Annotated in this window: 53 protein-coding genes and 1 pseudogene (1 of these 54 cut by a window edge); 31 read left to right on the forward strand and 23 right to left on the reverse strand. The window is 67.8% G+C overall.

Annotated elements, in window-relative coordinates:
• Positions 1 to 612: 612 nt before the first annotated feature.
• The 10 genes from ABZ004_RS24245 (at position 613) to ABZ004_RS24290 (ending at position 10707) form a co-directional block, all read left to right on the forward strand.
• On the forward strand, positions 613 to 1509 hold the full coding sequence (locus ABZ004_RS24245; RefSeq protein ID WP_355683002.1) for an XRE family transcriptional regulator: 897 nt from the start codon (positions 613 to 615) through the stop codon (positions 1507 to 1509).
• A 116-nt stretch (positions 1510 to 1625) separates the two neighbouring features.
• Complete coding sequence (locus tag ABZ004_RS24250; RefSeq protein ID WP_355683003.1) at positions 1626 to 3410, forward strand: proprotein convertase P-domain-containing protein; 1785 nt, start codon at positions 1626 to 1628, stop codon at positions 3408 to 3410.
• Positions 3411 to 3490: 80 nt separating this feature from the next.
• On the forward strand, positions 3491 to 4096 hold the full coding sequence (locus ABZ004_RS24255) for a helix-turn-helix domain-containing protein (RefSeq protein ID WP_355683005.1): 606 nt from the start codon (positions 3491 to 3493) through the stop codon (positions 4094 to 4096).
• Positions 4096 to 5349: an MFS transporter gene (locus tag ABZ004_RS24260; RefSeq protein WP_355683007.1), complete on the forward strand. Its 1254-nt coding sequence runs from the start codon at positions 4096 to 4098 to the stop codon at positions 5347 to 5349. The genes ABZ004_RS24255 and ABZ004_RS24260 overlap by 1 nt, the downstream gene beginning before the upstream one ends.
• Before the next feature lie 27 nt (positions 5350 to 5376).
• Positions 5377 to 6585, forward strand: a complete 1209-nt coding sequence (locus ABZ004_RS24265) for a GNAT family N-acetyltransferase (RefSeq protein ID WP_355683009.1) — start codon at positions 5377 to 5379, stop codon at positions 6583 to 6585.
• Positions 6586 to 6617: 32 nt separating this feature from the next.
• Positions 6618 to 7349, forward strand: a complete 732-nt coding sequence (locus ABZ004_RS24270; protein WP_355683011.1) for a DUF4129 domain-containing protein — start codon at positions 6618 to 6620, stop codon at positions 7347 to 7349.
• Positions 7346 to 7861, forward strand: a complete 516-nt coding sequence (locus tag ABZ004_RS24275) for a hypothetical protein (protein ID WP_355683012.1) — start codon at positions 7346 to 7348, stop codon at positions 7859 to 7861. The genes ABZ004_RS24270 and ABZ004_RS24275 overlap by 4 nt, the downstream gene beginning before the upstream one ends.
• A gap of 7 nt (positions 7862 to 7868) precedes the next feature.
• Positions 7869 to 8864, forward strand: coding sequence for a MoxR family ATPase (locus ABZ004_RS24280; protein WP_355683014.1), 996 nt, complete (start codon positions 7869 to 7871; stop codon positions 8862 to 8864).
• The gene (locus ABZ004_RS24285; RefSeq protein ID WP_355683016.1) at positions 8861 to 10162 is read left to right on the forward strand and encodes a DUF58 domain-containing protein; all 1302 of its coding nucleotides are present in this window, start codon (positions 8861 to 8863) and stop codon (positions 10160 to 10162) included. The genes ABZ004_RS24280 and ABZ004_RS24285 overlap by 4 nt, the downstream gene beginning before the upstream one ends.
• A complete protein-coding gene (locus ABZ004_RS24290) occupies positions 10159 to 10707 on the forward strand; it encodes a hypothetical protein (protein ID WP_355683018.1) in 549 nt (182 codons plus the stop codon). The genes ABZ004_RS24285 and ABZ004_RS24290 overlap by 4 nt, the downstream gene beginning before the upstream one ends.
• On the opposite strand, the gene ABZ004_RS24295 is transcribed toward ABZ004_RS24290, so the two are convergent.
• On the reverse strand, positions 10686 to 11246 hold the full coding sequence (locus ABZ004_RS24295; protein ID WP_355683019.1) for a TetR/AcrR family transcriptional regulator: 561 nt from the start codon (positions 11244 to 11246) through the stop codon (positions 10686 to 10688). The genes ABZ004_RS24290 and ABZ004_RS24295 overlap by 22 nt on opposite strands.
• Before the next feature lie 145 nt (positions 11247 to 11391).
• Here ABZ004_RS24295 and ABZ004_RS24300 point away from each other — a divergent pair, with 145 nt between their 5' ends.
• From ABZ004_RS24300 to ABZ004_RS24310, 3 genes are all read left to right on the forward strand, one after another.
• On the forward strand, positions 11392 to 12801 hold the full coding sequence (locus tag ABZ004_RS24300) for a DHA2 family efflux MFS transporter permease subunit (protein ID WP_355683021.1): 1410 nt from the start codon (positions 11392 to 11394) through the stop codon (positions 12799 to 12801).
• A gap of 94 nt (positions 12802 to 12895) precedes the next feature.
• Positions 12896 to 13108: a type II toxin-antitoxin system HicA family toxin gene (locus tag ABZ004_RS24305; protein WP_355683023.1), complete on the forward strand. Its 213-nt coding sequence runs from the start codon at positions 12896 to 12898 to the stop codon at positions 13106 to 13108.
• Positions 13105 to 13626 carry a hypothetical protein gene (locus tag ABZ004_RS24310; RefSeq protein ID WP_355683025.1) on the forward strand — a complete coding sequence of 174 codons (522 nt, stop codon included), beginning with the start codon at positions 13105 to 13107 and terminating at the stop codon, positions 13624 to 13626. Before ABZ004_RS24305 ends, ABZ004_RS24310 begins: the two co-directional genes overlap by 4 nt.
• 27 nt (positions 13627 to 13653) lie before the next feature.
• Here ABZ004_RS24310 and ABZ004_RS24315 read toward each other — a convergent pair whose 3' ends face one another.
• The gene (locus tag ABZ004_RS24315; RefSeq protein ID WP_355683027.1) at positions 13654 to 14649 is read right to left on the reverse strand and encodes an NAD(P)-dependent oxidoreductase; all 996 of its coding nucleotides are present in this window, start codon (positions 14647 to 14649) and stop codon (positions 13654 to 13656) included.
• 32 nt (positions 14650 to 14681) lie between these two features.
• On the opposite strand from ABZ004_RS24315, the gene ABZ004_RS24320 reads away from it, so the two are divergent.
• Genes ABZ004_RS24320 through ABZ004_RS24330 form a run of 3 tightly spaced genes read left to right on the forward strand, consistent with a single transcriptional unit; the run spans position 14682 to position 17976 of the window.
• A complete protein-coding gene (locus ABZ004_RS24320; RefSeq protein ID WP_355683029.1) occupies positions 14682 to 15011 on the forward strand; it encodes an MmcQ/YjbR family DNA-binding protein in 330 nt (109 codons plus the stop codon).
• Between the two features lie 38 nt (positions 15012 to 15049).
• Positions 15050 to 16741: a DUF885 domain-containing protein gene (locus ABZ004_RS24325; RefSeq protein ID WP_355683030.1), complete on the forward strand. Its 1692-nt coding sequence runs from the start codon at positions 15050 to 15052 to the stop codon at positions 16739 to 16741.
• A gap of 5 nt (positions 16742 to 16746) precedes the next feature.
• Entirely contained in the window at positions 16747 to 17976 is a 1230-nt protein-coding gene (locus ABZ004_RS24330) for a Maf family nucleotide pyrophosphatase (protein ID WP_355683032.1), read from the forward strand.
• On the opposite strand, the gene ABZ004_RS24335 is transcribed toward ABZ004_RS24330, so the two are convergent.
• From ABZ004_RS24335 to ABZ004_RS24360, 6 genes are all read right to left on the reverse strand, one after another.
• Positions 17973 to 18533, reverse strand: a complete 561-nt coding sequence (locus ABZ004_RS24335) for a chorismate mutase (protein ID WP_355683033.1) — start codon at positions 18531 to 18533, stop codon at positions 17973 to 17975. The two genes, ABZ004_RS24330 and ABZ004_RS24335, sit on opposite strands and share 4 nt — an antisense overlap.
• 33 nt (positions 18534 to 18566) lie before the next feature.
• Positions 18567 to 18923 (reverse strand): hypothetical protein, encoded by a 357-nt coding sequence (locus ABZ004_RS24340; RefSeq protein WP_355683034.1) that lies wholly within the window; start codon positions 18921 to 18923, stop codon positions 18567 to 18569.
• A gap of 331 nt (positions 18924 to 19254) precedes the next feature.
• Positions 19255 to 19731, reverse strand: coding sequence for a hypothetical protein (locus tag ABZ004_RS24345; RefSeq protein ID WP_355683036.1), 477 nt, complete (start codon positions 19729 to 19731; stop codon positions 19255 to 19257).
• Positions 19728 to 19934: an acyl-CoA carboxylase subunit epsilon gene (locus tag ABZ004_RS24350; protein ID WP_355683038.1), complete on the reverse strand. Its 207-nt coding sequence runs from the start codon at positions 19932 to 19934 to the stop codon at positions 19728 to 19730. Before ABZ004_RS24350 ends, ABZ004_RS24345 begins: the two co-directional genes overlap by 4 nt.
• 12 nt (positions 19935 to 19946) lie before the next feature.
• Positions 19947 to 21536, reverse strand: coding sequence for an acyl-CoA carboxylase subunit beta (locus ABZ004_RS24355; RefSeq protein WP_355683039.1), 1590 nt, complete (start codon positions 21534 to 21536; stop codon positions 19947 to 19949).
• 94 nt (positions 21537 to 21630) lie between these two features.
• Positions 21631 to 22101: an SCP2 sterol-binding domain-containing protein gene (locus tag ABZ004_RS24360; RefSeq protein WP_355683041.1), complete on the reverse strand. Its 471-nt coding sequence runs from the start codon at positions 22099 to 22101 to the stop codon at positions 21631 to 21633.
• A 101-nt stretch (positions 22102 to 22202) separates the two neighbouring features.
• On the opposite strand from ABZ004_RS24360, the gene ABZ004_RS24365 reads away from it, so the two are divergent.
• The 3 genes from ABZ004_RS24365 (at position 22203) to ABZ004_RS24375 (ending at position 26392) form a co-directional block, all read left to right on the forward strand.
• Entirely contained in the window at positions 22203 to 22844 is a 642-nt protein-coding gene (locus ABZ004_RS24365; RefSeq protein WP_355683043.1) for a TetR/AcrR family transcriptional regulator, read from the forward strand.
• A gap of 90 nt (positions 22845 to 22934) precedes the next feature.
• The gene (locus tag ABZ004_RS24370) at positions 22935 to 25574 is read left to right on the forward strand and encodes a phosphoenolpyruvate carboxylase (RefSeq protein ID WP_355683045.1); all 2640 of its coding nucleotides are present in this window, start codon (positions 22935 to 22937) and stop codon (positions 25572 to 25574) included.
• Positions 25574 to 26392 carry a biotin--[acetyl-CoA-carboxylase] ligase gene (locus ABZ004_RS24375; RefSeq protein WP_355683047.1) on the forward strand — a complete coding sequence of 273 codons (819 nt, stop codon included), beginning with the start codon at positions 25574 to 25576 and terminating at the stop codon, positions 26390 to 26392. The genes ABZ004_RS24370 and ABZ004_RS24375 overlap by 1 nt, the downstream gene beginning before the upstream one ends.
• 118 nt (positions 26393 to 26510) lie before the next feature.
• Here ABZ004_RS24375 and ABZ004_RS24380 read toward each other — a convergent pair whose 3' ends face one another.
• The gene (locus ABZ004_RS24380; RefSeq protein ID WP_355683048.1) at positions 26511 to 27911 is read right to left on the reverse strand and encodes an OFA family MFS transporter; all 1401 of its coding nucleotides are present in this window, start codon (positions 27909 to 27911) and stop codon (positions 26511 to 26513) included.
• Between the two features lie 166 nt (positions 27912 to 28077).
• On the opposite strand from ABZ004_RS24380, the gene ABZ004_RS24385 reads away from it, so the two are divergent.
• Positions 28078 to 28698, forward strand: coding sequence for a PH domain-containing protein (locus ABZ004_RS24385; RefSeq protein WP_355683050.1), 621 nt, complete (start codon positions 28078 to 28080; stop codon positions 28696 to 28698).
• An 18-nt stretch (positions 28699 to 28716) separates the two neighbouring features.
• On the opposite strand, the gene ABZ004_RS24390 is transcribed toward ABZ004_RS24385, so the two are convergent.
• From ABZ004_RS24390 to ABZ004_RS24405, 4 genes are all read right to left on the reverse strand, one after another.
• The gene (locus ABZ004_RS24390) at positions 28717 to 29304 is read right to left on the reverse strand and encodes a hypothetical protein (RefSeq protein WP_355683052.1); all 588 of its coding nucleotides are present in this window, start codon (positions 29302 to 29304) and stop codon (positions 28717 to 28719) included.
• A 75-nt stretch (positions 29305 to 29379) separates the two neighbouring features.
• On the reverse strand, positions 29380 to 30597 hold the full coding sequence (locus ABZ004_RS24395; protein ID WP_355683054.1) for a GNAT family N-acetyltransferase: 1218 nt from the start codon (positions 30595 to 30597) through the stop codon (positions 29380 to 29382).
• Between the two features lie 270 nt (positions 30598 to 30867).
• The gene (locus tag ABZ004_RS24400; RefSeq protein WP_355683055.1) at positions 30868 to 35706 is read right to left on the reverse strand and encodes a choice-of-anchor P family protein; all 4839 of its coding nucleotides are present in this window, start codon (positions 35704 to 35706) and stop codon (positions 30868 to 30870) included.
• 164 nt (positions 35707 to 35870) lie between these two features.
• Positions 35871 to 37034: an acyl-CoA dehydrogenase family protein gene (locus ABZ004_RS24405; RefSeq protein WP_355683057.1), complete on the reverse strand. Its 1164-nt coding sequence runs from the start codon at positions 37032 to 37034 to the stop codon at positions 35871 to 35873.
• 299 nt (positions 37035 to 37333) lie between these two features.
• On the opposite strand from ABZ004_RS24405, the gene ABZ004_RS24410 reads away from it, so the two are divergent.
• Positions 37334 to 38683: a UDP-glucose/GDP-mannose dehydrogenase family protein gene (locus ABZ004_RS24410; RefSeq protein ID WP_355683059.1), complete on the forward strand. Its 1350-nt coding sequence runs from the start codon at positions 37334 to 37336 to the stop codon at positions 38681 to 38683.
• 45 nt (positions 38684 to 38728) lie between these two features.
• Here ABZ004_RS24410 and ABZ004_RS24415 read toward each other — a convergent pair whose 3' ends face one another.
• The 3 genes from ABZ004_RS24415 to ABZ004_RS24425 form a co-directional block, all read right to left on the reverse strand.
• A complete protein-coding gene (locus tag ABZ004_RS24415) occupies positions 38729 to 39949 on the reverse strand; it encodes an MFS transporter (protein ID WP_355683061.1) in 1221 nt (406 codons plus the stop codon).
• A gap of 73 nt (positions 39950 to 40022) precedes the next feature.
• Complete coding sequence (gene purE / locus ABZ004_RS24420) at positions 40023 to 40526, reverse strand: 5-(carboxyamino)imidazole ribonucleotide mutase (protein WP_355683062.1); 504 nt, start codon at positions 40524 to 40526, stop codon at positions 40023 to 40025.
• 9 nt (positions 40527 to 40535) lie between these two features.
• The gene (locus ABZ004_RS24425) at positions 40536 to 41708 is read right to left on the reverse strand and encodes a 5-(carboxyamino)imidazole ribonucleotide synthase (protein ID WP_355683064.1); all 1173 of its coding nucleotides are present in this window, start codon (positions 41706 to 41708) and stop codon (positions 40536 to 40538) included.
• Between the two features lie 142 nt (positions 41709 to 41850).
• Between ABZ004_RS24425 and ABZ004_RS24430 the strand changes: the two genes are divergently transcribed.
• Entirely contained in the window at positions 41851 to 42390 is a 540-nt protein-coding gene (locus tag ABZ004_RS24430; RefSeq protein WP_355683066.1) for a GtrA family protein, read from the forward strand.
• A 75-nt stretch (positions 42391 to 42465) separates the two neighbouring features.
• Here the strand turns inward: ABZ004_RS24430 and ABZ004_RS24435 are convergent.
• Positions 42466 to 43419 (reverse strand): annotated as a pseudogene (locus tag ABZ004_RS24435) (sigma-70 family RNA polymerase sigma factor); the annotation flags it as partial.
• Between the two features lie 121 nt (positions 43420 to 43540).
• On the opposite strand from ABZ004_RS24435, the gene ABZ004_RS24440 reads away from it, so the two are divergent.
• Complete coding sequence (locus ABZ004_RS24440; protein WP_355683068.1) at positions 43541 to 44926, forward strand: MFS transporter; 1386 nt, start codon at positions 43541 to 43543, stop codon at positions 44924 to 44926.
• A gap of 24 nt (positions 44927 to 44950) precedes the next feature.
• On the forward strand, positions 44951 to 45814 hold the full coding sequence (locus tag ABZ004_RS24445; RefSeq protein WP_355683070.1) for an alpha/beta hydrolase: 864 nt from the start codon (positions 44951 to 44953) through the stop codon (positions 45812 to 45814).
• Between the two features lie 460 nt (positions 45815 to 46274).
• On the opposite strand, the gene ABZ004_RS24450 is transcribed toward ABZ004_RS24445, so the two are convergent.
• Positions 46275 to 46901 (reverse strand): GNAT family N-acetyltransferase, encoded by a 627-nt coding sequence (locus ABZ004_RS24450; RefSeq protein ID WP_355683071.1) that lies wholly within the window; start codon positions 46899 to 46901, stop codon positions 46275 to 46277.
• Positions 46902 to 46957: 56 nt separating this feature from the next.
• Here ABZ004_RS24450 and ABZ004_RS24455 point away from each other — a divergent pair, with 56 nt between their 5' ends.
• Positions 46958 to 47446 (forward strand): helix-turn-helix domain-containing protein, encoded by a 489-nt coding sequence (locus ABZ004_RS24455; RefSeq protein ID WP_355683072.1) that lies wholly within the window; start codon positions 46958 to 46960, stop codon positions 47444 to 47446.
• A 25-nt stretch (positions 47447 to 47471) separates the two neighbouring features.
• Here ABZ004_RS24455 and rpmJ read toward each other — a convergent pair whose 3' ends face one another.
• Positions 47472 to 47594: a 50S ribosomal protein L36 gene (rpmJ, locus tag ABZ004_RS24460; protein WP_355683074.1), complete on the reverse strand. Its 123-nt coding sequence runs from the start codon at positions 47592 to 47594 to the stop codon at positions 47472 to 47474.
• 141 nt (positions 47595 to 47735) lie between these two features.
• Between rpmJ and ABZ004_RS24465 the strand changes: the two genes are divergently transcribed.
• A complete protein-coding gene (locus tag ABZ004_RS24465; RefSeq protein ID WP_355683075.1) occupies positions 47736 to 48029 on the forward strand; it encodes a DUF4287 domain-containing protein in 294 nt (97 codons plus the stop codon).
• Here ABZ004_RS24465 and ABZ004_RS24470 read toward each other — a convergent pair whose 3' ends face one another.
• Positions 48030 to 48860: an SAM-dependent methyltransferase gene (locus ABZ004_RS24470; protein WP_355683077.1), complete on the reverse strand. Its 831-nt coding sequence runs from the start codon at positions 48858 to 48860 to the stop codon at positions 48030 to 48032.
• Positions 48861 to 49063: 203 nt separating this feature from the next.
• Between ABZ004_RS24470 and ABZ004_RS24475 the strand changes: the two genes are divergently transcribed.
• Positions 49064 to 49891, forward strand: coding sequence for a helix-turn-helix transcriptional regulator (locus ABZ004_RS24475; RefSeq protein WP_355683239.1), 828 nt, complete (start codon positions 49064 to 49066; stop codon positions 49889 to 49891).
• Positions 49892 to 49907: 16 nt separating this feature from the next.
• On the opposite strand, the gene ABZ004_RS24480 is transcribed toward ABZ004_RS24475, so the two are convergent.
• Positions 49908 to 50477, reverse strand: a complete 570-nt coding sequence (locus tag ABZ004_RS24480; protein WP_355683079.1) for a helix-turn-helix domain-containing protein — start codon at positions 50475 to 50477, stop codon at positions 49908 to 49910.
• Between the two features lie 54 nt (positions 50478 to 50531).
• On the opposite strand from ABZ004_RS24480, the gene ABZ004_RS24485 reads away from it, so the two are divergent.
• From ABZ004_RS24485 to ABZ004_RS24495, 3 genes are all read left to right on the forward strand, one after another.
• A complete protein-coding gene (locus ABZ004_RS24485) occupies positions 50532 to 51230 on the forward strand; it encodes an AzlC family ABC transporter permease (RefSeq protein ID WP_355683081.1) in 699 nt (232 codons plus the stop codon).
• Entirely contained in the window at positions 51227 to 51541 is a 315-nt protein-coding gene (locus ABZ004_RS24490; RefSeq protein ID WP_355683082.1) for an AzlD domain-containing protein, read from the forward strand. Before ABZ004_RS24485 ends, ABZ004_RS24490 begins: the two co-directional genes overlap by 4 nt.
• A gap of 77 nt (positions 51542 to 51618) precedes the next feature.
• Positions 51619 to 51843, forward strand: coding sequence for a hypothetical protein (locus ABZ004_RS24495; protein WP_355683084.1), 225 nt, complete (start codon positions 51619 to 51621; stop codon positions 51841 to 51843).
• 39 nt (positions 51844 to 51882) lie between these two features.
• Here the strand turns inward: ABZ004_RS24495 and ABZ004_RS24500 are convergent, their stop codons facing one another.
• Both ABZ004_RS24500 and ABZ004_RS24505 read right to left on the reverse strand, forming a co-directional pair.
• Positions 51883 to 53967 carry a spermidine synthase gene (locus ABZ004_RS24500; protein WP_355683086.1) on the reverse strand — a complete coding sequence of 695 codons (2085 nt, stop codon included), beginning with the start codon at positions 53965 to 53967 and terminating at the stop codon, positions 51883 to 51885.
• A 156-nt stretch (positions 53968 to 54123) separates the two neighbouring features.
• Entirely contained in the window at positions 54124 to 54987 is an 864-nt protein-coding gene (locus tag ABZ004_RS24505; protein ID WP_355683088.1) for a serine protease, read from the reverse strand.
• A 246-nt stretch (positions 54988 to 55233) separates the two neighbouring features.
• On the opposite strand from ABZ004_RS24505, the gene ABZ004_RS24510 reads away from it, so the two are divergent.
• Positions 55234 to 56353: the 5' portion of a hypothetical protein gene (locus tag ABZ004_RS24510; RefSeq protein ID WP_355683090.1), read on the forward strand. It continues 578 nt past the right edge of the window; the window shows 1120 of its 1698 coding nt (coding positions 1-1120); the start codon lies at positions 55234 to 55236; the stop codon falls past the right edge of the window.

The following is a 56353-nucleotide window of genomic DNA, read 5'->3' on the forward strand; positions in this document are numbered from 1 at the left end:
CTCGGCCGAGTAGGTGACCCCACTCCCCATTGCCCGCTCCGGCCGTCCGGAACTCGTGGGTCCGGACACCTTGCCGCGTCTGCGGACAAGGTGTGCGCTGACCCCGCCCCCGAGTAGGTGTTCCCCTCGGCCGAGTAGGTGACCCCACTCCCCGTTCCCCGCTCCGGCCGTCCGGAACTCGTGGGTCCGGACACCTTGCCGCGTCTGCGGACAAGGTGTGGGTTGACCCCGCCCCCGAGTAGGTGTTCCCCTCGGCCGAGTAGGTGAGCCCACCCCCCATTGCCCGCTCCGGCCGTCCGGAACTCGTGGGTCCGGACACCTTGCCGCGTCTGCGGACATGGTGTGCGCTGACCCCGCCCCCGAGTAGGTGTCCCCCTCGGCCGAGTAGGTGACCCCACCCCCTTGCCCCCCGAGCGGCCGGCGAACCCCCGGTTTCGTGGGTTGTCCCTTGAAACTGTGGGTTGCCTGCGTGCATACCGGGTGCCAACCCACAGTTTGAGGGGATAACCCCGCCGAACCGAGGGTGCTTCGAGTTAACCGAGGGTGCTTGGAGTTAACAGTTAAGGGGCTGGTGGGTTCCGTGGGGTGAGGTGGCTGGCTAGGGTGCGGACTATGCCGGAGCCGTTGGAGCAGGCGGGGGGTGAGTTCGCGCGGGTGTTGCGCGCGGCCATCCGGGCGCGCGGGCTGGGGCTGGAGCGGATCCGGGATCGGTTGCGGGCGCAAGGGGTCTCGATCAGTCTGGCGACGTTGAGTTACTGGCAGTCGGGGCGGTCGCGGCCGGAGCGGCGGGAGTCGCTGGCGGCGGTCGAGCTGCTGGAAAGTGTGCTGGAGGTGCCGCCCGGGTCGTTGCTCGCCTCGCTGGGGCCACCGCGGCGGCGGGGACGGTGGTTGAGCACCGTGCCGGTTTCGCCCGAGGTGGCGGCGTTCTGGCCGCGGCCTGACGCGGTGGAGGAGGCCGTCAGCGAGGTCGACATCAAGTGGGACGAGCGGCTGACCAGGATCAGCCAGCACGACCGTGTCTTCATCAGCGCCGATGGTGGTGAGCGGTCCTACCACTCCCGCCAGGTACTGCGTGCTGAAGCGGACGGCCCGGACCGCTGGGTCGTGATCATGCACCTCGACGAACACGACCGCCCGCTGCCCACGATCAGACCGCTACGCCATTGCCACCTGGGCCGGACCGTACTACGGCCTGCCGACGGCCTGCTCGTCGCAGAACTCCTGTTCGAGCGCCCGCTGCGCAAAGGCGACACGGTGATCACCGAACACGAGCTGGTGAATTCCGCGCCGTATCCACCGGCCACGAACTACGAGCGGAAGTTCCGGTTGCCGGTCCGCGAATATGTGCTCGAGGTCTGCTTCGACCCGGCCGGCCTCCCGGCGTACTGCGAGCGGTATTTCCAGCTCGACGAGTCGGACGAGATCGCCGTACCGGTCGATCCGCGGGAGTCCGTGCATGGCGTGGCGCTGAATTTCGGGCCTGGCCGGTACGGATTCCGGTGGGACTGACAGCTGTGAACTGTTGATCAAAGCAACTTAACTGTGAAAACCAAGCGACTGATTTCGCTCTCCTGAATTCATTCCTAGGGTCGGGCCACCCCACCCCGAGGAATTCGAGGAGAACCATGAAATCCCAGCGTAGAAAGGCCGTCGCCGCGCTCGGCGGAGCCGCGGTGCTGGCAACCGTCGTCAGTCTCGTCCCGCTCGGCGGCGCCGCCCTGGCCGCCCAGCCGGCTCCGCAAGTGCACCAGAACCAGCAGCCGACCCAGGTCCGGCAATCCCTGCAGGCACACGCGATCTCGGCGAAGCTGCCCAGCTCGCAGGAGCAGCAGGCCGGCCGCTGGATCGACCCGGCCGGACGGCTCGTGGTCGCGGTCACCGACGCCCGGGAAGCCGAGCGCGTCCGGCAGTCCGGTGCGACTCCGAAGCTGGTCACCCGCAGCCAGGCGCAGCTCGATGCATTGCTGGCCAAGGTCGACAAGATCGCCCGGGCCGATCGCGGGAAAGGCTTGCAGAGCTGGGGAATCGACCCGGTGTCGAACAAGGTGGTGGTGCGGACGCGAGGTGCGTACGGCGCCGTCCGCGGGCTGGGCGACGGCGTACAGGTGGTGCAGGTGACCACCGAACATCGTCAGCAGTCAGGTGAGGTCAACCCGGGTGACCCGTGGTGGCCGGGTAGTGAAAGCAACTGTTCCGTCGGGTTCCCGGCGACGGATGCCCAAGGCGGCAAGCACTTCCTGACCGCGGGTCACTGCACCAACGACGCCAACCAGGCGGCGTACGGGGCGAGTGGGCAGAGCAACAAGATCGGTACGTCGAACGTCGGCGGTACCCACAGCATCAACGCCCGCGAAGGTGACATGGGCCTGGTGGACGTCACTGAGAGCGGCTGGACGATCTCGCCGAACGTCAACACCTGGGGCCAGCCGGCCGTCACGGTGAGCGGCTCGGCCGAGGCGATCGTCGGCGACCCGGTCTGTCACTCGGGCAACACCGCGCCGAACTGGGAGTGTGGCACCGTCACGGCGGTCAACCAGACCATCGACTATGGCAACGTGGTGATCGACGGGCTGTCCACGACCAACGCCTGCTCCGAGGGTGGTGACTCCGGCGGCGCCTGGCTCAGCGGGACCAAGGCGGTCGGCCTGCACTCGGGCGGCAACAGCAGTTGCGTGACCGGCGACTCGGGCAACTCGATCTTCCAGCCCATCAACGAAGCGCTGACCAAGTGGAACCTGACGCTGCTCACCGGCGACGGTGGACCCGGCGACCCAGACAGCGAGGCGCCCACCACGCCCGGCAACCCGCGCTCGACCGGTACGACGACCGACAGCGTCTCGTTGGCCTGGGATGCGTCCACCGACAACGTGGGCGTCTCCGGATACGACGTGTACAACGGCACCACCCTGGCGACCACGGTCACCGGTACCTCGGCCACCGTCAGCGGACTCACCGCTGACACCAGCTACTCCTTCACCATCCAGGCAAAGGATGCCGCAGGCAACAAATCGAAGCAGAGTGCGGTCGTGACGGCCCGGACCCAGCCGGTTGGTACTCCGGGCGGGCGCACCTTCAGCAACGGCACGGACTTCCCGATCCGCGACTTCCAGACCACGATCAGCCCGATCAAGTCGACCGCGACCGGCCGGGCCGCCAGCCCCCTCACGGTTGTTGTCGAGGGCAACCACACCTGCCTCGAGGACCTCAACATCAGCCTGGTCTCGCCGAGCGGCCGCTGGTACTACCTGCAGCGGTACGGCGGCACCACCTGCCACCCGCTTCCGGCCAGCAGGACCTACAGCGTCACCCCGGCAAGTACCGAGAGCGCAACTGGTACCTGGACCCTACGCATCGGCGACAACGGCCCAGGCGACACCGGCACCCTGACCAACTGGTCCATCACCCTCTAGAGATCAGGCGCCGACCTCCCGGGGCAGGAGGTCGGCGCCGCGCTATTGCAACAAGTGTTTCGAAAGAGTACTTTCGACGCATGGATCTCAGGCAGCGGCGGGTGACGGATGCGCGGACGCTCCGGGCGATGGCGCATCCGGTGCGGATCGCGATCGTGGAGCAGTTGACGGTGAACGGGGCGATGACGGCGACCGAGCTCGGCGATCGGCTGGACGAGACGCCGGCCAACTGTTCGTGGCACCTCCGGAAACTGGCGGAGTACGGGTTCGTCGAGGAGGCCGCCGGCGGGACCGGGCGGCAGCGGCCCTGGCAGATGAAGCATCTGGGGATGAGCTGGGGCGACGAGGAGGACGGGCCGCTCGGCGCCGAGCTGCAGCTGGCCGGGCGGGCGCTGACCGAGGTGATGGTGAACCGGGAGCGCGAGCGATTGCTGGAGAGCCAGGTCCGGGCGCCGGAGGAGCCGGCCGAGTGGCGGAAGGCGGCGAACGCGACGCAGTCGATGGCCTGGCTGACCGCCGAGGAACTCGATGCGGCCAACACCGCAGTACGGGAAGTGTTGATGAAGCACTTCGGCCGGCATGAGGATCCGGCGCTCCGGCCGCCCGGGTCGCGGTTGTGCGCACTGGTGAGCTGGGGCGTTCCGACGTACGGGCTTGCCGACGAGACGCCGGCGGAGGAGAGCTGATGCGCGCGATGTTCGCGTCGGCCGGGTTCCGGCGGTTGTTCGCCGGGATGGCGACGTCGATGTTCGGCGACTCGGTGATGCTGCTGGTGCTGAGCATGTGGGTGAAGAGCCTGACCGGCTCGAACGCGCAGGCCGGGCTGACGTTCTTCTGGATGGCCTTGCCGAGCTTCATCGCGCCGGTGTTCGGACTGTTCGTCGACCGGATGCGGCCGAAACTCGTGCTGGCCTGGGGGAGTCTGGCCTCGGCGGTCGCGGTCTTGCCGTTGACCTTGGTCCGTGACGCGGGCGACGTGTGGATCGTCTGGGGTGTCGCGTTCCTCTACGGCATCTCGATGATCGTCTTGCCGGCCGCACTCAACGGCCTGCTCAAGGAGACCGTCAGCGATGAGCACCTGGTGCAGGCGAACTCGTCGCTGCAGACGGTCAAGGAGGGCTTCCGGCTGATCGGGCCGATCATCGGGGCCGGCTTGTTCGCGTGGCTGGGCGGCTGGGCGGTCGCCGTACTGGATGCGGCGACCTTCGTCGCCGCCGCGGTGATCATCGGCTCGATGACGGTGCGGGACAGCCGTCCGGAGCGATCCGAGGGCAACTGGCTGACCGAGATGGGCGGTGGGATCAGGCATCTGTGGTCCGACCGGATCCTGCGGCACACGTTGGTCGGGCTCGGCCTGATGCTGCTCGTGCTCGGCTTCAGCGAGGCCTCGATCTACGCGATCATCGACGTCTTCGGCAAACCGGTCGAATTCGTCAGCGTCATCGTGACCGTGCAGGGCATCGGGGCGCTGCTGGGTGGGCTGACCGCGACCTGGTGGGTCCGGCGGATCGGCGAGGTGGGCGCGTTCGCGGTCGGTGCGCTGGTGCTCGCGGTGTCGCTGGCCGTGATCGCCGCGACGGAGAGTCTGCCGGTGCTGATGCTCGACGTACCGCTGCTCGGTTACAGCATCCCGCTGGTGATCATCGCCTTCATGACCCTGATCCAGCGCCGTACGCCGCTGCGCCTGATGGGCCGCACCTCGACGGCCGTCGAGGTCGTGATGGGCACGCCGCAGGCCGCCAGCCTGGCCTTCGGCGCGATCCTCGTCTCGCTGGTCAGCTACCACGTGATCTTCACCCTGATGGCAGTCGTCACAGCCGGCTCCGTGCTCTACCTCGCCGCGACCCTGCGAGCCCAGCTACTCCACCCGGTCCCCGCTTTCGAGGAGCCTCCGGTGGCCCCGCAGGTCATCGGTGTCCTCACCGAACCGATCGAGTAGACCGCGCAAATCTGGTAGGCAAGGGGTATGGCGATCGAGGTGGGGCGGTTCGGTGGCGGCTGGGGCGAGATCCTGGAGTTGGTGGGACTCTCGTTCGCGGCGCCTTGGAATGAAGCGCAGCTGGAGGCCGAGCGGAAGATCTGGGAGCCGGGCCGGAGCCTGGTCGCGACCGAGGACGGTGTGATCGTCGGGCATACGTGTGCCCTGTCGCTCGACCTGACCGTGCCGGGGGCGCAGTTGCCGGTGGCGGGCGTGAGCATGGTGGGAGTGCTGCCGACCCATCGGCGCCGCGGGGTGTTGCGGGAGCTGATGCGGCGGCAGCTGACCGACTTGTACGAGACGGGCGCGGAGCCGGTGGCCTCGCTGACCGCGAGCGAGCCGGCGATCTACGGGCGGTTCGGGTACGGGCTGGCCTCCGAGCAGTTCGAGGTGATGGTGCCGAAGGCGGCTCGTGCGCTGCGCGAGGTGGCCGGCATCGACGACGTACGCATCTCGTACGCCGATCCGATGGCGTCGCTCGAGGTCTGCACCGCGCTGCGCAACACGCTGGCGCTCGATCGGCCCGGGATGTTCCAGTTCGACGATCGGTGGAAGGAACATGTCATCGGGGAGACGGTCGTCACCGATGCGAGCAATGCCTCCCCGATGCGTTGCGTCGTTGCCAAGAAGGACGGTGAGACGACCGGGTACGCGCACTACCGGACGAAGCGGTCCGACCGGAACCATGTCGACGTCCACCGGGTGCACGCGAAGGACCTGGCGTCGCACATGGCGCTCTGGCGGTTCCTGCTCGACCAGGACCTGCTCACCCACACGTTCTACGGGCTCCTGCCTTGCGATGACCCGTTGCTGACTCTCCTGGTTGATCCACGGTCTCCCAACGCGATGCTGAGAGACGGGCACTGGGTCAGGGTCGTCGACGTCGGCAGAGCCTTGGCAGGACGGACCTATGCGACCGAGATCGACGTAGTGCTGGCGGTTGAGGACGACTTGGAGTGGAACGCAGGTTCCTGGCATCTCACTGGTGGTCCGCAAGGTGCGACCTGTGAGAAGACGGATCGCCCGGCCGACCTGCGCCTCGGCGTACGGGAGCTGGGGACTGTGTACCTCGGCAGGCCGTCCCTGGAACGGCTAAGGGTTGCCGGGCTGGTGGAGGAGCGTACGCCGGGTGCTCTTCGGGCAACCTCGGCCGCCTTCCTCGGCAACCGCCTTCCCTGGCTGGACACTGGGTTCTGAGTACGCCCCCGGTCAGCGGTTACTCTTCCCGGATGCAGCCGAGACGTCACGGGACCATGGCGATCGTCGCCGTGGTGATGCTCGGCGTCGCGGCCGTCGCGCTCGTCGTACTGGCGTCTGCGGGCGGCAGTGTGCGGCCGGTGAGCGAGAGCACGCTCAGCTCGTCACCGCGGTCCGTACCGGTACCCACACAGACCCCGCAGGTGACTGCCCCGACGGGTATTGCACCGCCGTCGCAGAAACCCGTGAAGCCGGTGAAGATACCGGACTGGGTGAAGGCGCTTTGGCAGGCGTTGTTCTACGCCGCCATCGCGCTGGTCGCACTCCTGCTCGTCAGGACGCTCTACAGAGTGCTCAGCAAGGTTGAACTGCCCGATGCGGAGCAGGAAGCCGACTGGGAACGGTTGAAGGTCAACCGCTTGGCAGAGGCAGTGGACTCGAGCCTCGCCACTGTGGACTCAGGTACGGCGACTGACGCGGTGATCGCCTGTTGGGTAGCGCTGGAGGATGCGGCTGCCTCGGCAGGAGTTGCACGGGCCTCGTCGGAGACGCCGGCCGAGTTCACTGTCCGCGTGCTCGGTGTGGGTGGGATCTCCGAACGCCAGTTACTCCGGCTGGCCGAGCTGTATCGCGAGGCGAGGTACTCGACACATGGCTCGACTGAAGAAGCCCGGCGCCAGGCGCGCGAGGCGCTGATCCTGCTGCGCGACGAGCTGACAGCTGCGATGGAGCGGGATCTTCAAGAGACCGAGGCTGCCCGATGAGGAAGATCTTGGTGCAGCACGTCGGGATCGCCGTGGTCATCAGCCTGCTGACGATCGCCGCGTTCGGGCTGGCCGGGACGCAGCCGAAGCCGCTGTGGTTCGTCGGTGCCGGGCTGTCGATCGGCTTCGCGACGCTGGCGTTGCGGCTGGTCGCCCCGCAGATCCTGGAGTCGTCCTGGCCGTCGCGGCAGGACGAGAAGTTCGCCGAGTCGCGGGCGTCGCGCAACAGCGACAACCGGACCCAGTTCCTGGCCACCTGGGTGCAGGAGTCCGACCGGGAGCGCCGGGCCGGCGAGGGATCGCAGACGTTCGCCCGGCGGATCCGGCCTCTGCTGCAGGAGCTGACCAACGACCGGCTGGTGCACCGGCATGGGATCGACCCGGTGCAGGACCCGGACCGGGCACGCGCCCTGGTCGGTGACCAGGTGTGGACGCTGATCAGCGGGACCGAGGCACGGACCGCGACGTTCGCGGAGATCGAACAGGCCGTAGAGACCATCGAGAAGCTGTGAGGAACCCGTGACTGATCGCGAACTGGGGCTGGCGGAGGTCTCGGCGCTGAGCCGCAAGGTGCTGGACCGGGTCGGCGAGGCCGTTGTCGGCAAGGGTGAGGCGCTGGAGCTGGTTCTGGCGGGCATCCTCGCCGGCGGCCACGTGTTGCTCGAGGACTACCCGGGGCTGGCCAAGACGCTGGCCGCGCGGTCCTTCGCGCAGGCGCTCGGGCTGGAGTTCCGCCGGGTGCAGTTCACTCCGGACCTGCTGCCGTCCGATGTGACCGGCGCCTTCGTCTACGACCAGCGGAACTCGGAGTTCGTCTTCCGCCCTGGTCCGATCTTCACCGGCCTGCTGCTGGCCGACGAGATCAACCGGACGCCACCGAAGACGCAGGCGGCACTGCTGGAGTCCATGCAGGAGCACCAGGTCACAGTGGAAGGCCAGACCTTCCCGCTGCCTGTGCCGTTCCACGTGTTGGCTACTGCGAACCCGGTTGAGTACGAAGGCACATATCCGTTGCCGGAAGCGCAGCTCGACCGCTTCATGCTCCGCATCGCCTTCGGCTACCCGACTGCCGCTGAGGAGTGGGAAGTCCTGCAGCGCCGGATGGGTCGCCGTTCCGAGGACCAGACCGTCGAGGCGGTCACCGATGCAGACGGGCTGCGCGCTGCACAAGCAGCAGTTGAAACGGTCACCGTCGACGACACAGTAGGCCGGTACTGCGTTGAGCTGGCTGCCGCGACTCGTCGAGACAGCCAGGTGCTGGTCGGTGCCTCACCACGTGGATCACTGGCGCTGCTACTCACGGCACGTGCTTATGCGGTGATCCAGGGGCGCGACTACGTCGTACCGGAAGACGTCAAGGCTGTCGCTATCCCTGCACTGGCACACCGGATCACGGTCCGGCCTGAGCTGTGGCTGCATGAGGTGACTGGTGCGACGGTGGTTCGGGCAGTGCTCGGTTCTGTCCCGGCTCCGCCTACCGTCGCCACCGGTAGCGTCCAAGACGCTGCGCTATGAACTGGCGGCCGACGCACGCACAGGTGCGGGCGGTCGGGGTATCGGCGGCGTTGCTCGTGGTCGCCGTACTCGCCCGTCGGCCGGACATGGCTGTGTTCGGTCTCCCGCTGGCGGTCGTGGCGGTCTGGGGACGGTTCTTCCGGCCTAGTGAACAACCGGAGCTGCATACCGAGCTCGATGTGGATGTGTTGTTCGAAGGGCAGGCCACGACCTACCGGTTGCAGGTGGACAGTCCACTGGACCCTGACATCGATCTGATCGTCGCTGCGCTGCCACGGTCTCGGTGGTTCCGTTATGACCCGGTCTACGCGGCTGTGGCCGAGCCGGTCGCTGACGGCGTGGTCACGCTCGAGGTCGGCGTACGGTCTGAGCGCTGGGGGATCCGGCAGCTCGAGAAGCCCCAAGTGATCGCTACGTCGGTGCTGGGCGCCTATCGGGTGCCGGTGCCTTCTACACAAGCGCTGAGCGTCAGTACGTTGCCACTGCGCGAAGGGTTCGAGGCGGTTGATTCTGTACCCCGGCCTGCGGGGCTGGTCGGGCTACACCGGTCGCGGCGTCCTGGTGAGGGGACTGAGCTCGCAGGGGTTCGCCCGTTCCGTACTGGGGATCGCCTGCGTCGCATCAACTGGGCTGTCTCTGCACGGACTCGTGAACTGCATGTCACGTCGACCTGGTCGGACCGGGACACCGAGGTGGTCATCCTGCTCGACACTGGCGGGGAGGTCGGCATCAGTGAAGGCATCGACGGTCGGTCGAGCAGCTTGGACACCGCAGTACGGGCTGCTGCTTCTATCGCTGAGCACTACCTGCGCCATGGCGATCGCGTTCGGCTGGTAGACACCGGTACTGCGGTGCAAGGGGTGCGGGCCGGTAGTGGGCGGGCGCATCTGCGGCGGATCCTTGATGTTCTGGTGCATGCGGATCGCAAGGGGCGGCAGCAGGACGAGGAGCAGCTTGCTCGGCGGCACCGTGTTCGGTCGGACAGTCTGGTGCTGGTGCTCAGCCCGTTGCTGCGCACGTCGATGCTCGGCTACATCGTCACGCTGGTGCACTCGGGCTGCACGGTGATCGCCGTCGACACGCTGCCGCCCGACGTCGGCGACGTGATCGACCCGGAACAGCACGACGCGAAGAACTGGCCGCTGGCCTGGCGACTGCGGATGCTGGAACGCCGCTCCGAACTCGACCGCCTCGGCGACCTCGGCGTACCCACCGTCCGCTGGCGCGGCGCAGGAACTCTGGACGAAGTCCTCCGAGACGCCAGCCGCCTGGCCTCAGCCCCCCGGATGCGCTCATGAGCCTGGCCGAACGGATTACCAAATGGCTGGCCGAGTTGCGGGCGGCGGGGATGGCTTCGTTGCTGGCTCGGTTGGCTGTTGCGGTGGGTGGAGTGGTGGCGCTGGTGGTGCCGGGGTTGCAGCCGTGGGATCAGCTGGATGTGGTTCCGGTGGCCGGGGTGCCGTTGTTGTTGGCCTGCGTGGTGTTGCCGGACTCGACGGCGGCCGCGTTGTTCATGCTGGTGATCGTGGCCGGCTGGATCATCCGGGCGCCGAGCGACCTCGGCTTCGGGCTCGTGCTGACCGGGATCGCCTTGCTGGTGGTGCATCTGGCGTCCGCGTTCGCCGCACAGATCCCGTCGTACGGGAAGGTGCACCGGCGCGCGCTCCGGCGATGGTTGCTACCAGCAACGATTGCCGGCCTGCTCGGTCCGGTGGTCGCGGTGTCGGCGGCGGTGATCCGGGGCGCCGACGTACCGGGATCGCTGCTGGTGACGGTCGCCGCGCTGGCCGCTGCGACCGCGGTGGTCTGGTTCGCGTCCGGTCAGTCCGTCTCCGACCGGTGATGGATCTTCATCGTCCCCAGTAGCTCCTCGGCCCAGGGCAGCGGGATCCGCTCCGGTCCGGCGACCTGCATCGCCGTCATCACGGTGAGCAGCATGCCGGTGGCAAGGAACTGCCGGGCCTCCTCGGCCGAGACGCCGGTCAGCTCGCGGACCAGGTCGAAGATCTCGCCGAAGCGCCGCCGCGACACGTCGCCGATCGCCGGCTCGCCACTCGCGGCGAAGCCGTGCAACAGCACCACCAGCAACTCGCGCTCGGACATCAGGTCCTCGTACGCGCCGGCGAGGCTCTCCAGGTCGGCCCGCTTCTCGGCCGCGCGCCGGAATGCCTGCTCGACCCGGTCGCAGACCCGGTTGCTGGCGGCGATGAACAGCTGCTGCTTGGTGCCGAACAGGCGGATCACATATGGCTGCGAGACGCCGGCCAACCGGGCGATCTCGTCGGTCTTGGTGCCCTGGTAACCGGCGGCGCCGAACGCCACCACGGCCGCCTGCAGGACCTCCTCGCCGCGCTCGGCGGCGGTCAGTCGGGTCTTCGTCACGGATTCTCCTCGGTCGACTACAACCCCACCCCCGAGCGGAGCGAGGGTTCTTTCCTTTTCTGCTGCTTTCGCTTGACATGTTATCAGTCAATGCATACTTTGTGGTCAGACGTAGTTATCAGTGAATAACAACAAGGAGACTCCGATGACCTCGACCGCCCTCGAACCGGGCTTGGACGGGACGTCCGTACGCCGCTCGCTGGCTACCGTGCTGGCCGTGGTGGGCATCCCGATGTTCATGGTCACGCTGGACAACCTGGTGGTGACCAATGCCCTGCCGGTGATCAAGTCCGAGCTGGGCGCCTCGCTGACGGACCTGCAGTGGTTCATCAACGCCTACACACTGTCCTTCGCCGCGCTGCTGCTGACCGCCTCGGCGATCGGGGACCGGATCGGCCGGCGGCGGATGTTCCTGTTCGGGATCGCGCTGTTCACGCTCGCCTCGGCGGCGTGCGCGGTCGCATCGGAGCCGTGGATGCTGATCGGGGCACGCGCGATCCAAGGAGTCGGAGCGGCTGCGGTGATGCCTTTGTCGCTCACGTTGCTGGCGGCCGCCGTACCGGCTAAGCAACGCAGCGCGGCGATCGGGATCTGGGGTGGGATCTCCGGGCTCGGCGTCGCCGTCGGGCCGGTCGTCGGCGGGGCTGTGGTGGACGGGCTCAACTGGCAGTGGATCTTCTGGCTGAATGTGCCGATCGGCGTACTGGTGCTGCCGTTCGCGGCGCGGGTTCTGCAGGAGTCGTTCGGTGGGAGCAAGCGGCTCGATCTGGTCGGGCTCGTGTTGTCCGCGGCGAGTGTGCTCAGCATCGTGTGGGGTGTCGTGCACGGTTCGGATGACGGCTGGGCGTCTGGCCGGATCTTGACCGCGTTGATCGGTGGAGTCGCTTTGCTCGTCGGCTTCCTGGTGTGGGAGAGCCGGACCGAGTCGCCGATGTTGCCGCTGCGGTTGTTCAGGTCGCGGTCGTTCAGCGTCATCAACGTGACCCTGTTCACCTTCTCGGCCGGCGTCTTCGGTGCGGTGTTCCTGCTGGCGCAGTTCTTCCAGGTGGTGCAGGGCTACACGCCGCTGCAGTCGGGGATCCGGACACTGCCGTGGACGATGGCGCCGATGGTCGTCGCCCCGCTGGCCGGGTTGATCGTCGACCGGGTCGGTGCGCGGGTCCTGATCGCGACCGGGCAGTTCCTGCTTGCCACCGCGCTTGGCTGGATCGCCCTCGTCACCACGACCGAGACCGGCTTCGGGGCACTCCTCGTCCCGTTCATCCTGGCGGGCATCGGCATGGGCCTCACCTTCGCCCCCGCGTCCAGCGTGGTCATGCACTCGGCCTCGGAGACGGACCGCGGCGTCGCCTCCGGCACCAACAACACCATCCGCGAGGTAGGCGTCGCGATGGGCGTCGCCGTCCTCGCCTCGGTCTTCTCCTCCGCCGGCTCCTACGAATCCCCGACCGAGTACGTCAACGGCCTGGTCCCCGCCGTCTGGGTAGGCACCGCCATAGTCACCCTCGGCGCCTTCGTAGCAACCTTCGCCCTCCCCTCCCGCCGCCGCCGCTGACCATCGTCCGGCAAATCGCTAGACGCGATCGTGTCTAGCGATTTGCCGCTTGCGCTGTCTAGTTGCTAGACATACAGTTGGGAAGGCAAGAGAAGTGATCCGGACGATCGAGAAGGCGGGCGGAACGTTCACGCGTCAGGTCGGCTCGCACAAGCGGTACTCCGTCTCGTACACGCGGGCCGACGGCACGACGAGCACCGCTCACACCACGGTGCCCGCGCACGGCGGTGACATACCGATCGGAACGCTCGACGCGATAGAAAAGCAACTCGAACCGGCGCTCGGGAAGGGGTGGCTGAGGGGATGACGACCTACCAGGTGCATGTGACTCGGGAAGGGGATCAGTGGCTGGCGGATGTGCCCGGGCTGGAGGGGACGCAGACCTACGCGGCCAGCCTGACGGCTCTCGAGCGGTACGTTCGCGAGATCATCGTGCTGGGCGCGGACCTTCCCGATGACGCCGTCGGCGAACTCGACCTGAGCTGGTCGTACGACGTCAGCGATCCGCTGGTCGTCCGGGCGAACGAGCTTCGTGGGCAGCGCGCCGACCTCGTGCTGAGGGAAAAGGTGCTGGAGCGCGAGACCCGGGAACTCGCGATCGAGCTCACCAGGACCTACAGCGTTCGAGACACCGGACCTCTGCTGGGGATCAGCCATCAACGCGTCTCTCAGCTCACCCCCGAGGATCACCGCAAGCACCGCACGAAGAAGAGCATCGGACGGCGACCGGCGCCGATGAGAGTGGTGCAGGCCGAGTCGACACCGAAGAGGCGAGCCGGCCGTCAGATCACGTCAGCGACTGCGGAGCCCGATGGCGAGGGATAGGCCGTGCAGACGGTTGCCGGTGCCGTACTAGCCGAGATGATCGGTGTTGGGCGATGAGGTTGGTTGCGGTTTGTCGGGGTCGCGATCGTCAGCTTTGCTTGCCAGGTTTGTGAGGGTTGCTTCTAGGGCGGTTTGGCGGAGGGGGGTTGATTCGGGGAGGGAGAAGGCGCCGCCTCGGTGGGGGCTGAGGACGACGTTGGGGAGGGTGTGGAAGGGGAATCGGGAGGCGGTGATGTTGGTGGGGGGTGGGTCGGTGGAGGTGGCTTCGGTGGGCCAGACGTCGAGGCCGGCGGCGATCTCGCCGGTTTCGAGGCGGGTGTAGAGGGCTGCCTCGTCGAGGAGGGTTGCTCGGGCGACGTTGACTACGACGCTGGGGGTCGGGAGTTGGGCGATGAGGAGCGCGTCGAGGAGACCGGTTGTTGCGGGGGTTGCTGGAGCGGCCAGTACTACGACGCGCGCGCGGGGGATGAGGGTGCGGAACTCGGTCGCGGGATGGACGAGTGCTTCGCCATCGGCGTACGGGGTCGTGATGCTGCCGCGGACGGCGTGGACCTCCATCTCGAGGGCGGCGAGCGAGCGGGCGACGCGGCGCCCGACTTCGCCGTATCCGACGACCACCGCGGGATGGCCGGCCAGGAGCATCGTCGGCCTGGGCGGGACGAAGCGTGGGGTCCAATCGCCCTTTCGCATCGCTTGGTCGGCCGGTATCAGGGACCTCGCTGCCGCCAGCACGAGTCCGAGGGCGAGTTCGGCGGTCGGACCGGCGGTGTGGTGAACCGTCCGCACCGCGATTCCGGGCACTTGGGCCAGCAACTTCGCGGTCTGCGCAGGCACTCCCGCGAACGGGATCACCAACGTGTGCAGCCGCTTCGATGCCGTCAGCAACTCCAGCGTCGGCCGCCCCGCCACCAGGACCTCGTACTCCGCCTCAGCCGGCGTGTCCCCGTAGCTGAACCGCCACTCCGGATGCCGCAGTGCCAGCGGTTCGAGCGAGTCGTCCATCCCATGAATCCAGAAACTCACGCTCGCAAGCTACCAATCACTAAGGTTGAGGGGTGCTTGATGCTGAGGACGTCCGCCGGGTTGCGTTGTCGTTGCCGGGGACGGTGGAGAAGCAGCGGTGGGGGCATCCGACGTTCGATGTGGCGGGGCGGATGTTCGTGACGGTGCCGGACGATCAGACGTCGTTCGCGGTGAAGTGCCCGCGGCTGGAGCGGAGTGAGCTGATCGCGGCGGAGCCGGAGAAGTTCTGGGTGCCGCCGCACGAGGCCGGGTCGAGCTGGGTGCGGGCGCGGCTGGAGGCGCTCGAGGACGAGGGCGAGCTGCGCGACATCCTGCTCGACTCCTGGCGCCAGGCCGCGCCCGACAGCCTCCAAGCCGAATAGGTTCGATCGCGCACCGACGCGCGGGTAGGGTCGGCCGGGTGACGGATGCGACGACACCGACCAGTCCGATCGACCAGGTCTCCGAGCGGTTCCTCGAGGCCTATGTCAAGCTTTCGCCGACCGATGCCACCTTCATGGGGATCGCGGGGCACGACCACCGGCTGCCCGATTACTCGCCGGCCGGGTTCGAGGCGCTGGTCGAGCTGCATCGCCGGTCGATCGCCGAGGCCGAGGCGATCGAGCCCGGTACGCCGCGCGAAGAGGTGGCCAAGGACGCGTTCCTGGAGCGGCTGCGACTCGAGCTGGAGACGTACGAGGCCGGCGTACCGCAGTACGAGCTGAACGCCATCGCGTCGATTCCCGCGGAGATGCGCGGGGTGTTCGACCTGATGCCGACCGCGACCGAGGACGACTGGGAGATCATCGCGATCCGGCTCAATCAGGTCGGTACGGCGCTGGACGGGTTCCGCGACTCGGTGGCGCAGCAGGCCGCGGCCGGCCGGGTCTCGGCGCTGCGGCAGGTGAACGATCTCGCCAACCGCATCTCGAGCTGGACCGGATCCGACGGTGACGACTTCTTCGGCGGACTCGCGGCCCAGGCACCCGATACCGGGATCAAGGCAACGGTCGAGGCGGCTGCGGCCGGTGCGCGCAAGGCGTACGAGAGCTTCGGTGAGTGGCTGAAGACCGACCTGGCCCCGCAGGCACCGGACCGGAACGCGGTCGGCCGCGAGCGGTACGAACTGGCCTCGCGCAACCACCTCGGGGCCGCTGTCGACCTGGAGGAGACCTACCTCTGGGGCTGGCAGGAGCTGGCCCGGATCGAGGGCGAGATGCAGAAGATCGCCGCCTCGCTGAACAACGGCGACCGCACCATCGAGGCCGTCGCGGCCCTGCTCGACAACGATCCGGCCCGCAAGATCCACGGCAAGGAGGCGTTCCGGGACTGGATGCAGGAGCTCGCCGACTCCGCCGTACAGGATCTGGCCGGGACGCACTTCGACATCCCGGACGAGATCAAGCGGATCGAGTGCATGATCGCGCCGACCTCCGACGGGTCGATCTACTACACCGCGCCGAGCGAGGACCTCACCACCCGGCCGGGCCGGATGTGGTGGGCCGTGCCGGCCGGCGTCGAGGACTTCGCCACCTGGCGCGAGGTCACCACCGTGTACCACGAAGGCGTGCCCGGGCATCACCTCCAGGTCGCGCAGACGATGCTCCGCGGCGACCAGCTGAACCGCTGGCAGCGGATCGGTTGCTGGGTCTCAGGCCACGGCGAAGGATGGGCCCTGTACGCCGAACGGCTGATGGAAGAGCTCGGCTACCTGGAAGAGCCGGGCGCCCGGCTCGGGATGCTCGATGCGCAGGGGTTCCGGTCGGCCCGGGTGATCGTGGACATCGGGATGCACCTGGAGCTGGAGATTCCGCGGGACAACCCGCTCGGGTTCCACCCGGGGGAGACCTGGAACGCCGAGCTCGGGTTCGAGTTCCTGCGGGCGTACTCGCGGATGGAGACCGAGTTCCTCAAGGCGGAGCTGAACCGGTACCTCGGCTGGCCCGGGCAGGCGCCGTCGTACAAGGTCGGCGAGCGGATGTGGCTGCAGGCGCGCGAGGAAGCCAAGGCGCGGGCCGGCGCATCGTTCGACCTGAAGGCCTTCCACCGCGGTGCCCTGGATCTGGGCTCGATCGGGCTGGACCCGCTCCGCCGCGCCCTCGCCAAGCTGTGAACGCCGTGAAGCGGCCGCGGTTCGTGCTCGCGTCGGCGTCACCGGCCCGGTTGCAGACGCTGCGCGACGCGGGCGTCGAGCCCGAGGTGATCGTGTCGGGCGTCGACGAGGACAACGTCACGGCCGATTCGCCGGGCGAGCTGGCGCGCACGCTGGCCGTGTTGAAGGCGCGTGCGGTCGTTGCCACGCTGGACGATCACGCGACCGTGCTCGGCTGCGACTCGGTGCTCGAGATCGATGGTGTCGCCTACGGCAAACCCGGTACGGCGGAGGTCGCGCGCGAACGGCTTCGCGCGATGCGCGGCCGGTCCGGCATCCTGCACACCGGGCACTGCATCTTCGACACCAGCACGCGGCGCGAGCTGCGCGAACTCGCCTCGACGGTCGTACATTTCGCCGACCTCACCGACGACGAGATCGACGCATATGTCGAGACGGGTGAGCCGCTGGTCGTGGCCGGCTCGTTCACCGTCGACGGTCTCGGCGGGCCGTTCGTGACCGGGATCGAGGGCGACTACCACAACGTCGTCGGAGTCTCGTTGCCCTTGCTGCGCAGGATGTTGGCCGAGGTCGGCATCCCGTGGCCGGCGCTTTGGCAGAGCCCGGCGAAGTTCGAGTACAACGAGGTGGAAGCAGCCCGGTACGACGAGACCCGCGGCGGCACCGGGCGCGCTCAGGCAGCCGCGGCGGCCGTCAACTCGCTCCTGCCTGACGGCGGCGGTCGCGGTGGTCGCGTCGTGGAGCTTGCCGTCGGCACCGGAATCGTCGCCGCCGAACTCGTTGCTCTAGGCAACCTGGTGCACGGGGTCGACCTGTCGTCCGCGATGCTCCAGCACGCCAAGGTGCGGCTTCCCGGTCACGTCGCCGCGGCTGATGCCACTGTCTTACCCTTCGCGGATCGGCGCTGCGACGCAGTGGTCGCCGTCTGGCTGCTCCACCTGCTGGATGACAGCGAGCCGGTCCTGGCCGAGGTCGCCCGGGTACTCCGTCCCGGTGGCGTCTTCATCACCACGACCGAGAAGCCCAACTCCACCCGCTACGCCTCGGGCCGGGGCCAGTCCGAGAAGCAGTCCCAGGACGCCCTACCTCACCTGGTCGCCCGCGCCGCGCAGTACGGACTGATCCTCGACGGCGCCGCCACCTTCCCCGGCCCAACCAAGGGCAGCCCCGACGCAGCAACCACAGAAACGACACCCCAGGCGACCTATCCCCTGATCCGCTTCCGACGGAGCTAGCTGCAGATATCGGCTACGGCTTCGGTCAGTGCCTGTGTGTGGAGGTGGTCCAGCTGGTGCTGTACGCCGGTGACGATGCTGCTCGTGGTGAGGTCGACGGCGCAGCGGATGGGGGTGTGGCGGACGTACGTCGTACTGCGTAGTTGGTGCAGCAGTTCGGTGGTGAGCTGGTCGAACTTCAGGCGCATCTCGTTGAGGTCGGGGCGGGTGGTCGGCGCTTGGTCCGGGTGAGCGGTCCAGCGCGCGAAGAGTCCGCGCTGCACGACCTTGCTCGCCTCGATCTGGTCGCGGAAGAAGATGACGGTCTCGTCCGGGTCGATGCCGAGCTGGATCGCCGAAGCGCGCGCCTGGTCGAGAACGACCTTCTCCCGTGCCGGGTCGTCGATCGGCTTGTCCGTGCCGAACTTCGACGCCGCCACCAGATCCCCGACCTCGATCCGCTGCGCCACCAACTCAGTCAACTGCCCCAGCCCCACCTGCCGCTCAGCCGACGCCGATGAAACTCCGAGAACCGCCAGCAGAACGCCAGCCAGCACCATTCCCACAATCCGCTTCACGTGCTTCCCCGGTTCGCTCGTCGGATTCAACCCTCAGATGATTCCAGCCTTGGCGTCCAAGAGTTGGAGCAGTTCGTGCGCGGCGATCTCGATTTTCTTGTGCCGCCACTCGGCGGCGCGATACACGCAGGCGATCAGCCCTGACCGGTGGATACGCCTCAAATCGCCATAAACAAAGGCATACCGGGCCTTGGTTTCGTCGTTGGCTCCGTCGGTCAACCCGAGATGCCAAGCGGCGTACTCGTCCCACGAATGCTTCTCCAGAAACGCATTCTCCGCATCAGCATGCGGCTGAACCGCACCCCAATCACTCTCGAGCACATACTGCTTGCCCTCGATCAACTTCCGCGCGTACTCGACCGCACTGGCATTGACCTCGTACTTGGCCATACGCCGATTCTGCCAGCCGTGCCGACCTTTGGTGTACCGACGGACATGAGGTGTCGGCCAAGGGCGGCCCGACCACCCCTGGCCACGTGTGAAGTCGGAACCAGAGGCCCGACACCTCATGTCCGTCGGCACACCAACCCCAGAAACGGCCCGAACCAGGCCCAAGCGCGTTGGCTCGGCCAAAGCGCAAACCTGTGAGCCCCCTCGGCGTAGGCACTCGAGGGCGCGGTCCTCGTGTTGGGGTTCGCTCCTCTTGGCGGGGTTCACCCCCTGCTATAGCAGGAGGTTGAGCACGCGACGAGGAGTTGGGCCGCCTCTTTGCCCCACGTGACTAGCAGACGTCGGGGTCGTACTCGACCTGGAGGCGGCGAGGCGGGTGGGGGAGGGAGAGGACTGTCTGGAAAGCGGGAGTTGCCGCGACGCGGGCGAAGTACTCGCGGTGATCGGGGCCGAAGGACCACAGTTCTTCGCTGGGCAGGCTGCGGAGAGCCGGCGTTACGTCGTACAGGAAAGTGCAGTGGAGCTGGCTGATTGCCTGCTCGTCGTCGACCAGGCGGATGAACTGCCGGGTGAGGTCGAACGAGAAGTGTTCTCCGGCGTCGTCGCCCCAGTCATAGACGCCGAACTGGATCAGTACGCCGTCCCCGTCCTCATCGGGACCAGCGACATCCTCTACCGGGATGGACGCGAACCGCTGGAAGGTTGTCCAGGTCCGGGGGAAGTCCGTCGACGCCGGCGCGGACAGGTCGACGGCGTCCGCACGGAGTAGGTCGCGCAGGATCCCGGCTGCTTGATCTGGGCGCATCACGGGTGGGCGCTTGCGCGCCATTGGTTGGGGCCGGGGCGGAGGGGGGTTCGGGCGTTGCGCCAGTAGCTGGACCAGTTGCTGGCTCGGGTGGTGTCGGGGGGTGGGGCGGGGGCGGTGGCGCGGGCGGTGACCACGGCGATGAGGGCGGCCAGCTCTTCCGGAGTGGGGTCGCCCTTGACGATGCGCAGTACGGGGTCGGTCATCAGGAGCTCCGATCAGAGCGGGATGTTGCCGTGCTTCTTCGGGGGGAGGGTGTCGCGTTTGGTGCGCAGCAGGCGGAGGGCGCGGACGATCTCGGAGCGGGTCTCGCTGGGTTTGACGACGGCGTCGATGTAGCCGCGTTCGGCGGCGATGTACGGGTTGGCGAGGTGGTCCTCGTACTCCGTGATCAGCCGCTGCCGGGTGCTTTCTGTATCTTCACCGGCCTCGGCGGCTGCTGCTAATTCGCGCCGGTGCAGGATGTTGACGGCGCCCTGGGCGCCCATCACCGCGATCTGGGCGGTCGGCCAGGCCAGGTTGATGTCGGCGCCGAGGTGTTTGGACCCCATCACGTCGTACGCGCCGCCGTAGGCCTTGCGGGTGATCACGGTGATCATCGGGACCGTCGCCTCGGCGTACGCGTAGATCAGTTTGGCGCCGCGCCGGATGATGCCGTTCCACTCCTGGTCGGTGCCGGGCAGGAAGCCGGGGACGTCGACGAAGGTCAGGATCGGCACGTTGAACGCGTCGCAGGTGCGGACGAACCGGGCCGCCTTCTCGGACGCGTCGATGTCGAGGGTGCCGGCGAACTGCAGCGGCTGGTTCGCGACGACGCCGACCGGCCGGCCCTCGACCCGGCCGAAGCCGACCAGGATGTTCGGGGCGAAAAGAGCCTGTACTTCGAGGAAGTCGCCGTCGTCGACCACGGCCTCGATCACCGCGTGCATGTCGTACGGCTGGTTCGGCGAGTCCGGGATCAGCGTGTCGAGCGCCGCGTCGGTCTCGCTGACGTCGAGATCGGCCTCGAAGTCGTACGCCGGCGGGTCCTCCAGGTTGTTCTGCGGAAGGTGCGAGACCAGCGCCTTCACCCAGTCGATCGCGTCTTCCTCGTCGGTGCCCAGGTAGTGCGCGTTGCCGGACTTGGTGTTGTGCGTCCGGGCGCCGCCGAGGTCTTCCTGCGTGACGTCCTCACCGGTGACGGTCTTGATCACGTCCGGACCGGTGATGAACATGTACGACGACTCGTCGACCATCACCGTGAAGTCGGTGACGGCGGGGGAGTAGACCGCGCCGCCCGCGCAGGGACCCATGATCAGCGAGATCTGCGGGATCACCCCCGACGCCCGGACGTTGCGGCGGAAGATCTCGCCGTACAGGCCGAGCGAGACGACGCCTTCCTGGATCCGGGCGCCGCCGGAGTCGTTGATGCCGATCAGCGGGCAGCCGATCTTCATCGCCAGATCCATCACCTTGACGATCTTCTCGCCGAACACCTCACCGAGCGAGCCGCCGAAGACGGTGAAGTCCTGCGCGAACACGCAGACCTGGCGGCCGTCGATGGTGCCGAAGCCGGTCACCACGCCGTCGCCGTACGGGCGGTTCGCGTCCAGGCCGAAGGAGGTGGACCGGTGCCGGGCGAACTCGTCCAGCTCGGAGAACGAGCCCTCGTCGAGCAGCAGCGCGATCCGCTCCCGGGCGGTCTTCTTGCCGCGCGCGTGCTGTTTCTCCACCGCCCGCTCGGACCCGGCGTGGACGGCCTCGTCCAGCTTCTGCTCCAGGTCCGCGATCTTGCCCGCGGTGGTGTGGATGTTCACGGTCTCTCCCATAATCGGGCAGCCTAACGGCCCGGAGCACCTTCGTGTGCTGTGATGTCGGCCGCAACGTTACCGATCGGTACGCCGGGCGCCGTACGGGGACGGTTCAGCGTGGACCGACGACGAAGAGTTTGGTGAGCCGGGCCGCCAGGGCGAGATCGCCGCGGACCGAGAGGCGTTGCTTGAGGACCGCGGTGACCGGATCCTCGTTGCCGGTGACGATCTTCAGCAGCGTCGCCGGATCGGTGCGGACCGAGATCTCCGGCTGGGCGGTGTGCCCGTCGAGGACGTCGCAGCGGCCGTCGTGGACGCGGATCAGGTACTCGTCGACGCCGCCACCGCCGGCGCCGGTGATCTGCCAGGCGATCACCGCCTCGAACCCGGTTGCCCGGGCCGGGCGAAGGTACTCCGGCATCCGTCGAAAGATCTCGCGCAACGCGACCTCTCGCACACCCCCGATGAGCCGATGCCGGAGCTCCCGCTCCGAGGTCCGGTCGACCAGCCGGGACAGCTCAGCCAGCTCCAAGGTCGCGAGATCACCCGCCTCCAACCACCGAGCAGTGCCTCGTTCGGCCACCCAGTCCTCCCCCGGCGGTGTGCGGGAAACCCGTTCCGGAACAGCGGGAACGGATTCCTACCAGACCGTAGGAATTTCCTACGAGCTGATAGCTTTGTCAAGTGGTCAGCTCCGAGGAACCGGTTGCGGAATCTCCGCGCCGGCGGGCCGCGCACCTCGGCCCGGAGCGCCGGCGGCCGATGATCCTGGACGCCGCGCTGGAGGTCTTCTCCGAACGCGGCTACGCCGGTACGACGATGCAGGCGGTGGCCGATGCGGCCGGGGTGACGAAGCCGGTGGTCTACGACTCCTTCGCGAACCGCGACGAGCTGCTGCTGGCCCTGCTGGCCCGCGAGGAGCAGCACCTGGTGATCTCGATCGTCGCCGCGCTACCGGCCGACCCGACCGTTGGTACGCCGGCCGAGCACGTCCTCGAAGGCCTGACCGCCTTCCTCCAGTCGGTGGCGAAGTCGCCGCAGTCGTGGCGGATCGTCTTCGGCGCGCAGTACGGCGCGGCGCCGGTGGTGGCGAACCGGGTGCTGGCCGCCCGCGCCTTCCTGGTCGAGGGGCTGCGGCTGACTTTGCTGAAGTCGTTGCCCGGCGTCACCGATCCGGACGCGAACCTGCCGGTACTGGCCGAGCTGCTCGCCTCGATGACCGAGAGCTGCGCCCGGATGCTCGTCGTCGACGGCACCGACCGCACCCCGGCCGAGTTGGCCAGAACCGTCTCCCAAGTCGTCTCCGGCGGCTTCGGCTCCGTTTAGTACGCGAGTTGTGAACGCGGTGTGACGATTCCCGCCCACACCTCGGAACCAGGCGCCAAGAGACCGCCCGCACAGATATCGTGGGCGAACGTGACCGAGACCGGCAGTCAGGCGAACGCCCGCACCCGTACCCGCGCACGTTTCGAGGTCCCCGAGGAGTTGCGCGGCGATGTCCGCCTGCTCGGCGAGATCCTCGGCACGATCCTGGTCGAGTACGCCGGCCAGCCGCTGCTGGACGATGTCGAGAAGCTGCGCGAACTCACCATCGCCGGTGACGGCGAAGCCGCCGAGCAGTTGGTCGCCTCCTGGCCGCACGAGCGCGCGGAGGACGTCGCCCGCGCGTTCACCTGCTACTTCCACCTGACCAACCTCAGCGAGGAGCTGCACCGCTCCCGCGTACTCCGGGCGCGCGACCGTTCGTCGGACGCGCCGGCCGTGTCGGAGCTGGCCCAGGCGGTCGAGCAGATCGCCAAGGACAGCGGCGTGCAGCAGGCTCGTGCGCTGCTCAACGGGCTGGAGTTCCGCCCGGTGCTGACCGCACACCCGACGGAGGCCCGGCGCCGCGCAGTACTGGCCACGATTCGCCGGATCTCCTCGCTACTGGAAGCGCGCAGCGATCCGCGCGCCGGTGACAGCGAGCTGTCGGAGAACCAGCGCCGCCTGGTGGAGCAGGTCGACATCCTTTGGCGTACGTCGCAGCTGCGGACCAGCCGGCCGACCCCGCTCGACGAGGTCCGCTCCGCGATGGCCGTCTTCGAGGAGACCCTGTTCGATGTCGTCGGCAACGTCTACCGGCGGCTCGACGACGCCCTGGCCGGCGACGAGGCCGGGATCAAGCAGCCGGTGGTGGCGCCGTTCGTCCGGCTCGGCTCCTGGATCGGCGGCGACCGCGACGGCAACCCGAACGTCACCGCCGCGATCACCCGGGAAGCCATGCAGATCCAGGCCGATCACGTACTCCGGGCGCTCGAGCGGGCCACCGACGAACTGGGCCGCGCGCTGACCGTCGATGCCGCGACCACCCCGCCGTCGGCGCCGGTCCGCCGGATCCTCGAGGATGCGAGAGCGGCCAACCCCGAACTCATCGCGGACATCGAGACCAGGTCGCCTTCCGAGCCACACCGGCAGCTCCTGCTGCTCGCAGCCCGCCGCCTGGCAGCGACCCGTGCTCGCGACGCCGACTTCGGCTACCCGCGGGCCGCAGACCTTCTGCACGAGCTCAAGGTGTTGCAGGACTCGCTGGTGTCGGCCGGCGCGCCTCGGCAGGCGTACGGGCAGCTGCAACAGCTGATCTGGCAGGTGAGCTCTTTCGGGTTCCACCTGGCCGAGCTGGAGGTCCGTCAGCACTCCTCTGTGCACACCAAGGCACTTGAAGAGGTGTTGAGTGGTGGCGAGCTGTCCGACCAGACCGAGGAGGTGCTGGCGACGCTCCGGGTGATCGGGCAGATCCAGCAGCGCTTCGGCCCCGAGGCCTGCCGTCGGTACGTCGTGTCCTTCACTCGCAATGCAGGCGATCTCGCTGCCGTCTACGAGTTGGCGGACGCGGCCATGGACGGTCGCCCGATCGAGCTGGACGTCGTACCGCTGTTCGAGACCGGTGAGGACCTGCAGAACTCCGTGGAGGTGCTGGACAACGCGATCCAGCTCACCCGGGTCCGGCACCGCCTCACTGCCAACGACCGCCGCTTCGAGGTCATGCTCGGCTACTCCGACTCCGCCAAGGACGTCGGCCCGGTCTCGGCGACACTCGCCCTGTACGACGCGCAGGCGCGGATCACCGCCTGGGCCCAGCGCAACGCGATCCGCCTGACCCTGTTCCACGGTCGCGGGGGAGCGCTGGGACGTGGTGGCGGTCCCGCGAACCGCGCTGTGCTCGCCCAGGCACCAGGTTCGGTTGCTGGCCGGTTCAAGCTCACTGAGCAAGGTGAGGCGATCCCGGCGCGCTACGGCAACGCGGCGATCGCCCAGCGGCACATCGAGCAGGTGACCGCGGCGACGCTGCTCGCGTCGACTCCTGCGATCGAGGAGCGTGCCCTGGCGGCCGCGAACCGGTTCGCGGTGGTGGAGAAGACGCTCGACGAGGCTGCGCGTACGGCGTACCACAAGCTGGTGAAGGCGCCTGGGTTCGCGGAGTGGTTCGGTCGGGTGACTCCGCTGGAGGAGCTAGGACAGTTGCCGCTCGGCTCGCGGCCTGCGCGGCGTGGCGTCGCGGTGTCCTCGCTGGAGGACCTGCGGGCGATCCCGTGGGTGTTCGCGTGGTCGCAGGCGCGGGTGAACGCACCGGGCTGGTACGGGCTGGGCTCGGCGCTCGCGGCGGTCGGCGACGTCGCAGTACTGCAGGACGCGAACAAGAACTGGCCGCTGTTCCAGGTGATGCTGGAGAACGCAGAGATGTCGCTGGCCAAGACGGACCGGCGCATTCTCGGGCGATACCTGGAGCTGGGCGACCGCGCTGACCTGACCCAGCAGATGCTGGACGAGCACGAGCTCACCACCGAGTGGGTGCTCAAGGTGCTCGGCGGCGACCGGCTACTGGCCGGCCGGCGAGTGCTGGGCCGTGCGGTCGAGCTGCGCAACCCGTACGTCGATGCGCTGAGCTACCTGCAACTGCGAGCGCTCCGGACGCTGCGGACGGACGACTCACTGGACGAGGAGCAGATCGTCAGGACCAGGCGGTTGCTGTTGCTGACCGTTTCGGGCGTTGCCGCCGGCCTGCAGAACACCGGCTGATGTTCGGCGATCTGGACCGGCCGCCGCTGGACGCCCGCTTCCTGCAGGGGCGTCTGGTGCGACCTGGCGCGCTGTGGACGCGCATCGACGTACTGGCCGAGACGGAGTCCACCAATGCCGTCGTGGCCGCAGCAGCGCGCTCTGGAGCTGCTGAGGGTCTCGTAGTGGCCGCTGAGTACCAGTCGTCCGGTAGAGGCCGTCTGGGGCGCACGTGGACCACTCCGCCGCGTTCTGCGGTGCTCATGTCAGCTCTGCTGCGCCCTGCGGCAGTCCCGGCCGGCCGGTGGCCGTGGCTGGGCCTGCTGGTTCCCCTGGCCGTAGCAGCCGCCGTACGGCGTGTTGGCGAGATCCCAGCTCAGGTGAAGTGGCCCAACGACGTACAGGTGGATGACCGCAAGCTGGCAGGGATCCTGCTGGAGCGGGTGGATACGCCGGACGGGCCTGCGGCTGTTGTGGGCATCGGGATGAACGTGACTCTCAAGGCGGATGAGCGGCCAACAGATGTGGCAACCTCACTGGCTCTAGAGGGTGCTGCGACCACAGACCGGGCGACTGTGATGGCAGCGGTACTACGTGAGCTTGCTGGGCGCTACCAGAACTGGGTCGATGCCTCTGGAGACCCATCGACGATCCTGCCTGACTACCGCGAGCTGTCGGCGACCTTCGGGCGATCGGTGCGAGTGGAGCTGCCGGACGGCACTTTCCTGGAAGGCGTTGCCTCGGACCTTGACGCCGACGGCCGCCTAGTGGTGCTCGCCGCCGACGGCCCGCACGCACTGGCCGCCGGCGACGTCACGCACCTGCGTACAACTTGTTAAAGTGCTTTCTTATTCTACTACTTGAAGATCTTCACCGCAGTGATCAGCGTTTCGATGACGCCGTAGCCGAGCAGGACGGCGACCAGCAGCCAGGAGATGACTAGGCGAGGAGTCTGGTTCATTTCGCTGCTCCTTCTGCTGCGGCTTCGGTGGTCTTCTCGTGGAACCGCTCGGCGACCGGGCGGATCAGCAGGTTCGCGATGAAGCCGACCGCCAGCACACCGACCATCGTGAACAACGCCGGCCGGTACGCCGACGCGGTCAGCGTGCCCGGTTTGCCTTCCCGGTCCAGGAACCCGTTCACGATCAGCGGTCCGGCGACGCCGGCCACCGACCACGCGGTGAGCAGCCGGCCGTGGATCGCGCCGACCTGGTACCCGCCGAAGAGATCCCGCAGGTACGCCGGGACGGTGGCGAAACCGCCGCCGTAGAAGGAGATGATGAAGGCGGCGAGCAGCACGAAGATCGCCGTGTTGTTGTGGCCGATCGTTGCCAGCAGCGCATAAAGCACCATGCCGACGCCCAGATACGTGGCGTAGATGGGTTTGCGGCCGATCAGGTCCGAGGTCGACGACCAGGCGAACCGGCCGGCCATGTTGAAGATCGACAGCAGGCCGACGAATCCGGACGCCGCCGCCACCGCGACGGTGGACTTGCCGCTGGCACCACGGAAGAAGTCCTGGATCATCGGGCTGGCCTGCTCGAGGATGCCGATCCCGGCGGTGACGTTGCAGAGCAGCACCACCCAGAGCAGCCAGAATTGCGGCGTCTTGATCGCGTTGGCCGCCGACACGTTCGCGGTGGTGACGAGCGACTTCGATCGCACCGTCGCCGGATCGAACCCGGCCGGCTTCCAGCCCTCGGCGGGCACCCGGATGTTGACCACGCCGAACATCATCACCAGGAAGTAGCCGATGCCGAGAGTGAGGAACAGCAGCACCAGGGCATGACCGCCGGCGAGCGAGGTGGAGACGTCGGGGTCGTACTTGTCGTCGTACAGGCCGAGCAGTTGGCGCGACAGCGGGCTGGCGACCAGGGCGCCGCCGCCGAAGCCCATGATCGCCATCCCGGTGGCGAGGCCCGGGCGGTCCGGGAACCACTTGATCAGCGTGGAGACGGGCGAGATGTAGCCGATTCCCAGGCCGATGCCGCCGATCACGCCGTAGCCCAGGTAGACCAGCCAGAGCTGGCCGGTACCGATGCCGAGGGCACCTACCAGGAAGCCGCTGGCCCAGAAGCAGGCCGAGGTGAACATCGCCTTCCGCGGTCCGTTCCGTTCGACCCAGGTGCCGCCGAGGGCGGCGGACAGGCCGAGCATCACGATCGCGATGCTGAAGATCACCCCGATCCGGGTCTGGCTGGTATCGAAGTGCTTGATCAGCGAGGTCTTGTAGACGCTGGTCGCGTACGCCTGTCCGATACACAGGTGCACGGCCAGCGCGGCCGGCGGGATCAGCCAGCGGCTGTATCCCGGTGGCGCGACGGTGTGCTCCCGGTCGAGTACCGACAAGATGCCCATCACGGCTCCTAGTTCGTCGAGCCCCCCAGTTTGCGACCTGCCCCCAGGCGCATCCTGGCGGAAGTGTATGCATTTTGTGAAGCCTTCAATTACCGATCTGCCCTTCCGGGCGACCGTGGTCGTGTCGACCGGCGACAGCGGCCCCGGGAACTGTGAGACTGGGCCCATGGCGATCTCGGCGAAGTTGTTGGGTGAGGACGAGTACATCGTCGTCAGCACCCGGACGCACTGGAAGGCACTGATCTTCCCGGTCTTCCTGCTCCTGGTGGTGGCGGCCGGCGGCGGCTTCCTGGCCGCGATCGTGCCGGACGGCAGCCTGCAGACCCCGGCCCGGCTCGCGATCGGGGTGGTCGGCCTGCTGGTGCTGATCGTGTTCGCCGCGAAACCGTTCCTGAACTGGCTCTTCTCGACCTACACGCTGACCAACCGGCGGCTGATCACCCGGCACGGCATCCTGACCCGGACCGGCCGGGACATCCCGCTGATGCGGATCAACGACGTCTCCTACGAGCACGGCCTGATCGACCGGATGCTCGGCTGCGGCACGCTGCAGATCGAGTCGGCCGGCGAGCGCGGCCAGGTGATCCTGCCCGACGTACCGCACGTCGAGCACATGCACCTGCAGATGTCCGACCTGCTGTTCGGCGGTCCGGAGGGCAAGCCGGGCGACGGCATCCTGGACGACGAGGCGCCGCCGGAGCACCAGCAGCGCCGCCGCGAGCCCGCCGCGCCGGAGGAGCCTGACGCGCAGACCCTGTTCAACTCAGAGGACAACGACCGCCGCTGACATTCGGCGGCGGGTGAATCAGGATCTGCCGAGCAGGTGGCTGACGCGTCGACCGGCCAGCAGGCCGCCGGCGATCGCCGCGATCCACATCAGGACGATCAGCCCGTCCAGCGCGATCACCGAACCGAGATCAAACCTCTCCTCCGCAGGGAGGTCGGGGGACTGATGCCACGTTCGTTCTGTGAGAAACGAGGCCGCCAGCGTCAGTAGGATCAGGAGCGCTACCAGCCAGACTGGTCCTAGCGGCATCACCGGCCAATCCCAGCCGTCGTCCCGGTCTCTGCGCGCCCGCTCGTTCAATGGCTCCGCTCCGAGATTCCCGGCGTCGCTGGGGTAGATGCGGCACACCCAGAGCACACAGGCGAACGCGATGGCCAGCACCAGGTAGGCCACGGCAAGACCCAGCCCGATCGCTGCGCCGACCCGGGCCGCCGTGCCCGCTCCGTGGCCGACAGTCAGGCCCACCAGTGCACCTGCTCCGCCGCCGAGACCGCCGGCGGCCGCGATCCCGACGCCGGGCAACAAGGAGTCCTCCTCTGCCAGTTCGTACAACTCGGCCGGTCCGTGGAAGAAGACCCAGCGAAGGGCCGACCGGATTCGCGCCATCCCTCAAGTGTCCCGTGCGCCCGGTTCAAGCTGCCGAGCTTCCTGCGCGTCAGAGTTGACGCTTGGGTTGTGTGTCTAGAAAACCTCGATGCTGACCGGGCGGACCGGCCAGGAGAAGGCTGTGGATGCGGTCGTGAGGGTGCCTGGCGTGTGCTCGACGACGAGGCCGGTGGCGGCGAACTCGGCGAGTTGGCGACCGCCGAGGTAGGCGGAGCCGAGTTCCCTGACCGGGACGGTCAGATCGGCCGGCTCGTCCGTGCGGGTGCACCGGGCCGTCTTACCGTCGGCGGTGAGCCGGTAGCGGCCGGCGTTGGCAGGGATCAGCTCGTCGGTCACCTCGATCACCAGGTCCACCGCAGCGGCGTACCGGCGTTGTTCGAGGGCGCGGGGCACGTCGGTCACTCGGAGCCAGAGCGACTCGCTCAGCCGCCGGTTCAGCACGGTGGGGGTGGTGACGATCTGCAGCAGCGGCTCGTCCAGAGCGGCGTAGCCGTAGCGGAGGGTGGCGGCGAGGTCCAGGGTCAGCAGATAGCTCCACAACGCCTTGTACGCCGTGGGTTCGGGCGCGACCAGCTCCTCGACCAGCACGTCGTGGGCCGGGCCGGTGGCGTCCCAGTTCATCTTGCCGCGCCACAGGGCGTACCCGTCGATGGCGCCGGATTCGTTGCGGTGGACCAGGATCTGGCGCGCGGTCCGGCCACCTCGGTCGTCCTTCTTGTCCTCCAGGCGCTTCTGCCACTCGAGCTCCGACCGGCCGGACACTCCCGGTCGTTGCTCCTGCAGACCACGCAGAAGGGCCGGCAGCTCCTTGACGGCCTCGTCCGCGGTCAGCACGCTGAGCTCGCCGGGCCGGGTCCGTACGACGGGCGGGCCGACTCGGTGCAGGTCGATCTCACAGGACACTCCCCACGCGGCGGCGCCGTACCCGAAACGCCCGTAGATGCCCGGCTCGCTGGCCCAGAGGATCGCGATCGGCTCCGGAACCTCGCGCAACTGCCGGCTGATCAATTCCGACATCACGCCCCGTCTGCGGTGCGTCGCCAGCACCCCGACGCCGGTGACATGGGCGGCCGGCACCACCGCGCCCGGCACGGACAGATCCCGCGTCAGCGCCCTGGTCGTCCCGACGACCTCCCCGCCGTCCGCGGTCGCCACCAGCGCCCGCTCGGGCTCGAACATCCGCAGGTCCAGCTCATCGGCCTCGGACGGATCGAACATCATCGCCCCGCCGAACACCGCCGACATCGCCTGGTAGTCCTCAACCGTCCCCACCCGAACAGCGATCTCCGTCATCCCCGCATCCTCACACGCGTTACAGACGTGCCGCCAACGGTTTAGCCTTCCTCGACGTCGCGGGGTGTTGTTCCATCATGCGCACGGCAGACTGGGTTGGCGTGGTCAGGCAGCGCGCTATCGACGCAGCCGAGAGCCTCGGCAACGAGCTGGTCTACGAAGGCTTCTCACTCGGCGGCATGGCCGCGCAGCAGTTGGCTCAGAACCGCCCGGGAACCAAGGTGCTCGTGTCCCTGCCCGGCCGCAGACCGGCTGGGCAGGGACACAAGGTCAGCGGGGCGCGCAGTTGTGGAGGCTGCTGGTGCTGGAGCCCACCACGACATCCACCGTGCCGTTCAGCGCGGTCAGGTGAACGGCGTTGACAGTCAGGCCGCGCTCGGCGCCCGCGACCGGCTTCTGCTCGTTGATGACCACGCGTGCGCCGGCGCCGAGGTCGATCACGGAGTTGGGCTCGCCCGAGATCGCCACCGGTTTGCCCGCCACCTTCAGAGTGAGCGTCGCCGTACCGATTGCCGACGTGCAGGTGCTGGTGGAGGTCGCAGCCAGGCCGGAGATCTCCAGTACGTCGATCCCGGGTATCCCGATCCTCACCTCCGCCGCGGTGGTGGCCGCCTTCGAGGTGCTCGGGCCGGTGCTGGTCGTGACCTTGGCACAGACGGCACTCGCCGTGATGACGAGAGTGTCAACTCGCGCCGTACACGGGGGCTCCTTGGTGCCGGTGCCGGTGGTGCGGACCTGCCCGGTATCGGGGGTGGCGAGCAGGTCAAGACTCACCAGCGGAACGCGGATCCCGGCGGACAACCCGAACGCCCGCCCGGTCATGAACTCAAGACTCGCAGTTCCCGTCGCGGCCGATCCCCGATAGCCACGGTCTCCGAAGTAGGAGGCATCGAGCGTGGTGTTGGCGGCATCGGCCAGTGGTTGGTCGACCTTGGCAATTGTGCAGCGCGCCGTACCGGTGAGGTCCGTGGTGCCGTAGCAAGTCTGCCCGGTTGCTCCGGATCCCAGCGTGAGCGTCACGGGTCGGCCCGCGATCGGCTCCTCACTGGTCAGCTGCGCCGCCAGTTGCGCCGGTTCGCCGTTCGCGATCCGGATAGTGGCGCCGAGAGCCAACGCGGTTGGCCGCTTCGCGATCGGCAACCTGGTCGTGTACGCGGACCAAAGGTGGTCCACAGCTGTAGCCCAGGTGATCCACAGCCTGCCATTGAACGCACCGACCGCCGGAGTGGTCGAGGTCCGGCCATCCCGTCCCGCTTGGACCCGGGCGGCCCAGCCGGAACCGTCGGCGGAACTCGATACGTACATCGCTGTGTCGTCACCGAATCCCTTCCAGGCGGCAATGGCGGCACCGTCCGCCACGGTCAAAGCGGGGCCGGCAGTGGACTTGCTGTCGGCAGCAACCCCGACTGGCGTTGTCCAGGTGATGCCGTCCGTACTCGTCGACGAGTGGATCACCGAGCCATCGGTCTCAGTCCAGGCCAGGACGAGCTTGTCGCCGAGCGCGGTGATCGCCGGACCGGCCGAGGTGCGTCCATCGGCGCCCGCCGCTGCCGGAGCCGACCAGGTGACGCCGTCAGCACTAGTCGCTGCGTACATTGCGGTGTCAGCGCCCGCACCCTTCCACACGGCGTGCAGCTTCCCAGCCACTGATGCGAGGGCGGGACCCGCGCTGCTGCCTTGGGCCGCAGCCGACCGCCGGCCCTCCGCCGTCACCCCGGCAGGGGTGGACCAAGTAGTGCCGTCGGTGCTCGACGACGCGTAGACCTGGGAGTCTTCCGCGCCCGTCCAAGACGCGAACAGCTTGCCGTTGTGGACGGTGAGTGCTGGACCGGTACTTGTGGTGTTGCTGCCGAGGATGTGTTCAGCCGGCTTCCAGGTGGTGCCGTCTGTACTGGACGACAGGTACAGCCCTGAGTCCGCGCCGCGCCACAGCGCGAACTGCAAACCCTTGTACGTCGTCGTTGCTGGGCCGTCGCCGACTCCTGCGGCAGCCACCGCCGGAGTCGCCGAGGACCAACTCGCCAACGCCGGCGCCGACGTCGGCAGATCGTCGGCCGGTGCACCCGGTGCAGAGCCGGGATTCACCGTGTCGGTGACCATGCGCAGGTTTCGCATTGCTGTCTGGACCAGCGGCAGGGTCTCGTCGACACCGTCCCACCGGCCCTTGAAGTGTGCTGCGTATCTGCCGGCCAGACGGTCCAGCCGGACTGCGGAACTCCAGGCCAAACAGGCGATGAATGGGTCATCCCCTTCCAGGCCGGGCAGACGCTGACACTTGTCGGCGCCCTCTATCTGCTCCTGTTGCTCTGGTGGCTTGTTGGCTGCCAGGTTGCCTGCGGCGGCATCGATCAACCCGGCCACCAGGTTGTCGTCGTCGGCAGTGTTGTTGTAGATGGCGTGGTCGCCGAACAACAGGGCCCGCAGGTTGTCGTCACCTTCCAATGCCCGGGGGAAGCCGAGCTGGGTGTACGCGCGGTGAAGCTTCACCAAGAGGTTGAGGTAGCTGGTGGTCGACGGATTCTGGCGGAGGAACTCTGCCACTTTGTGGTAGTGCTCGATCCGCTTCCCCCTGAGGAACCCGGTCATCCGGTCGAAGGCGTCCTCCTCCACTGCCTGCGGAGAATTGCTCGCGGCATCAGTCTGGAAATTGGCCTTTGCTGATCCGTCCCAGTCCGCGGCCAGCTTCTGCGGCGGGGTGATGGGCGGATCTTCACCACAGTAGAACGGCACGTCCGGCGATGCCCGCGAGCAGCCCTGGTATTGGTAGTCCTTCGTCACGATCTTGCTGGTGGTGCGGGCAACTACCCGGGGTTTCCCCGGCCAGGTCAGCCCTTCCTCGAAGACGACGGCCAGGTCGCCGAAACTCGCTCGGAGCTGGAACGGTCCGCTGTAGCGGTACTCGTCGTGCATGTTCTCCCAGGTCGCCCGCCAGCAAACGTCGTACGCCGGCCCGGCCCAGTTCTGATTGTTGAGTCCGATGTACCGGGCGAACATCTCGGCGGCTGGAAGCTGCTTTCCCGACACGTTGGTCGGAGTGTCCAGCGGCCCCAGGGATCCGTCGCACTGCGGTGCCTGCAGGGGGCTCTCAAGCCCGTTGTAGGGCACGGTCTGAGCAGAGCCACCGAATAGTTGGTAGCTCTTGCCGTCCTTGACGAACTGCTCACGGCCCTGGACGGTGTTCATCAGTTTGACGAACTCTTGTTGGTACTTGCCGGTCAGCGAGCTGAAGATCTTGTTGGTGCTGCCGTCAGGCCCGGGCAAGCTGAACGACTGAGCGGCGTCCCGGATCTCCCGGCCGGCGGTGATGACCTGCCCTGCCCGGAGCTCACTAACCTCCTTGGCCAACGGGGGATTCTGGCTCGACAGCAGGCTGTAGCCATTCGCCGCGAGCTCCCAGACCGCGGCGTTCCCAACCTTGCCTTGCTGTGGATAGCTGCTGTCGAGCGCCTTGTTCGCATAGGCGCTTAGGAACGAGATCGAGCCGTACGGGCCGTACTGGCCGAGCAGCTGGTCGACCGTCGTAGGCACGTCGCTGTAGGCGTTGTCGGGAACCACGAAAGCGTCTTCAGCCGCCGTTGTCCGGGCAGTGGTGAAGAAGGCCGTCTCGCCCTGGTCGTACTGCTCCTGTGTGAGGAGACGGTCGCGATGGTAGAAGCTGTAGTCGATCATGGCGTCGGTGGTGCTCCACAGCGGGCCCTTTGCCAGTGACTGGATCGCGTCGATCAAGGTGGTACCCAATACCTGCAACTGGTTCTCCACGTTGGCCAGGTTGGTCGCGATCGTCCCGGCCTGGTCCTTGATCTCCTGGACCGTCATTTCAAGCTTCTTGAGCTCGCTCAGCATCGCGCCGAACCCTTGGTCCAGCTTCCGGTCGATCCGGTCGAACTGCCGGTTCAAGTGCGCCCGAAGCTCGATGATCTGCTTCTGCAAGGCGGCGATCGCGTCGAGGATCTGCTTGTTCACATCCGAACCGGCGCCGGCGAACAATGTGACCAAGGTGCTGATCGCGCCAATGAAATTGCCGGTCAGGCCGATCGCCGCCAGCGAGAACGCGGTATTCACCAGTTGTGCCGCAGTGATCACCTTGTCGACGGCCTGAGCAATCTGCATCGCTCCGTCACCGAACAGCTTGATCTGCCGGCCCAGTTCGGGACTGACCAGGCCGGCCAGGTACGCCAACCCGTCCATCCCTGCCTTGGCCTGGTTCATCTGGGCCTGACGTTCGTCGCTCGCCGCCTTGGCTTCCTCCCGCTGCTTCGGGGTCGGCTCGCGGGTCGAGGAACCTGGGGGCTGGTCGTCGAGCGCCTTGGCGAAGGTGGCGAAGTCCTTCTCACGCTGCGCGCGGAGCTTCTCGGTCAGCTTGGCCAGTTCGTCATTGATCACCATCGGATAGGTCGGGCCGCCCTGGGCGGCGAAGATCGCCGCGAAGTCCAGGGTGCCCTGCAACTGCGGCGTCGCGGCCAGGATCGCTCCACTGGTCGCGGCATCGACACTGAGCGTTGCGCCGATGGCCGCGTTCCAGCCGCTGCGGAACGACGCATTTGCCCGGGCCTGCTGGGCCACTCCAGCCCAGACCGACGACTGTGCCTTCGCGAAGTCGGAGTTCCAGGCGATCTGCTGCTGGGCTCCGCTCACCCGGTCGGGTGCCTTGCCGGACCGCGACACGTTGTTGGTGCCGACGATCGAAAAGATCAGCTCGCGGACCTTCGGTCCGATCGGAGCTGCGGCCGATGGCGGTCCGATCGCCTCGATCGCCGCGCCGACGGCCTCGGCGGCATTGCGCTGCCACAGGTAGTCAGCCACCTTGGCGTCGATCTTCTCCTCGGTCGCGGCCGCGTGTTCGCGGATCGCGTCGGGATCGGCCTGCGGATTCCTGGCCTGCCAGTCGAGCAGGTCGGCACTCACCACGAGATGCTCGGCCGACTGCTTGTCGGTGACCAGGATGTAGCTGCCAAGCAGAACATCAGCCAGGCCGGTCTGTTCGGCGTTCTCCGCCGCCGGAACCGCCTGCGCCATCTGAGGTAGGCCCCCAGCGACGAGAGACAGACTCACCGTCACCCAGACAGCGGTGGCGGCACGCCGCCACCGAACGGACTTTCGACCACCCATTTCGAACTCCCCCTCGTCGTCCGGCCGCGAAAACGCGGTTCCCGAACAGCAGGGTGCCCTTGGTTGGACGGCAGGTGACTCGCCCAGACCAACCCCTGCGCGAAGGACTACAGCCTGTGCCCACAAAGGCACGCCCAGTGGGATTGTTCCTGTACTGGAGGCCCTTAGCTGAGGCCTTTGAGGAGTTGGCGGGCCATGACGATGCGCTGGACCTGGTTGGTGCCTTCGTAGATCTGGGTGATCTTGGCGTCGCGCATCATGCGTTCGACCGGGTAGTCGTGGGTGTAGCCGTAGCCGCCGAGGAGTTGGACGGCGTCGGTGGTGACGGCCATCGCGACGTCGGAGGCGAAGCACTTGGCGGCGGCGCCGAAGTAGGTGAGGTCGGCGTCGTTGCGTTCGGAGCGGGCTGCGGCGGCGTAGGTGAGCTGGCGGGCCGCTTCGATCTTCATGCCCATGTCGGCGAGCATGAACTGCAGGCCCTGGAACTCGGCCAGTGCCTTGCCGAACTGCTTGCGCTCCTTGACGTAGCCGAGCGCGTAGTCGAGGGCGCCCTGGGCGATACCGAGTGCCTGGGCGGCGATCGTCACCCGGGTGTGGTCGAGCGTCGCCATCGCCGTACCGAAGCCTGTGCCCGGGTCGCCGATCATCCGCGACGCCGGGATCCGGACGTTGTCGAAGTAGACCTCGCGGGTCGGGGAACCCTTGATGCCGAGCTTCTTCTCCGGCGCGCCGAACGAGACACCGTCATCGGCCTTCTCGACCACGAAGGCGGAGATGCCCTTCGAACGGGCGTCGGGGTCGGTGACCGCGAAGACCGTGTAGTAGTCACTCACGCCGGCGTTGGTGATCCAGCGCTTCACGCCGTTCAGCACGAAGTCGTCGCCGTCGGCCACCGCGCGGGTCTTCATCGAGACCGCGTCCGAGCCGGCCTCGGGCTCGGACAGGCAGTACGAGAACATCGCGTCGCCCGCGGCGACCGGCGGCAGGTAGCGCGCCTTGACCTCTTCCGACGCGGACAGCAGCAGCGGCAGCGAGCCGAGCTTGTTCACCGCGGGGATCAGCGAGGTGGAGGCGCAGGCGCGGGCCACCTCCTCGATCACGATCACGGTGGCGAGTGCGTCCGCGCCGGCCCCGCCGTACTGCTCGGGGATGTGCGGGGCGTGGAAGTCCGACGCCTTGAGCGCGTCGTACGACGCCTTCGGGAACTCGGCGAGTTCGTCCACGTCACCGGCGTTCGGGGCCACCTTGGCGTCGCAGACGTCGCGAACGGCGGCGCGGATCGCCTGGTGCTCCTCGGACAGCGCGTACAGATCGAATGAGTTACTCACGAGTCACAATCTACGACGAAACATCCCGTACGGCGATGTCGCCGACCGCGAAAGTGACGAAGAGCGCACAGCATGCAAGCGCTAGCGTCCCGTGCCGGAGGATTTGGTAGCGATATCGGTGTCCAGGTGCGTGCCCCGCGGTGGCGGAGAGCCGACGTCGATGCCTTTCCATCGTTGAGGTTCTCCGCTGCCGCGGGGTGCGTGCCTGGGCGCCGATAGCGCAGCGAATTCTCCGGCACGGGACGCTAGGGCCATGAGCCGGTCATGAGGTGGCAATTCTGGTCGGTAGAGTCGCCCGCATGACTGAAGGCACGCCCACCACCAGCGAGCGACCGCTGCGGATCTCGGTGATCGGTACCAACTACCTCGGCGCGAACACCGCCGCGGGGATGGCCGAGTTCGGCTTCGACGTGATCGGCGTCGAGATCGACGAGCACCGGCTGAAGCTGCTGAACGACGGTAAGGCCCCGCTCTACGAGCCGGGTCTGGATCCGCTGCTGAAGAAGCACACGGACTCCGGCCGGCTGCGGTTCACCAACGACTACCGCCAGGTGGCCGACTGGGCCGACGTGCACTTCATCTGCGTGGGGACGCCGCAGCAGGAGGGCAGCGACGCCGCGGACCTGGCCCAGGTGAACTCGGTGGTCAGCATGCTGGCACCGTTACTGACCCAGCCGTGCCTGGTGGTCGGCCGGTCCACGGTTCCGGTCGGGACGTCGAAGCACGTCGAGAAGCGCTTCCACGCCGAGGCTCCGGCCGGCGCCGGCATCGAGATCGCCTGGCAGCCGGAGTTCCTGCGCGAGGCACACGGGGTCGACGACACGCTGCACCCGGATCGCCTGGTATTCGGCGTACAGACGCCGGCTGCTGAGGCCAAGCTGCGTGAGGTCTTCGCGAATCCGATCAGTGAGGGTACGCCGGTCGTCGTCTGCAACCTGCCGACCGCCGAGCTGGTCAAGGGTGGCGCGAACGCCTTCCTGGCAACGAAGATCTCCTTCATCAACGCCCTCGCGGAGATGTGCGACGCGACCGGCGCGGACGTCACCCAGCTGGCGGACGCCCTCGGGCACGACAATCGGATCGGCCGCGGCATGCTGAACGCCGGACCCGGGTACGGCGGCGGCTGCCTGCCGAAGGACCTGCGGGCGTTCATGGCCCGGGCCGGTGAGCTCGGTGTCGAGGAGGTCATCACGCTGCTCCGCGAGGTCGACGACATCAACCAGCACCGGCGGGCCCGGATCGTCGACGTCACCCACGAGCTGCTCGGCGCCGAATGGGTCGGCCGCAACGTCACCGTGCTCGGTGCGGCGTTCAAGGCGGGCACCGACGACGTCCGCGACTCGCCCGCGCTCGACGTGGCCGGCCGGATCCAGCTGCACGGCGCGACCGTCACCGTCTTCGACCCCGAAGCGATGGAGAACGCCCGCCGGGTCCGCCCGACCCTGCGCTACGCGTCCTCGGCCGCCGAGGCCTGCGAGGGCGCCCACCTGGTCCTCCACCTGACCGAGTGGCCCGAGTTCCGCGAACTCGACCCGGCCGCCCTCCGCGGCGCGGTCGAGACCCCGGTCATCGTCGACGCGCGACTCTCCCTGGACGCCCAGAAATGGCGCGCCGCCGGCTGGATCTACCGAGCCCCCGGCAAACCGTAGTACGGGACCAGCCGTAAGCCTGGAGGCCAAGGGCTTGCGGCTGGTTCAGGTCACCGTTGCGTTCCGCAGGATCGGGCGGGTGAGCGCGCCGATGCCGATCAGTCCCGAGGCGATGCCGATACCGAGACACACGCCAGTGATGCCCACGCCGTCCACGTCGGCGAGTGAGCCGAGCACCGGGTTCATCACGACCAGCGCCAGGCTCTGGCACAACACCACCACTGACTGCAGCCGGGATTGATACTCCTGGTCGACGGAGTTCATCAGCAACGGCAACACGTGGCCGGTGAAGGTCCCGACCCCGATACCGCTCACCACTCCCGCGGCGACCACCAGAGCAACGGGCTGGAAGGTCGACAACCCGAACAGCCCTGCGCCGGCGAGCAACAGCCCGAACGCGGCGAACATGCCGGGCCGCGGGAAAGCTCCCTTGGCCAGGATCCGGAGCGCGATCACGCCGACCCCGAGACTCCGGCTGGCCACCAGCAGGCCGGCCGTCGCGGCGTTCCAGTGGTGATCCCTGGCGAGCACGGGCAGCAGCAAGATGTCCAAGGGCATCAGCAGCCCGGCCGCCATTGTCATCATGACCAGCAGCGCCCGGGTCAGCGGCCGCCCGAAGGCCATTCTCATGCCGTCCGCGATCGACCGGAACATCCCGGTCGCGACTCGCTTCACCGGCGGGGTGGAACGGCGCAGGACGAGTAGCACCGCGATCATCACGCCGAACGTCAGCGCGTCGAAGCCGGCGGCCGACGTCAGCCCCGCCCAGTTGACGAGCACACCGCCGACCGCCGTACCGGTCACCGCGAAGACCACGCCGGTGACCTGGAAGCTGGCCAGCGCGCGGGGCACCTGGGCCTGAGCGACGAGCAGCCTGGGCATCGAGCGGGAGGACGGCAGGAAGAACGCGTCGATGACCCCGACCACCAGGGCCGTGACGAGCAGCAGCATCACCGGCTCGCCGATCGCCCGGGTAATCGGGACGAGCAACACCGTGACCCCGAACATCGCAGTACAGCTGACCAGGAGCACCCGCCCCGCGCCGAAGCGGTCGCCGACGGCGCCGCCGATCAGGAGGAGGGCGGCGCGGGGGGCCGCGGTCAGCAGGAGCACCAGCCCGGCTACGCGGCCGCCGTGCTGGCTGGCGGACCAGCCGATGGCAAAAGTCATCGTCAGGTCGCCGAGGAGGGACACAGCGGCGCCGAACAGCCAGATCCAGTAGCGGACCGGGATGCGCTGTGTGTCCGGTTCTGCGGGCGGAGTCACGATCGACGACCTTAGACGACATTCGGCGGGATCACACGGCTACCCGCCCACAGCCTGTGGAAACCGCTCCGGTTCAGGATTTACGCAGCTCTGCCGCGCCGTCACGGACCGTGCTGCCCTTGGCCTTGGCGAGGTCGGCGAGCGACTCCTGGAAAGCAATCATTTGATCGCGCAGCTTCTCGTCGGAGGCCGCGAGGATCCGGACCGCGAGCAGCCCCGCGTTGCGGGCGTTCCCGATCGACACGGTCGCGACCGGAACGCCGGCCGGCATCTGCACGATCGACAGCAGCGAATCCATCCCGTCGAGGTACTTCAGCGGCACCGGTACGCCGATCACCGGCAACGGCGTGACCGAGGCCAGCATGCCCGGGAGATGCGCGGCGCCGCCGGCCCCGGCGATCAGCACCTTCAGGCCCCGCTCGTGCGCCGCCCGGCCGTAGTCGATCATCTCGACCGGCATCCGGTGTGCCGAGATCACGTCTGCCTCGAAGGGCACGCCGAACTCGATACAGACCTCGGCAGCCGCCTTCATCGTCGGCCAGTCCGAGTCCGACCCCATCACGATTCCCACGCTCATTGCTGGTCCTTACTCGTCGATGGTGCCGGTCAGGTACGCCGCCGCATGCCGCGCACGTTCGCGTACGTCGTCCAGATGGTCGCCGTACGCCGTGACGTGGCCGACCTTCCTCCCCGGCTTCACGGACTTGCCGTAGAAGTGCACCTTCAGCCCCGGATCCCTTGCCAGGCAATGGAGAAGGCCGCGATGCATGTCCTCCACATCACCACCGAGCACGTTCACCATCACCGTGTACGGCGCTCGCGCGGCCGGCGATCCGAGCGGCAGATCCAGTACTGCGCGCAGGTGGTTCTCGAACTGCGAGGTGACCGCGCCGTCGATCGACCAGTGCCCGGTGTTGTGCGGGCGCATCGCCAGTTCGTTGACCAGTAACCGGCCGTCGCGGGCCTCGAACATCTCCACGGCGAGGATGCCGACGACGCCGAGTTCCTTGGCGATCCTCAGCGCGGTCTGCTGGGCCAGCGCGGCCTTGTCGGGAGCGAGATCGGGTGCCGGGGCGGTGACCTCGACGCAGATCCCGTTCTCCTGCACGGATTCCACGATCGGGTAGGCGACCGCCTGCCCGTGCGGGGAGCGGGCGACGATGGCGGAGAGCTCGCGGACGAAGTCGACCTTCTCCTCGGCCAGGATCGGGACCTTCGCGGCGAACGCCTCGTCGACGACCGGGTCCTCGGCGCTGCCGGCGACCCAGACGCCCTTGCCGTCGTACCCGCCGCGGGTGGTCTTCAGGATGATCGGGAAACCACCGATCCGCTTGGCGAAGTCGGCGATCTCCTCCCGGGTCGCGACCACCTGGTGGGCCGGTGCGGGCGCGTCGAAGGCGTCCAGCCGCTGCCGCATCACCGCCTTGTCCTGGGCGTGCACGAGGGCGTCCGGACCTGGGTACACCTTGATCCCGGCGTCCTCGAGCTCATGCAGGAGGTCGGTGGGGACGTGTTCGTGGTCGAAGGTCACCACGTCCGCCTCGGCGGCGAACCGGCGTACGGTCTCCGCGTCCTTGTAGTCGCCCACGGGCGCGTCGGCGACGGCCTGCGCGGCGGAGACCGTCGGGCCCTCCGCCAGCACGCGCAGCTGGATGCCCAGCGCGACGGCCGTCTCCTGCGTCATCCGGGCCAGCTGTCCGCCACCGATCATCCCGACCACGGGGGTCCCGGCCGGCAGGTCGTTCCGCTCGAACTTCACAGCCGGAGCCTAATGTGCTGACCTGAGCGGCTTGTCTGGGGCCCGCCAGGATTTCGGTCCCGGCCCGGTCGGCGGGTACCGTGAGAAGCTGTTCAGCCATGTCTCTTCAAGGCCCCGCGTTCACAGAGAGCATTCCGGTCCGTTGAAAATCGTCACAACGCTGTACCGCCAGGTCGAGCACCTCGTGCACGAAGTGGCCAAATTCGGTCTGGTCGGTCTGCTCGGCACCGTCGTGGACCTGCCGATCTACAACTGGCTGGTCTTCGACAACCCGCTCATCTTCGGTACGCCGGGCGACGGGGTCTTCCACCACAAGCCGCTGACCGCCAAGGTGATCTCCACCACCATCGCCACCGTGGTGACGTACCTGGGCAACCGGCACTGGACCTGGCGGCACCGGGAGCGGACCGGGCTGCACCGCGAGTACGTGCTGTTCTTCGTGCTGAACGCCATCGGCCTGCTGATCGCGGCCGGCTGCCTTGGCTTCTCGCGCTACGTCCTGGACCAGCACAACGCGCTGGCCGACAACATCTCCGCGAACATCATCGGCCTCGGCCTCGGCACCCTGTTCCGCTTCTGGTCCTACCGCAAGTTCGTCTTCAAGGAAGAACTCGCCCTGGAAGAAGCCGAACACCACGCCGCCGACGCCGAGAACACCGGCGACATCCCCGTCGTCCGCTAGCCCCAGCCCGGGGCCCAGCGACAAAGCCATCGCCTTGTTCGCCTGCGGCCGGGTTGTCCGGTCGCCCACCCAGATTTACGAAGGCAGCTGCAGGGGCAGGCCGAAGGCGGGGAAGAGGGCCTGGTCGAAGAAGACGACGTTGTGGGTGATGCCCGCTTTGGTGACGTCGAAGACTTGGAGGCTGTGCGCGCGGTAGATCCCGTCGTCGGCCAGCACGTACGCACCGACTGCGGGCTGGTCGTTGGCGTCGGTGCGGAGCAGCCGCCAAGCTGATCCGCGCATCGCGTAGACCCGGGCGATGAAACCGGCGTACGCCGCGCGGCCGCGGAACCACAGGGGTGCCGGAGGCATCTCGAGGACGACGCGATCGGCCAGCATCCGGGTCAGCCCGTCGATGTCGGCCCGTTCGAAGGCATCGATATAGCCGTCGACGATCGACCGGATCTCCCGGTCCTCGGGTTCGTCGACGTCGTCCTCGTCGAGGCCGATCTCGGTGAGGGTCGCCCGGGCGCGTTGCAGCGCGCTGTTGACCGCTGCCGAGGTGGTGTCGAGCGCCTCGGCCACCTCTGCCGCGGACCAGTCGAGGACATCGCGGAGGATCAGCACGGCTCGCTGCCGGGCAGGCAGGTGCTGGAGGGCCGCGATCAGCGCGAGCCGCAGGCTGCTCCGCGTCGCCAGCGCGACGGCCGGATCGGTGGGGAAGGGCTGCAGCCAGTCGGCCTCGCCCGTCGGCACGATCGGCGCCTCCAGGTCGGTCGCCATCCCGACCAGCCCGGACGGCAGCGCCCGCCGTCCCCGGCTCTTCAACGCGGTCAGGCAGGTGTTGGTCGCGATCCGGTACAGCCAGGTCCGCAGCGACGCGCGCTCCTCGTCGTACGTGTCGTACGACCGCCAGGCCCGCAGCATCGTCTCCTGCAGCTGGTCCTCGGCGTCATGCAGCGAGCCGAGCATCCGGTAGCAGTGCGCGAGCAGCTCCCGCCGGAACGGCGCCGTCCGGCGGTCGAAATCGTCGCGATCCATGGCAGTTGGCCTTCCCGTTGTCGTCTGTCCGAGTACCTACTCCGCGGACCACCAGAAGTCATCGCCGCCGCACCGATGAATCTCCATCTCCGGCCAAGTACATCCCCCTGACCGAACGGAGACGATCACCATGCTTGAAACCCAGACCGACATCCGCCGCTGGCCGATGCTCGCCATTCTGCTGCTCGGCCAGTTCATGGCCCTGCTCGACCTGTACGTCGTGAATGTCGCGATGCCCACCATCAGCGCCGACCTGCATGCGTCCGGTGCCTGGCTCCAGCTCGTCATCGGCGGCTACATCGTCGCCTACGCGATGATGCTGATCACCGGTGCCCGACTCGGCAGTCTCTACGGCCACCGGCGGATGTACCTGACCGGAGCGATCCTGTTCACGCTGGCCTCCCTCGGCTGCGCGCTCGCCCCGGCAATCCTGCCGCTGGTGCTGTTCCGCTTCCTCCAGGGGATCGCCGCGGCAGTGATGGTTCCGCAGATCATGAGCGTGATGCAGACCAGATTCACCGGTGCCGACCGCGCGAAGGCCTTGTCGGCGTACGGCGTCGTGCTGTCGGCGGGCTCGGTCGCCGGGGTGATCGCCGGCGGCCTGCTGGTCGGCGCAGATCTCTTCGGCGCCGGCTGGCGACCCGTCTTCGGGATCAATCTCCCGATCGGACTCCTGCTGATCCTGCTCGTCCCGAAGCTGGTCCCGGCGGATCGCCCGACCGCAGGCCGTCGCATCGATCTCACCGGACTCGCGATTGCGACCGTCGCGGTCCTGCTGATCGTGCTGCCGCTGGTCGTCGGCCATGAGGTGGGCTGGCCGCTGTGGACGTTCGGCTGTAGCGCGGCGGGGCTGATCCTGGCGGTCGTCTTCGTGCGCGTCGAGCGACGGATCGCGGACGAGGGCGGCGACCCTCTGCTCAACCTCGATGTACTGCGCGCACCGGGTCTGGCCGCCGGGCTACTGACGCTCGCGTGCATGCAGCTGGCGCTGGGCGGCTTCATGTTCATCTTCACCCTCCACCTGCAGGCCGGGCTCGGCGAGACCGCGCTCCACTCCGGCCTCACCTTCCTGCCGCTGACGATCACCTTCGGCCTGGTCGGCTACTTCTGGCGGAGCCTGCCGCAGCGGGTCCACTACGCCGTCGTACCGACCGGCCTGGCGTTGTGTGGCATCGGGTACGCCGGGATCGCCGCCGGCGGGCCGCTGTTCTGGAGTGCCCTGGCTGTCGCGGGCGCGGGGCTGGGGCTGTCGGCGAGCCCGCTGGTGACCCAGTCGCTGCGCCATGTCCCCTTCGATCGGGCGGCCGACGCGAGCGGCGTACTGACCACCACGATGCAGCTCAGCCAGGTCGGCGGCGTCGCAGCCTTCGGGACCCTTTTCCTGTCGGTCCACCCCGACTCGACGGCACTGGTGACAACGCTGAGTGCCCTGGTGGTCCTCTCTGCCCTCGGTGCGCTGATCGGTCTCGGTCTCGCCCGCCAGGTCCGCAAACCTGATGGCAGGATGGCAGGGTGACTTTGAGCGTGGTCGGTTACGCCGGTGCTGGAGATCGCCTATGAGGAAGCGGGGGACCCGGGTGGGTTACCGGTAGTCCTGCTGCACGGATTCCCGTACGACGTGCGCGCGTACGACGAGGTGATGCCGCCGCTGGCCGATGCGGGGTTGCGGGTGATTGCGCCGTACCTGCGGGGATACGGGCCGACCAAGTTCCGGGATCCGGCGACTCTGCGGTCCGGGCAGCAGGCGGCGCTGGGGCAGGATCTGCTCGAGTTGATGGACGCGCTCGAGATCGAGCGGGCGATCGTCGCGGGCTACGACTGGGGCGGCCGAGCCGCCTGTATCGCGGCGGCGCTCTGGCCCGAGCGGGTGCACGGGCTGGTGTCCGTCGACGGGTACAACGTGCAGAACATCGCGTACGCCGGGGAGCCGACCAAGCCGGAGTGGGAAGCCACGTACTGGTACCAGTACTACTTCCACAGCGAGCGTGGTCGCCGAGGACTCGAACGGAACCGGGACGAACTCTGCGAACTGCTGTGGCGCACCTGGTCGCCGACGTGGGCAGGAGCGGCCGAGGCGTTCAAGGCCAGCGCGCAGAGCCTGCACAACCCGGACTTCGTCGACGTGGTGATCCACTCGTACCGGCACCGCTTCGGCCTGGTGGCAGGCGACCCGCAGTACGACGAACTTGAAGCGCGGATCGCCGAGCAGCCTGTGATCAGCGTGCCCACTGTTGTGCTGGAGAGCGGTGCGGATGGTGTGGGCGGACGGAGTGGTGCTGACGATCCCGAGGAGCGCGCGATGTTCACCGGGCCGTATCAGCATCGCTTGCTGCCGGGGATCGGGCACAACGTTCCGCAGGAGGCACCGGGGCAGTTCGCGGCCGCAGTACTGGGGCTGGTCTGATGCGGATTCTCTTTGTAGGGAACAGTTTCACGAGCCGGAACAACCTGCCCGGGCTCATCGCCGGGTTGGCGAAGCAGCGCGGGATCGCCGTCGAGCACAAGTTGATCTCGGCGGGCGGTGCGTCCCTGCGGCAACACCTGAACGCCGGAGCCGCTGAGGTAGCGAGCGGATTCGACACCGTCGTACTGCAGGAGCAGAGCACGCTGCCGGCCAAGAATCCCGCGCGGATGCACGACAGTGTCCGGGACTTCGCTGCCGCGACCGAGAAGCTGGCGCTTTACATGACCTGGGCGCGCCGCAACGGTGAGCAGCAGCCGATCACCAACGCCTACGCGACTATCGCTGCAGAACTCGAAGCCACGCTCATTCCCGTCGGCATGGTGTGGGAACGCTTCCTCCGTGAGCACGCCGAGCCGGTCCTGCACGACGCGGACGGAAGCCACCCTGCACTGGCCGGCAGCTACCTCGCTGCTTGTGTCTTCCTGATCTCCCTGCTGGAGGAGGATCCGGTCGGTCTCGATGCCCCGGTCAAAGGCCTGCCCGCCGACACCGCCGCCTTGCTGCGCGAGGAAGCGTGGTCGATCTGCGAGGCGTTGGCCAGCGGGAACTGAGCCACTGCCGGTACGACGAAGTTCAGCAGGCTGCCGTCGCGCTCGACCTCAACAGTCGGCCAGCGTCGGCGGATCATCCGGGCGACCCGGTCGTTCGCGGCACTGACCACGAAGAGGAGCCGGGTGGCGCCGGCCTCGAAGGCGTGCGCGGCGGCGACGGCGAGCATCCGCAGGCCGAGGCCGCGGCCCTGCTCCGGCTCGCTGATCACCACGGCGAGCTCGGCGGTCGGCTCGGCGGCGGCCGTTGCCCAGGCCCACATCGAGTGCCCGACGATCACGTCGTCGCGGGTCGCCACCCAGGCCGAACCGGCCGGCCGGAGCAGCCGTAGTACGAGGGAGTCGCGCGGCGGGCGGCCGACCGCGGTCTGGAACCGCATGTACAGGCTGAAGTCGGTCAGAGCGGCCAGCATCGCGGCCAGGTCGTCCAGGTCGGCCTCGCCGGCGGCGCGGATGCAGGGTGTCTGAGTCTGATTCACAGATTCAGGGTCGCCTGGGTTGGCTGAGTCTGTCAAGGAGACTTATCCTCGATGGCATGATCGAGCAACAGGCCGTGCCCGAGGCGATGCGGTGGTCCACCGAGAACTGCACGATCTCCCGGACGATGGAGATCCTGGGGGACAAGTGGACGTTCCACGTGCTCCGCGAGGTCTTCGTCGGCGTCCGCCGGTTCGAGGAGATGCGGGCCCGGGCGGAGATCCCGCGCCAGGTGCTGACCGACCGGCTGACCGGCCTGATCGAGCGCGGGTTGCTGCGGCGCGAGCCGTACCGGGTGCCCGGCCAGCGCGAGCGGTACGAGTACCGCCTCACGCAGGCCGGTCTCGACCTCTACCCGGTGCTCGTCGCGCTGGTCCAATGGGGCGACGAGCACCTCCCGCTGGAGGCCGGCCCGCCGCTGGTCCCCGAGCACCGCGGCGACTGCGGCGAAAAAGTCACCGTCGTCCTACGCTGCGCCGCCGGCCACGAGCCAACCCCCCGCCAGGTCGCCCTCCACCCAGGCCCGGGTGCCCAGCCGCGCGTCTGAATCACCGCACGACGGCGGCCGGCTATCAGCCCTGGCGGGCCTTTTGGCGGGGGTCGAGGCGGTTGATCACGTAGACGCGGCCGTGTCTGCGGACGACCTGCGAGCCGCGCTTCGCCTTCAGTGCCTTCAGTGAACGTCGAACCTTCATGCCAGTTCCTCTCTGTCTGCCGGACCTAACACCAGCGGGCCGGCAGATCTTCCCGAGAAACTTTGCGCGACGAATGTCGATCGGGGGATCGGCGGTTCGACGCAGGGGCAAGGAGCAGGTGACTAGTGGATGGAGCTGGAGATGTCGTTTCAGGCGTACCTGGACAAGATCGAAGAGAAGACCGGCCTGACCCCTCGGCAGCTGGTGGCGATTGCTGCCGAGAAAGGTCTGGACACCCCGCAGACCAAGGCCGGTGCGGTGATCGAGTGGCTGAAGGCGGACTACGACCTCGGCCGCGGCCACGCGATGGCGTTGGTCTACGTGCTCAAGAACGGCACGAAGATCAGCACCAAGCACGTGAACTCGGGCCGCCCGCACAGCGACCCGTCGGACACCCTGTGGCTGGACGGCAAGGCCACCAACCCGCTGCGGTGATCAGGGTTTGCGGCCGATGCCGCCGGCGATGCACTCCTCGATCTGGCTGAGCGGTGCGAGCCGCGGGCCGTCCGGCCACCACTCGTCGCAGAGGACCAGACCAGGGGTGATCAGTTCGAGGTCGTTGAACATCGCCTTGATCTGGTCGTGGGTGCGGAACAGGCCGGAGCCCATCGGGCTGTGGGTGAACCTTTCCTCGAGTGCCCGCGCGGTCTTGGCGTGCTCGGGCGTCTCCGGGTCGAGGAAGTGCGAGATCACGACGTACGAGCCGGGCGCCAGCGCGTCGATGTACTTCTGGATCAGCTCCGGCCCGTCGTCGCCGAGGTAGTGGTGCATGGTGCCGTTCTGGATCAGCGCGATCGGCTGGGAGAAGTCCAGGAACTCGCGGACCTCGGGCACGGCGAGGACCGCTTCGGGCTCGAAGATGTCGGCGCTGACGAAGAGCGTGTTCTCGTTCTCCTCGAGCAGGGCGCGGCCGTGCGCGAGCACCACCGGGTCGTTGTCGATGTAGAGCACCTTCGCGTCCGGCTGCAGCCGCTGCACCACCTGATGGGTGTTCTCCGCGGTCGGCAGGCCGGAGCCGCAGTCCAGGTACTGCTTGATGCCGGCCTGACCGGCCAGGAACCGGCAGGCGCGGATCAGGAAGTTCCGGTTCGACCAGGCGAGATCGGTCACCTGCGGGGCCACCGTGGCGACCTGCCGGAGCACCTCGCGATCGATCTCGAAGTTGTCCTTGCCACCCAGGAACGCGTCGTACACGCGGGCGATGCTCGCCCGGGTGGTATCGATGCCAACCGGGGCTGAACTGGGAGCTTTGGAAACGTCTGGCATCGGAGACCTTCGTTCTTGATGGACTGACCGGTAGACCTTGACCTTACTAAGACCGGCGCCGTCTTTCACGTGCCGTGAGCGCGCCGGTGCGGACCGGCTTGCGGAAAGTCGTGAAATGATCCTTCGGCGGGCACGACGTGACCAGGTGGAGAGAATTCGTGACAGAGCCGGATGCGCACGGCGGGCCGACCGCCCTGCGGATCATGCTGGGCGCACACCTGCGCCGGTTGCGTGAGGAGTCAGGGATCACCCGCTCGGATGCGGGCTGGGCGATCCGCGGCTCGGAATCGAAGATCAGCCGGCTCGAACTCGGCCGGGTCGGCTTCAAGGTCCGCGACGTCGACGATCTGCTGACCCTCTACAAGGTCGAGGACCCGGACGAACGCGAGCGTCTGCTCGAGCTGGCCAAGCAGGCGAACAACCCCGGCTGGTGGCAGCGCTGGGACGACCTCACCCCGACCTGGTTCCACTCCTATCTCGGGCTCGAGATGGCCGCCGAGCTGATCCGTACCTTCGAGCTCCAGTTCGTCCCCGGGTTGCTGCAGACACCGGACTACGCGCGCGCCGTCGTACAGCTCGGCCGGGACCGGCCGTTGCCGGCGGAAGAGGTCGATCGCCTGGTCGCGTTGCGGATGGGCCGCCAGCAGGTGCTGACCCGGAAACGATCGGCCCGCCTGTGGGCAGTGATCGACGAGGCCGTACTACGGCGCCCGATCGGCGGCACCGAGGTCTTCCGGGCCCAGCTCGAGTACTTGCTCGAGGCATCGCAGCGGCACAACGTCACTCTGCAGATCATCCCGTTCGACCGCGGCGGCTACACGTCCACCAGCGGTGCCTTCAGCATCCTCCGCTTCGGCGAGGTCGACCTGCCCGACATCGTCTATGTCGAACACCTCACCAGCGCCGTCTACATGGACAAGCGCGAGGACCTCGACGAGTACGCCGTGACGATGGACTCCCTCGCCATCACGGCTCTCCGCCCCCGGCACACCGAAGAGCTCCTCAAGGAAGCCATCAAGTCCCTCGGTTAGTGCCCCGTAAGCGACACTAGCTGTACTCCGACAGCAGCACTGCGGTGGTGTTCTCGACGAGGGCCTGGAAGGTGTGCGGGAGGTCGCCGGGGTAGGCGATGTAGTCGCCCGGGTGGAGCTCGACGGGTGATTCGGTGGGACCGACCAGTGCGCGGCCGGTGCTGAGCACGACATGTTCGACGATGCCGGGCATGTGCGGGTCGGAGTTCCGCCCGGGGCCAGGGGCAACGACGATGCGGTAGACGTCACGGCGGGCGTTGGGTGGGCAGGAGGCGACCAGGGTCGCACTGTAGTCGCCGTGCTCGGTGTAGACCGCCGGGCCTTCGTCGGAGCGGACCACCCGCACCCGGGGCTTCGGCGGGTCGACCAGCTGACCGAATTGGATGTCGAGAGCGACGCAGAGCGCCCACAGCGTCTCCACGCTGGGGTTCCCGGTGCCGGATTCGAGCTGGGACAGTGTCGACTTGGCGACCCCGGCGCGTTTGGCCAGTTCGGTGAGCGACAGCCCGGTCCGGGCCCGCTCGCGGCGCAGCGAGGAGGCAATCACGTCGAGTGGTGCCTTGGTCTCCATCGATGTTCGCTCCATCGGTCCATCCGTTCGACTTGACGAACAAGCCGCTGACTGTTCACTATAAAACCCATGCGTTCGATATGGCGAACCCTCCAGCAGAATCTCGACCGGGGACTGGCGCGGGACATCGCGCTGGTCTGCCTGGCCGACGGCGTCGTCGGCCTCTCGTACGGCGCGATCAGCGTCGGCGGGGGACTCCAGCTCTGGGTGCCGGTGGTGCTCTCGCTGCTCGTGTTCGCCGGGGCATCGCAGTTCCTCTTCGTCGGCATCGTCGCTGCCGGTGGCAGCCCGATCGCGGCCACCATCGCCGGCCTGCTGGTGAACAGCCGGCACGTGGCGTTCGGTCTGGCGGTCAGCGACGTGATCGGCGGCGGCTGGAAGCGGATCCCCGGCAGCCATCTGATGACCGACGAGAACGTCGCGTTCGCCCTCGGTCAGGACGAGCTGAAGCGGAAGCGAGCGGCGTACTGGGTCTGTGGGATCGGCATCTTCGTCTGCTGGAACCTCGGCGTCCTGACCGGCGCGCGGATCGGTTCGGTGATCACCGACACGGACGTCTTCGGCCTGGACGCCGCCTTCCCCGCGGTACTGCTGGCCCTTGTGCTGCCGTCGTTGAAGGACAGATCGATCCGTACGGCGGCGTTGGCGGGCGTGGTGGTCGCGCTCGCGGCGACCCCGTTCCTGCCGGCCGGTCTGCCGGTGTTGCTCGCCTTGGTGGGCCTGGTGTTCTACCGAACCAAGAAGCCCGATCTGGAGATGGCTCGATGAGTATGTTGCTGGTCGCAGTACTGGTGCTGGCCGTGGGGACCTTCTCGCTGCGGATCGCGGGGCCCTTGTTTCGCACGCGATTCGAGCTGCCGGAGCGGCTCGAGCAGGTGATGTCGGTCGCCGCTGTTGTCCTGCTGGCCGCGTTGGTGGCGACGGCTGCGTTGACCGACGGGCATAGTGCGGCCGGGATCGCCCGGCCCGCTGGGGTTCTGGTCGGCGGAATACTTGCCTTGCGCAAGGTTCCGTTCGTCATGGTGGTGGTCGCGGCGGCTGCGACGGCGGCCGGGTTACGGCTGCTCGGCGTACCGTGACGGCCCTTTCGGGCAGTCTTTGTTTCCAACCTGCATCGTTGGTTAATGACGACGCTGGTAGCGCTTAGCGTTAGGTTATGACCAGTTTCTCGGGACAGTTCGCCAGCTCGGCGCGCCGGACCATGACTTGGCTGTTCGTCGCTTCGTTCGTCGTCGCGGGGGTACTGACCGGAGTCATCGTCGGGCGAGCCTTCCAGACTCCAGCCCATTCGCCGGACACCGTGCAGATCGCCACCGACCCGCCACCCGGCTCGGGCGTCGACCCCCGGTACCCGGTGGTCAACGACTCCAACACCATGTGACAAAGGGCCGGCTCGACAGAGCCGGCCCTTCGCTTGTGGTCAGGAGCTGACCGCGGCCGCCTTCGGGCGGAGCAGGAACGCACCGAGGTACAGGGCCGCCGCGATGATCAGCAGTCCGTGGAACCCGATCAGCAGGCCGGCGTACTCCAGGCAGCCGCCGAGCATCGCGCCGAGCAGGTTCGCCCCGAAGCTCGCGGTGCCGTCTTCGGTATCGGTGAACCGCTTCGCGAAGATCACGTTCGCCGCGAAGATCGGGGTGAACGCGATCACCACCGCGACCAGCAACCGCAACGGGATCGGCATCGAGAGCAGCCAGCTGTCCGGGAAGATCCAGCTCACCAGTAGCCCGGCGAACAGGACCACGAACATCACCTTCATCGGTGGCGTCTTGAACCGCCTGGTGACTTCGACAGCGGCCAGTACGGCGACCAGCACGCCCGCGAAGACGATCGCGTTCACCACCCACGTCGTACCGAACAGCAGCGCGAATCCGGTGATGCTCTTCGTCTCCAGCAGCATGAACCCGGCACCGAGCAGGAACAGGTCGGTGTAGGGCCGCATCCGCCGGTACGACGAACCGCCGCCCGCGATCCCGACGCCGATCAACCCGGCGACGAGCACCAGCCCGAGCGTGATCAGGTAGAGCGACGGGATCCGGTCGGTGAACAGGTAGAGGAACGGCCGGTTGTCGGTGGCCGGCGGCGGCGTGATGGCCGTCGGGCCGGCCCACGCGGCGGCACAGGTCTGGTCGTTCTCGGTGAGACCGACCGTGACGACCGCCTGCTGCAGACCGTCACCGACCTTGTCGACACACGGCTTGTGCCCGAAGGCCTTCTCCGCGGTCAGTGCGAGCCGATCAATCAGCCAGGTCTCGCGGTAGTAGTTGTACATCGCGAACGAGCCACCCGGGTTCAGGTGCTTCTTGGCGCTCTCGAACGCCTGCTGGGTGAACAGGTAGCTCTCCAGCCGCAGCGAGCTCGCGCCGTTCACCAGCGTCAGCGAGTCCGGCAACGCCAGCAGGATCAGGTCGTACTTCTTGTCGGTCCCGGACAGGTAGGCGCGCCCATCGTTGATGATCGAGGTCACCCGCGGGTCCTGGTACGGGTGATCCGGGTTCTTCGCCTTGCCGATGTCGCGGATCCGCGGGTCGATCTCGACCGCGTCGACGTGCTTGGCGCCCTTCTTCAGCGCGATCGCGACGTCCGAGCCGGAGCCGGCGCCGATGATCAGCACGTTCCCCGGCGTCTTGCCGACGTTCGCGCGCTCGTACGGCAGTCCGTACTGCGGCTCCCACTGCAGCCGCGCCTCGGCCGGGATCGCCTGCTGATGCGGTACGCCGTTCACCGTGATCGTGAGCAGCGGGACACCCTGGTAGTCGAATCCCGACGTCTGCACCTTGTAGTACGGCGACCAGCTGTTCTCCGGCCGCGTCGACTCGTGGAACAGCACACCGACCATCACCAGCAGCGGCGCGAGCACCAGCGTCGCGCTCAGCACGGTCGCGGTCACCTTGTACTGGCCACGCGGCCTCGGCACCATCAGCCCGAGGAACGCCAGCGTGACGATCGCGCCCCACCAGATCGGCGGCGCGCCCAGGAACGACAGCGCGGTGAAGGCGCCGATCCCGACCAGGCTGCCGATCAGATCGAACCGGTACGCCGTGAGGCGCGGCAGGTCCGCGAAGCAGCGGCCGACGAGCTCGGCCGGCCCGGCCAGCACCACCGCGGCCGCGATGAAGACGATCGGCAGGATCACCCAGGTCGGCGGGCCGGTGGTGTTCAGACTGGTGAAGTAGATGACGCTGGAATCCGTGCCCCGGTTGACGGTCACCGGCTTCCACGCGATCACGGCGACCAGCAGGCCGAGCATGACCGGGGAGTAGTACGGCAACCGCTTGGCCCGGCCGGACCGCAGGATGCCGACCCCGATGCCGAGGAACGAACCGAGCAGGACGAAGTTCGAGAAGTAGCTCAGGTGCACGACGTTCGAGCCGGTCCAGCGGATCAGCGCGAGCTCCAGGAAGAGCATCAGCGCACTGGCCGCGACCAGGCGGGGTTTCACCCCCAGCGGGTGCTGCCACTTTTCCGGCGTTGCTTGGCGGGGCGTAGAGGAGTCAACTGCCATGGGCGGCGACCCTACCGGATCCCTTGTGTCAAGCGTCACCCCAACAACCCATCGTCGGTCCCTTGTTACCCGGCGTGTCGCCGTTCATCGGTCCCTTGGACAACTTCGCCGTACGGACGGCGACCGGGGTGGTGGTCGCCGTCCGTTCCTAGCGGGTCAGGGCTTCTGGAGCAGGCAGCCTGTCTTGTTCAGGTCGAGCGTGCGGCTCGCGGTCAGGCAGGTGTAGAACCACCAGGTCTGCTGGCCGTACGCCGCGCCCTGGTCGACCGTGATGTTGCCGTTCGCATCCACCTCGCACGGGTTGTTCAGCGTGCAGCGCTCGCCGTCCTCGTTCCCGGTGTTGTTCACTCCGATCACCTCACCGGTGGTGGTGCTGACGATCGGCGAACCCGAGGTGCCGCCGATGGTCTCGCAGCCCGGCTGCTGGTACTTGATCGAGCTCTTGAAGACCCAGCCGCCCTCGCGGAGTTCCGGGATGGTGGCCTGCACCGAGCAGGTGTAGATCCGCTTCCAGTAGCCGGACACCACGGCCATCCCGGCACCGTTCGCGGGCGCCTGCTTGGCCAGCGTCAGCGGGGTGACGTTCAGCCGCGACTTGATCGACGCGTAGCTCTCGTTGATCCGATACAGCGTCACATCGGTCTTGGTCATCGTGCTGTAGAGCACCCGGTTGGCCCGGACCGTCCCGGCGTTGCTCGAGCTCGGCTTGAGCAGCGTGATGTTGCGGGACGAGGACCGGTTCACTATCACCTGGCCGGGGCTGGGCATGCCGCCCTCGTAGCAGTGGCCGTTGGTGAGTACCAGTGCGGGATCGGTCGACAGCGACTCGGCGTACCGGACGAGCGAGGCGGAGCAGTTGCTGAGCGCCGCGATACCGGTGAAGTCGGCGCCTGGTGCGGCGGCGGGCCGGGCCGCGGGGGCGGTCCCGGGGGCGGCTTCAGCGGCGTACGCCTGGCTGCCGGCGAGCAGCAAGGCACTGACCGCGACGGTGGTCGCGGCAACGGAACGGAACAGTCTCATGGGCGGTTTCCTGTCCTCACGACGGAGCTTGCAGCTGGGGGCGGTGCAAGCAGGGCGTAATCACCCCAGGACTGTTCGTATCCGATGGACTACCCACTCGGCCATCACAACGGCATGAAAATTTCCCCGAAACACCACAATCACGGGTAATCCTCCGCCGCTCGCCACTTCTAGGGCGTCCTGCGGAGACGTTCGGCGTCGAGCGGACATGTGGAGGAGTAAGTGTCGTCCAGTGGGGAGAACTCCATGCATCGTTCAGCTGCCTTGGCCGTCGCGGGTCTTCTGATGGCGGTCGCACCTATCGCCCAAGCCGCACCACCACCACCGACACCGCTTGTTCCGTTCAGCGTCTCGGCCCAGGGGGCGACGACGCGGATCACCGGGGTGCGGACCGGGAATGACAACCTGCTCGCCAAGCACACGACCGTCTCCCCGGCGCCACGCAAGGCCAGCGCCACCACGCATACGTTGACGGTCGAGTATCTCGACGATGCCGGGCAGCGGACCGCTGACGCGAATGCGCTGGTGCTGAACCTGACCGGAGACGACGGCTTCCAGGACGTCCCGGCGACGGACGGGCTGGGGCAGCTCGAGCTGCCGGCCGGCCGGTACATGCTCGGTGGAGTGGTCACTGCCGGAGATGTGGACACCGTCTTCTACCAGCCGGTCGTCGATCTCTCGGCCGATCGCAGGATCGTGCTCGACGCGCGGCGCGGTCAGGCGGTCGAGCAACGGCCAGCCAACTCCACGGTGCGGTCGTTCTTCGCCGAGATCATCTCGGCCCACCAGCTGGACAACGGGTTCTGGGGCTCGATGAGCCTGGTCGGCAAGGATCTCGCGACGATGCGGGTCGCGCCGGTCGGTCCGGCGGCGCCCGCGGACCAGGCCTATTCCTGGGTGACGTCGCAGTGGGGAGTGCCCGGTGCGGCCGGTGACTTCGCGAACACGCCGTTGCACTACGGGCTGACGGACCTCCACCGCGGTTCGATGTTCGACGGACTGCACCGCGTCGCCACCGACGGTCAATTGGCCAAGCTCGTTTCGAAGAACTACCAGCAGGTGTCTAGATCCCAAGCAGGCAAGGGGTTCGCGGCTCTTCCGCCGCACCTGTTCGAATCGGACGGCATGATGCTGACGACCGACCCGGCCGGAACGGTGACGTCCTACCTGGAGCCGGGCGCGGACTGGTATCCCACCTTCGTCGAGTATCCGGGCGACGGTGGACTGCCGTGTTTCCTCTACGCACCGGGTACGGCCTCTTACCAGGCCGGACGTCGTTATGTGGCGGAGTGGAAGAAGGCGGTGCTCGGACCGGCGGTCGACACCAGCACTGCTCGGACCGGGGACCAGGTGCGGCTGTACACGC

The organism is Kribbella sp. NPDC006257 (assembly GCF_040613535.1).
Lineage (GTDB): Bacteria > Actinomycetota > Actinomycetes > Propionibacteriales > Kribbellaceae > Kribbella.

What these genes read in the sequence shown, in the direction of transcription:
- ABZ004_RS24245 (WP_355683002.1), top strand. Translation starts at nt 613, where the DNA reads ATGCCGGAGCCGTTGGAGCAGGCGGGGGGTGAGTTCGCGCGGGTGTTG.
- ABZ004_RS24250 (WP_355683003.1), top strand. Translation starts at nt 1,626, where the DNA reads ATGAAATCCCAGCGTAGAAAGGCCGTCGCCGCGCTCGGCGGAGCCGCG.
- ABZ004_RS24255 (WP_355683005.1), top strand. Translation starts at nt 3,491, where the DNA reads ATGGATCTCAGGCAGCGGCGGGTGACGGATGCGCGGACGCTCCGGGCG.
- ABZ004_RS24260 (WP_355683007.1), top strand. Translation starts at nt 4,096, where the DNA reads ATGCGCGCGATGTTCGCGTCGGCCGGGTTCCGGCGGTTGTTCGCCGGG.
- ABZ004_RS24265 (WP_355683009.1), top strand. Translation starts at nt 5,377, where the DNA reads ATGGCGATCGAGGTGGGGCGGTTCGGTGGCGGCTGGGGCGAGATCCTG.
- ABZ004_RS24270 (WP_355683011.1), top strand. Translation starts at nt 6,618, where the DNA reads ATGCAGCCGAGACGTCACGGGACCATGGCGATCGTCGCCGTGGTGATG.
- ABZ004_RS24275 (WP_355683012.1), top strand. Translation starts at nt 7,346, where the DNA reads ATGAGGAAGATCTTGGTGCAGCACGTCGGGATCGCCGTGGTCATCAGC.
- ABZ004_RS24285 (WP_355683016.1), top strand. Translation starts at nt 8,861, where the DNA reads ATGAACTGGCGGCCGACGCACGCACAGGTGCGGGCGGTCGGGGTATCG.
- ABZ004_RS24290 (WP_355683018.1), top strand. Translation starts at nt 10,159, where the DNA reads ATGAGCCTGGCCGAACGGATTACCAAATGGCTGGCCGAGTTGCGGGCG.
- ABZ004_RS24300 (WP_355683021.1), top strand. Translation starts at nt 11,392, where the DNA reads ATGACCTCGACCGCCCTCGAACCGGGCTTGGACGGGACGTCCGTACGC.
- ABZ004_RS24310 (WP_355683025.1), top strand. Translation starts at nt 13,105, where the DNA reads ATGACGACCTACCAGGTGCATGTGACTCGGGAAGGGGATCAGTGGCTG.
- ABZ004_RS24340 (WP_355683034.1), bottom strand. Translation starts at nt 18,923, where the DNA reads ATGGCCAAGTACGAGGTCAATGCCAGTGCGGTCGAGTACGCGCGGAAG.
- ABZ004_RS24350 (WP_355683038.1), bottom strand. Translation starts at nt 19,934, where the DNA reads ATGACCGACCCCGTACTGCGCATCGTCAAGGGCGACCCCACTCCGGAA.
- ABZ004_RS24355 (WP_355683039.1), bottom strand. Translation starts at nt 21,536, where the DNA reads ATGGGAGAGACCGTGAACATCCACACCACCGCGGGCAAGATCGCGGAC.
- ABZ004_RS24375 (WP_355683047.1), top strand. Translation starts at nt 25,574, where the DNA reads ATGTTCGGCGATCTGGACCGGCCGCCGCTGGACGCCCGCTTCCTGCAG.
- ABZ004_RS24380 (WP_355683048.1), bottom strand. Translation starts at nt 27,911, where the DNA reads ATGGGCATCTTGTCGGTACTCGACCGGGAGCACACCGTCGCGCCACCG.
- ABZ004_RS24385 (WP_355683050.1), top strand. Translation starts at nt 28,078, where the DNA reads ATGGCGATCTCGGCGAAGTTGTTGGGTGAGGACGAGTACATCGTCGTC.
- ABZ004_RS24390 (WP_355683052.1), bottom strand. Translation starts at nt 29,304, where the DNA reads ATGGCGCGAATCCGGTCGGCCCTTCGCTGGGTCTTCTTCCACGGACCG.
- ABZ004_RS24395 (WP_355683054.1), bottom strand. Translation starts at nt 30,597, where the DNA reads ATGACGGAGATCGCTGTTCGGGTGGGGACGGTTGAGGACTACCAGGCG.
- ABZ004_RS24400 (WP_355683055.1), bottom strand. Translation starts at nt 35,706, where the DNA reads ATGGGTGGTCGAAAGTCCGTTCGGTGGCGGCGTGCCGCCACCGCTGTC.
- ABZ004_RS24410 (WP_355683059.1), top strand. Translation starts at nt 37,334, where the DNA reads ATGACTGAAGGCACGCCCACCACCAGCGAGCGACCGCTGCGGATCTCG.
- purE (WP_355683062.1), bottom strand. Translation starts at nt 40,526, where the DNA reads ATGAGCGTGGGAATCGTGATGGGGTCGGACTCGGACTGGCCGACGATG.
- ABZ004_RS24440 (WP_355683068.1), top strand. Translation starts at nt 43,541, where the DNA reads ATGCTTGAAACCCAGACCGACATCCGCCGCTGGCCGATGCTCGCCATT.
- ABZ004_RS24455 (WP_355683072.1), top strand. Translation starts at nt 46,958, where the DNA reads ATGATCGAGCAACAGGCCGTGCCCGAGGCGATGCGGTGGTCCACCGAG.
- rpmJ (WP_355683074.1), bottom strand. Translation starts at nt 47,594, where the DNA reads ATGAAGGTTCGACGTTCACTGAAGGCACTGAAGGCGAAGCGCGGCTCG.
- ABZ004_RS24465 (WP_355683075.1), top strand. Translation starts at nt 47,736, where the DNA reads ATGTCGTTTCAGGCGTACCTGGACAAGATCGAAGAGAAGACCGGCCTG.
- ABZ004_RS24470 (WP_355683077.1), bottom strand. Translation starts at nt 48,860, where the DNA reads ATGCCAGACGTTTCCAAAGCTCCCAGTTCAGCCCCGGTTGGCATCGAT.
- ABZ004_RS24475 (WP_355683239.1), top strand. Translation starts at nt 49,064, where the DNA reads ATGCTGGGCGCACACCTGCGCCGGTTGCGTGAGGAGTCAGGGATCACC.
- ABZ004_RS24480 (WP_355683079.1), bottom strand. Translation starts at nt 50,477, where the DNA reads ATGGAGCGAACATCGATGGAGACCAAGGCACCACTCGACGTGATTGCC.
- ABZ004_RS24485 (WP_355683081.1), top strand. Translation starts at nt 50,532, where the DNA reads ATGCGTTCGATATGGCGAACCCTCCAGCAGAATCTCGACCGGGGACTG.
- ABZ004_RS24490 (WP_355683082.1), top strand. Translation starts at nt 51,227, where the DNA reads ATGAGTATGTTGCTGGTCGCAGTACTGGTGCTGGCCGTGGGGACCTTC.
- ABZ004_RS24495 (WP_355683084.1), top strand. Translation starts at nt 51,619, where the DNA reads ATGACCAGTTTCTCGGGACAGTTCGCCAGCTCGGCGCGCCGGACCATG.
- ABZ004_RS24500 (WP_355683086.1), bottom strand. Translation starts at nt 53,967, where the DNA reads ATGGCAGTTGACTCCTCTACGCCCCGCCAAGCAACGCCGGAAAAGTGG.
- ABZ004_RS24505 (WP_355683088.1), bottom strand. Translation starts at nt 54,987, where the DNA reads ATGAGACTGTTCCGTTCCGTTGCCGCGACCACCGTCGCGGTCAGTGCC.